36 protein-coding genes (1 of these 36 running past the window's edge) are annotated in these 57,671 nt (G+C 68.9%); 15 read left to right on the plus strand and 21 right to left on the minus strand.

The features are described from left to right. Positions 1-1,138: peroxiredoxin (locus tag ENSA5_RS30835; protein WP_181198324.1), on the plus strand; the 1,138-nt coding region annotated here is incomplete at its 5' end. Positions 1,139-1,250: 112 nt separating this feature from the next. Beyond that, positions 1,251-2,216, plus strand: coding sequence for a hypothetical protein (locus tag ENSA5_RS30840; RefSeq protein WP_181198325.1), 966 nt, complete (start codon positions 1,251-1,253; stop codon positions 2,214-2,216). 27 nt (positions 2,217-2,243) lie between these two features. Here the strand turns inward: ENSA5_RS30840 and ENSA5_RS30845 are convergent, their stop codons facing one another. Together ENSA5_RS30845 and ENSA5_RS30850 are read right to left on the minus strand one after the other, a co-directional pair. Continuing rightward, positions 2,244-3,512 (minus strand): outer membrane protein assembly factor BamB family protein, encoded by a 1,269-nt coding sequence (locus ENSA5_RS30845; RefSeq protein ID WP_106395300.1) that lies wholly within the window; start codon positions 3,510-3,512, stop codon positions 2,244-2,246. After that, positions 3,509-4,444 carry a tetratricopeptide repeat protein gene (locus ENSA5_RS30850; RefSeq protein WP_106395301.1) on the minus strand — a complete coding sequence of 312 codons (936 nt, stop codon included), beginning with the start codon at positions 4,442-4,444 and terminating at the stop codon, positions 3,509-3,511. The genes ENSA5_RS30845 and ENSA5_RS30850 overlap by 4 nt, the downstream gene beginning before the upstream one ends. Before the next feature lie 70 nt (positions 4,445-4,514). Here ENSA5_RS30850 and ENSA5_RS30855 point away from each other — a divergent pair, with 70 nt between their 5' ends. Further along, positions 4,515-5,348, plus strand: a complete 834-nt coding sequence (locus ENSA5_RS30855; RefSeq protein WP_181198326.1) for a hypothetical protein — start codon at positions 4,515-4,517, stop codon at positions 5,346-5,348. A gap of 73 nt (positions 5,349-5,421) precedes the next feature. On the opposite strand, the gene ENSA5_RS30860 is transcribed toward ENSA5_RS30855, so the two are convergent. Together ENSA5_RS30860 and ENSA5_RS30865 are read right to left on the minus strand one after the other, a co-directional pair. Beyond that, entirely contained in the window at positions 5,422-7,122 is a 1,701-nt protein-coding gene (locus ENSA5_RS30860; protein WP_106395303.1) for a hypothetical protein, read from the minus strand. Between the two features lie 277 nt (positions 7,123-7,399). Further along, positions 7,400-9,067, minus strand: a complete 1,668-nt coding sequence (locus ENSA5_RS30865) for a vWA domain-containing protein (protein WP_258183073.1) — start codon at positions 9,065-9,067, stop codon at positions 7,400-7,402. A 1,004-nt stretch (positions 9,068-10,071) separates the two neighbouring features. Here ENSA5_RS30865 and ENSA5_RS30870 point away from each other — a divergent pair. The 3 genes from ENSA5_RS30870 to ENSA5_RS30880 are packed head-to-tail and all read left to right on the plus strand — an operon-like array spanning position 10,072 to position 26,563. After that, entirely contained in the window at positions 10,072-18,765 is an 8,694-nt protein-coding gene (locus tag ENSA5_RS30870) for a Tc toxin subunit A-related protein (protein WP_106395305.1), read from the plus strand. Beyond that, positions 18,762-26,177 carry a SpvB/TcaC N-terminal domain-containing protein gene (locus ENSA5_RS30875; protein WP_181198327.1) on the plus strand — a complete coding sequence of 2,472 codons (7,416 nt, stop codon included), beginning with the start codon at positions 18,762-18,764 and terminating at the stop codon, positions 26,175-26,177. The genes ENSA5_RS30870 and ENSA5_RS30875 overlap by 4 nt, the downstream gene beginning before the upstream one ends. Next, positions 26,174-26,563 carry a hypothetical protein gene (locus tag ENSA5_RS30880; RefSeq protein ID WP_106395307.1) on the plus strand — a complete coding sequence of 130 codons (390 nt, stop codon included), beginning with the start codon at positions 26,174-26,176 and terminating at the stop codon, positions 26,561-26,563. Before ENSA5_RS30875 ends, ENSA5_RS30880 begins: the two co-directional genes overlap by 4 nt. Before the next feature lie 340 nt (positions 26,564-26,903). On the opposite strand, the gene ENSA5_RS30885 is transcribed toward ENSA5_RS30880, so the two are convergent. Next, entirely contained in the window at positions 26,904-27,746 is an 843-nt protein-coding gene (locus ENSA5_RS30885) for a hypothetical protein (protein WP_146156287.1), read from the minus strand. Between the two features lie 647 nt (positions 27,747-28,393). Here ENSA5_RS30885 and ENSA5_RS30890 point away from each other — a divergent pair. Together ENSA5_RS30890 and ENSA5_RS30900 are read left to right on the plus strand one after the other, a co-directional pair. Beyond that, positions 28,394-29,644, plus strand: coding sequence for a hypothetical protein (locus ENSA5_RS30890; RefSeq protein WP_181198328.1), 1,251 nt, complete (start codon positions 28,394-28,396; stop codon positions 29,642-29,644). Between the two features lie 320 nt (positions 29,645-29,964). Next, positions 29,965-30,306 carry a transposase gene (locus ENSA5_RS30900; protein WP_181198329.1) on the plus strand — a complete coding sequence of 114 codons (342 nt, stop codon included), beginning with the start codon at positions 29,965-29,967 and terminating at the stop codon, positions 30,304-30,306. A 272-nt stretch (positions 30,307-30,578) separates the two neighbouring features. On the opposite strand, the gene der is transcribed toward ENSA5_RS30900, so the two are convergent. Next, positions 30,579-32,024, minus strand: coding sequence for a ribosome biogenesis GTPase Der (gene der / locus ENSA5_RS30905; RefSeq protein WP_106395312.1), 1,446 nt, complete (start codon positions 32,022-32,024; stop codon positions 30,579-30,581). Then, positions 32,017-33,015, minus strand: coding sequence for a GTPase Era (gene era, locus ENSA5_RS30910; protein WP_106395313.1), 999 nt, complete (start codon positions 33,013-33,015; stop codon positions 32,017-32,019). Before era ends, der begins: the two co-directional genes overlap by 8 nt. 93 nt (positions 33,016-33,108) lie before the next feature. Between era and ENSA5_RS30915 the strand changes: the two genes are divergently transcribed. The 3 genes from ENSA5_RS30915 to ENSA5_RS30925 all read left to right on the plus strand — a co-directional run bounded on the left by ENSA5_RS30915 (position 33,109) and on the right by ENSA5_RS30925 (position 35,989). Then, positions 33,109-33,414, plus strand: a complete 306-nt coding sequence (locus tag ENSA5_RS30915) for a hypothetical protein (protein ID WP_106395314.1) — start codon at positions 33,109-33,111, stop codon at positions 33,412-33,414. An 80-nt stretch (positions 33,415-33,494) separates the two neighbouring features. Beyond that, complete coding sequence (locus ENSA5_RS30920) at positions 33,495-33,833, plus strand: PilZ domain-containing protein (protein ID WP_106395315.1); 339 nt, start codon at positions 33,495-33,497, stop codon at positions 33,831-33,833. Between the two features lie 341 nt (positions 33,834-34,174). Beyond that, complete coding sequence (locus ENSA5_RS30925) at positions 34,175-35,989, plus strand: hypothetical protein (RefSeq protein WP_146156290.1); 1,815 nt, start codon at positions 34,175-34,177, stop codon at positions 35,987-35,989. A gap of 10 nt (positions 35,990-35,999) precedes the next feature. Here ENSA5_RS30925 and ENSA5_RS36545 read toward each other — a convergent pair whose 3' ends face one another. Next, positions 36,000-36,899: a hypothetical protein gene (locus tag ENSA5_RS36545; RefSeq protein WP_146156291.1), complete on the minus strand. Its 900-nt coding sequence runs from the start codon at positions 36,897-36,899 to the stop codon at positions 36,000-36,002. A 162-nt stretch (positions 36,900-37,061) separates the two neighbouring features. On the opposite strand from ENSA5_RS36545, the gene tmk reads away from it, so the two are divergent. Beyond that, entirely contained in the window at positions 37,062-37,667 is a 606-nt protein-coding gene (gene tmk / locus ENSA5_RS30935; protein ID WP_181198330.1) for a dTMP kinase, read from the plus strand. An 89-nt stretch (positions 37,668-37,756) separates the two neighbouring features. Next, complete coding sequence (locus tag ENSA5_RS30940) at positions 37,757-38,260, plus strand: hypothetical protein (RefSeq protein ID WP_106395319.1); 504 nt, start codon at positions 37,757-37,759, stop codon at positions 38,258-38,260. 15 nt (positions 38,261-38,275) lie between these two features. On the opposite strand, the gene ENSA5_RS30945 is transcribed toward ENSA5_RS30940, so the two are convergent. The 8 genes from ENSA5_RS30945 to ENSA5_RS30975 form a co-directional block, all read right to left on the minus strand. Continuing rightward, entirely contained in the window at positions 38,276-38,854 is a 579-nt protein-coding gene (locus ENSA5_RS30945) for a hypothetical protein (RefSeq protein ID WP_146156292.1), read from the minus strand. 22 nt (positions 38,855-38,876) lie between these two features. Further along, a complete protein-coding gene (locus ENSA5_RS39610; RefSeq protein ID WP_106395321.1) occupies positions 38,877-41,006 on the minus strand; it encodes a protein kinase family protein in 2,130 nt (709 codons plus the stop codon). A 241-nt stretch (positions 41,007-41,247) separates the two neighbouring features. Beyond that, positions 41,248-41,409: a hypothetical protein gene (locus ENSA5_RS38560; RefSeq protein WP_181198331.1), complete on the minus strand. Its 162-nt coding sequence runs from the start codon at positions 41,407-41,409 to the stop codon at positions 41,248-41,250. 123 nt (positions 41,410-41,532) lie between these two features. Then, positions 41,533-43,962, minus strand: a complete 2,430-nt coding sequence (locus tag ENSA5_RS30955; protein ID WP_106395322.1) for a RelA/SpoT family protein — start codon at positions 43,960-43,962, stop codon at positions 41,533-41,535. Then, positions 43,959-44,597 (minus strand): guanylate kinase, encoded by a 639-nt coding sequence (gmk, locus tag ENSA5_RS30960; RefSeq protein ID WP_106395323.1) that lies wholly within the window; start codon positions 44,595-44,597, stop codon positions 43,959-43,961. Before gmk ends, ENSA5_RS30955 begins: the two co-directional genes overlap by 4 nt. Further along, a complete protein-coding gene (locus ENSA5_RS30965; protein ID WP_106395324.1) occupies positions 44,587-45,516 on the minus strand; it encodes an endoribonuclease YicC domain-containing protein in 930 nt (309 codons plus the stop codon). Before ENSA5_RS30965 ends, gmk begins: the two co-directional genes overlap by 11 nt. 152 nt (positions 45,517-45,668) lie before the next feature. Further along, positions 45,669-45,842 carry a hypothetical protein gene (locus ENSA5_RS30970; RefSeq protein ID WP_181198332.1) on the minus strand — a complete coding sequence of 58 codons (174 nt, stop codon included), beginning with the start codon at positions 45,840-45,842 and terminating at the stop codon, positions 45,669-45,671. A 213-nt stretch (positions 45,843-46,055) separates the two neighbouring features. Continuing rightward, entirely contained in the window at positions 46,056-47,891 is a 1,836-nt protein-coding gene (locus ENSA5_RS30975) for an ABC transporter substrate-binding protein (protein ID WP_146156293.1), read from the minus strand. Positions 47,892-48,059: 168 nt separating this feature from the next. On the opposite strand from ENSA5_RS30975, the gene ENSA5_RS30980 reads away from it, so the two are divergent. Next, positions 48,060-48,827 carry a hypothetical protein gene (locus ENSA5_RS30980; protein ID WP_146156294.1) on the plus strand — a complete coding sequence of 256 codons (768 nt, stop codon included), beginning with the start codon at positions 48,060-48,062 and terminating at the stop codon, positions 48,825-48,827. A 106-nt stretch (positions 48,828-48,933) separates the two neighbouring features. Here the strand turns inward: ENSA5_RS30980 and ENSA5_RS30985 are convergent, their stop codons facing one another. Genes ENSA5_RS30985 through ENSA5_RS31000 form a run of 4 tightly spaced genes read right to left on the minus strand, consistent with a single transcriptional unit; the run spans position 48,934 to position 55,654 of the window. Beyond that, positions 48,934-51,246 (minus strand): hypothetical protein, encoded by a 2,313-nt coding sequence (locus tag ENSA5_RS30985; RefSeq protein ID WP_146156295.1) that lies wholly within the window; start codon positions 51,244-51,246, stop codon positions 48,934-48,936. Next, entirely contained in the window at positions 51,243-53,480 is a 2,238-nt protein-coding gene (locus ENSA5_RS30990) for a Gldg family protein (RefSeq protein WP_106395329.1), read from the minus strand. Before ENSA5_RS30990 ends, ENSA5_RS30985 begins: the two co-directional genes overlap by 4 nt. Further along, on the minus strand, positions 53,477-54,523 hold the full coding sequence (locus tag ENSA5_RS30995) for an ABC transporter ATP-binding protein (protein ID WP_106395330.1): 1,047 nt from the start codon (positions 54,521-54,523) through the stop codon (positions 53,477-53,479). The genes ENSA5_RS30990 and ENSA5_RS30995 overlap by 4 nt, the downstream gene beginning before the upstream one ends. Before the next feature lie 60 nt (positions 54,524-54,583). Beyond that, positions 54,584-55,654: a tetratricopeptide repeat protein gene (locus ENSA5_RS31000; RefSeq protein WP_146156296.1), complete on the minus strand. Its 1,071-nt coding sequence runs from the start codon at positions 55,652-55,654 to the stop codon at positions 54,584-54,586. 76 nt (positions 55,655-55,730) lie between these two features. Between ENSA5_RS31000 and ENSA5_RS31005 the strand changes: the two genes are divergently transcribed. After that, complete coding sequence (locus tag ENSA5_RS31005) at positions 55,731-57,431, plus strand: hypothetical protein (RefSeq protein WP_106395332.1); 1,701 nt, start codon at positions 55,731-55,733, stop codon at positions 57,429-57,431. A 218-nt stretch (positions 57,432-57,649) separates the two neighbouring features. On the opposite strand, the gene ENSA5_RS31010 is transcribed toward ENSA5_RS31005, so the two are convergent. Next, positions 57,650-57,671 carry part of the coding region annotated (locus ENSA5_RS31010; RefSeq protein ID WP_146156298.1) for an NAD(P)H-hydrate dehydratase on the minus strand (this coding region is incomplete at its 5' end). Its footprint extends 861 nt past the window's final position, so 22 of the 883 annotated nt are shown.

Consider the following 57,671-nt stretch of genomic DNA (forward strand, 5'->3'; position numbering starts at 1 on the left):
GAAGAAGCCCGCCGCCAAGAAGAAGACCGCCGCCAAGAAGAAGACTGCGGCCAAGAAGAAGGCCGCCAAGAAGAAGACTGCCGCCAAAAAGAAGACCGCCGCCAAGAAGAAGACCGCCGCCAAGAAGAAGACCGCCGCCAAGAAGAAGACCGCCGCCAAGAAGAAGACCGCCGCCAAGAAGAAGGCTGCCAAGCAGCAGACTTCCAAGAAGAAGGCGTCCAAGAAGAAGACTGCGGCCAAGAAGAAGACCGCCGCCAAGAAGAAGACCGTGGCCAAGAAGAAGACCGCCGCCAAGAAAAAGCCGGCCGCCAAGAAAAAGGCCGCGCCAGCGAAACCGGCCAAGCCTGCGGCGAGCGATGTGACGCTCGCCGTCGGAGACAAGGCGCCCGCGTTTGATCTGCCGGCTGACGACGGCCAGCGCTACTCCACGTCGTCCCTCGCGGGTCAGCGCTTCGTGCTCTACTTCTACCCGCGCGACAACACCTCAGGGTGCACGACCGAGGCCCAGGAGTTCACTCAGCTCGCCAGCGAGTTCGAGGCGCTCGGTGCGACCATCCTCGGCGTCAGCACCGACAGCCTCGAGTCACACGCGAAGTTCCGTGAGAAGCACGCGCTGGGCGTGGTTTTGCTGTCCGATGCCGACTACGAGGCGTCGCTGGCCTACGGGGCGTGGGGCGAGAAGTCGCTCTACGGCAAGCCGGTCGTCGGGATGATCCGCTCGACCTTCGTGGTCGGGCCCGACGGCACGATCGAGAGCAAGTACGTGGTCCGGAGGGCCGCTGGCCACGCCGCCGCCGTGCTCGCTGACCTCCGGGCATCCGAGCCCGAGCCCGACGAGCCCGAGCCCGACGAGTCCGAGGCCATCGAGGCGTCGGCATCCGAATCAGCGCCAGTCGAGGCCGACACCGCTGCACCGGACGCGACCGACGTCGAGGCGCCGGCCGAGTCCGACCCGGACGAGTCGGACAGCGAAGACGCGGCCAGCCCCGCAGCGGTCGAGGACGAGCCGGCAGACGAGGACGAGCCGGCGGACGAGGACGAGCCGGCGGACGAGGACGAGCCGGCGGACGAGGACGAGCCGGCAAACGCGGACGAGCCGGCGGACGCGGACGAGCCGACCACGGCCGAGTCCGTCTGATCGCCGCCCCCAGTCGGCCAAACACACAGGCCGATTGCGAGACACGAGCAGCAGCGGGTAGCTTTCACACATGCGCCCCGCTGCTGCTTTCGCTTGCGCGATCATGTTCGCGGTGCCGATCACGGTCGCCAGCGCGGGACCGCCCCCTGCCCCACCCTCGTCAACCCAAGCCGAGGGCGAGGATGCCCTCCCGCCTGCGATCGTCGACGCGCCGAGCGGGTTTTGGCTCAGCGTCGAGCTCATCGGACCGCGCGGCGCCCAGATCGATGCCGCCCGCGCGCTCGCGCAGCCTCCGGTCGTCGACGCGCTTCCACGCGGGGGCGCGCCGCCGCCTGGCGAGCTCGTCGGTCGCGTCGATACCCTCGACCAGGCCCTCACGTGGGTCAACGCCAACAGCTTCGCCGCAGTCAGCGACAACGGCGACGCCACGGCGGTGCCCGGCGGCCGGCTGTACGCGGACCACGGCCTGTTCTTGACGGCCCTCGTCGTCACGGCCGAGGTTATCGGTGGCGCGCAGCCCTACGCCTGGCCCCCCGCGGGCGCGCTGCCGCTGCCCCCCGACGTCGACTGGCAACCCGCGAGCCTCGCGGTCGCCCGCGCGCCAGTCTTCGCCGCCCCCTCGCCAAGCTTGCCGCCCGCTTCCGAGCGCTACCAGGTCGTCGACCTCGACGACTCGCTGTGGCTGCTCGAGAGCCAAGATCGATGCGAAGACCCAGGCTTGTCCTCGGTCCCGCCCACCTGCCTGCGCTGGGCCCGGATCCTGGTTCGTCGAGGCGAGCGCTTCTTCGGCGGCTGGGTGCCCGCGGCCCATGTGATCCCCGACAGCGCGTGGGTCGGCGGTCCCGGCGAGCGTCGCTTCGCGCTCTTGCCCGGCCACCGGGGTCACGACGAGGTCGGCTTCGTCCTGCTCGAGCAACGGGGTGAGCGGCGTGAGGGGCCGGTGGGCCTGGTTCAGGCTCACGCCGGGGACACCTGGCCTGCCGCGAGCGTCGAGGTCCTCGGCGAGGAGCTCGTCGTGCTGATCGCCGGGCAGCCCGCGCTGACCCGCCACATCAGCGCCGATCCCTTGGCCCCCTGAGAGAGCCCCTGCTGAAGGCTGGCTCGGTCAAGAACCGAGGAGCTCGTCTGCGATCCGCAGGGCGTAGAGCTGCCCCCGGTCGGAGCTGGCGTACACGCGCCCGAGCACCGGATCGAAGCTCGGCTGACCCGAGCTGCCGCTGCCGTTGAAGAAGCGCCCGAGCAGCTGGCCGTCGGCGGTCGCGTAGGCGAGCAGCCCGACGTCGGAGTGCGAGACGAACACGGTGTTGCCGACGACCAGCGGCGTCGCCAGCGAGCCCGGATCGAGCTGCTCGTGCCAGCGCACGCGACCGTCCTGCTCGAGGGCGTAGAGCCCCTCGAGCGAGCTCGCGGCCAGGACGATGCCCCCAGCCGCGGGCACGAGGCTGCCGACAGCCCGGAGCTTGGCGTTCCAGCGCCGCGCGCCGTCGTCCGTGGACAGCGCAAACACCCCCGAGGCCTGGTTGGCGACCAGCAGCTCGCCGCGCTCGGCGACCAACACGGGCGTCGTGTCGACGTCGACGAACAGGCCCTGGCCCTCGAGCGGCGCGAGCGACTCGGTCCACTTGGGCGCGCCGCTGACGGCGTCGATCGCCATGACCTTGCCGTCGGCGAAGCCCGTGTAGATCACGCCCGTGTCGCCGGCCGCAGGGTCGACCGGCGCCTGATAGGCCAGGCCCGCGCGCCCGTAGACCGTGAAATCCTTCTGGAACTCGCCGTCGAATTCCCAGACCCACTCGCCGCCGCGCAGATCCACCGTCAAGATCTGGTCGCGCGAATTGGCGAAGTGCACGACCCCCTCGCCGATCACCGCCGGGGTCCGGATCAGTCCGTTGGTGCGGTAGCGCCACACGACCTCGCGGGTGTCGAGATCGACGGCCACCAGCGCGCCGTCGTCGGTCCCGGTGATCAACCAGTCCGGGCGCTCGTTCGGCCGCGCGAGGTGTCCGAGACCCTGCTCGAGATCGACGACGACGAGCACCGGGACGCTGCTGAGCCCGCCGCCGATCGCCAGCTCCCACACGACCTCCCCGTCGCCGTCGTCGAGGACCAGCAGCGTGCCGTCGCGGCTGCCGACGTAGACGACCTCGCGGCTGGGATCTGCGACCGGCGAGCCGTACTCCTCGGTCCGGTAGCGGAAATTCTCCGGGACCGTGAACTCGCGGATGAAGTCGACCGACCAGATCGCCCGGGCGCCCTCCCCCTCGGGCTCGTGGACCATCACGGTGCGCTCGACCGGACCGCAGCCGAGCAAGCCGACGACGATCCCGGCCCAAACCGGGACCCGGACGCCACTGCGCTCGCGCCTGCTCGTCACGGGGTTGGGAACGGCGAAGGGGGCGGCGCCGCGAGCCGAGCTGCGAAGTCGGGATCGAGGGCCTCGACGCGATCGCGGACCATCGGGGTGGCCATCTCTTCGCGCGGGAATTCCTCGAAGTACTGCTGGTAGATCGCCAGCGCCTCGTCGCTGCGCTCGAGCGCCTCGAGCACGCGGCCTTGATGATAGAGCGCCATCGCCCGGTAGTAGTCGGAGGTGTGCGGCGCGATCTCCTGGAAGCTCGCGAGGGCCGCGTCGAGCTCGCCCTTGGCCTCGAGCGCGTTGCCCTTGCCCTCGAGCGCGGCGAAGCGCATCGGGTGGTCCTCGGGCACGTCGGCGAGGAAGGTCTCGTACTCGGCCAGCGCGGCGTCGAAGTCACCGGCCTGCATGGCCTGGGCGGCGGCGACCAGCAGCGCGTCTTGCTCGACCTTCTTGCGGCCCGCGCTCTTGGCCGCGGCCACCTGCTCGGTGATCTTGGTGTCGCGCTCGTCCTCGGTCGTGAAGACCGGGATGCGATAGAGCTTGATCGAGTCGCCGAGGCGCTCTTGCTCTTCGGGCGGAACCACCTGCCCGCGAACGATCGCGGCGGTCGCGTCTTGCAGGGTTCGCGCGGCTTCGGCGTCGGACGCGTGGCTGCGGTTGGTCAGCGCCACGCCGCCCGCGATCATGGCCACGGTGATGACGATCGCGCCGATGACGAGCTTGGGGGTGTCGATGACCTGGCGGCTGGCCTTTCGGACCCCGCGCTGGAACGCGTCGTCTTCTTTCTCGGCCTTGACGTTGGCCTTGCGCTTGCGTCGGCTGCGGTTCCACGTCGGCAGCTCGGCGCGCTCGCCGGGCGCGCGGTCGCCCTCACCCTTGCCAGCGCCCGTGCTGGCCGGCTCGTCCTTGCCCTCCGGCGCGGCCGGCATGAAGTCGAGGTCGTCGCTCACGGCTGGCCTGTCTACCGGACAGGCCGGCCCCTGTCCACCCAGCGCCGGCTGAACCGCTATGCTGGGCCCCGTGAGCGACCACCAGCGCGGAACTCGGCGTGGTCTCGTCGGGCTCACCCTGCTCCTGTTCGTCGGCGGCTGGGGTCCGCCCACGGGCGCACGCGTCGAGGCGCCAGCTCCGCCCGACGATCCCTTCGAAGCTCCGACCCCGCGCGATCCCGACGACGCGCCCTTCATGCCGGCGCCCCACAACCAGCTCGGCCAGTGGAGCGCCGGCCGCGAGCGACCTCTGACCCGCGGCTTCGACGACGACCACTGGGTTCAGCTGACGGCGGCTCCGACCTACGCGGCCTTGCACGTCCCCTTCATCGGCCGCGGCTCAACCCCGCTGCGAGGGGGCGGCGCGACCCTCGAGCTCGATCTGCGAGTGCTGCGCTGGCTCTTCGTCCGGGTCTACGGCGGCCACACGCTCCACCCGGTGTTCGAGGAGACCACCTACGACGAGGACGAGGGCGAGGTCGTGCTCCTGGCCAACGAGGGGGTGGTCCACGCGACCAACACCGGGGCCGCGCTGGTCTACGCCCTCGACATCGGTCGCTTCGTCCCACGGGTCGACGTCGGCGCGGGGCTCTTGTTCGTGCGCAGCCCGCCGGCGGCGCAGCCCGGGCAATGGGGCGCCGAGTGCCGTCAGGGGGGCGTGTGCGATCTCGGCCTGAGCTGCAACGCCGAGGAGATCTGTCGGCCCACCCCCTTCCCCGAGGTCCACGCCGGGATCGGCCTCGACATCCTGCTTGGCCAGCGCTGGGCCGTGGGCCTGTCGGTTCGCTACTACGCGCTGCTGCAGGCGCTCTCGCAGCTGCCCGTCTACCTCCACGGCAGCGCGCGACTGTCCGTGCGCTTTTGAGTCTCGATCTGCGGGCATGAAAAAGGACGGCCGAAGCCGTCCTCGTTCGTGCTCGCTCGTCGTGCGAGCAAACTCAGCCGCCGATACCGGGGCAGCTCACCTCGGGGAAGTCGGCGAGGGAGCAGGTCGCCGAGATCGACGTGCCACCTGCGGCCGGGTAGCCCGGGCGACGCGCGATCTTGAACTCGAGGTTGTAGTTCTGAGCCGCGCAGAAATCCGACATGTCGTCGTCGGTCGAGTCGGTGGCCATGCTGCTGTCGGTCAGCAGCGCGTAGCAGACGTTGACCTCGTCGGAGGGCATCGCGTAGTCGCCGGTGTTGGGGTCGATGACGTAGCCGGAGGCGTCGGTCTGGCACTCCTCGATGCGGACCGAGTTGTCGGTCCCGGGCGGGTCCTCCTCGACCGTGCACTCGGGATCGACGACCAAGGTCGAGGCGTCGGTGTCCTTGACGCACTTGGTGTAGCAAGCCGGCTGGATCTGATCCTCGATGCGCTGGGCGATCGCCTGGAGCGCAGTCGAGTAGTCGTCGTTGCAGATCGAGAACATGTTGCCGGGGGTGAACTCCTCGACGAGGTCACGCAGGCGGACCGGCGGGACCGCCTCGACCGGCTCGTCGGGGTTGTTGGGGTTGACCGCCTCGCAGCCCGGCCCGATGCCGAAGTCGTTCTCGAACTCGGGGTCCGTGGCCGCGGCGCTGCTGTAGAAGGCCTTGCCGTCGTTGGACACGCCGCCGATGAGCGCGACGATGACCTCTTGCTCGGCGTTGAGGGTCTGCTTCTCCTCCTCGAGACCCTGGATGAGGCCGAGGTAACGGCTCATCGGGTGCAGAACCGCGGACGAGTCGTCGACGGCCTCGTTGCCGTCGACGTCCTTGTTGACGGCGTCGCACGAGTCGTAGTTGCTCGGGTCGCCCGTGCAGCTCACGCCCGCGTTCCAGCACACCGCCGAGGTCGGGTACAAGGCCGTGGGGTCGGACCAGAACACCTTGTTGCCGTCCTGCTTGAAGATCTCCGAGAAGCTCTTGTTGTAGGAGCAGTCGGCCTCGTCGGTCACGAACACGACCGCGAGGATCGCGTTCGCGCGGAGGAAGCCGTAGCTGGCTTCGTCCGAGTTCTGGGCCCGGATCAGCGCGAGGTACATCGACTCGAGCTGCGACTCGAACCCGCAGCCGTTGATGCCCTGGGGACCGAAGCACTTGAAGGCCTCGACCGTGTCGGTCGTGTCGGGGATGTTCTTCTTGCCCTCGATGTTCTCGAGCCAGGGGCGCGGCGACGGGGTGCTGTCGAGGTCGGTCGTCGTCGGCAGGACCTCGAGCGCGGCCGCGTCGAGGTTGCAGATGTCGTTGCAGGCGATGTCGCTGGCGTCGGTCTCGCCGTTGTTGAACACGAAATCGTTAATGCGGCTCGTACACGAGCTCATGACCAGGTTTCCGGCCTCGGGCGTGGTCGACTTGCACCACTCGTTGCCGTTGTCCGAGGTCGTGACGCCGATGCGGTAGTTGGCCTCGACCTCCTCGGCCTCGAGCACCTCGATGAAGGCGCCGAAGTTGTTGGCCAGGATCGCCTGCTCCTCGCCCATCGACCCGGAGTTGTCGATCACGAAGAGGATGTCGACGTCCTTGTTGACGGTGAGCTGGAGCTGATCCTCGACCTCGGAGCCCTTCTCGAGCTCGACGGGCTTGAGCGGGTGGTTGAGGCAGCCGCTGAACATGGTCGTGGCCATGACACAGCCGGCGAGAAGGGTGAACTTGGTTCCAAGCTTGAGGCGCGACATTTTGGCTGGTCTCCTGCTCCGACGGTGGGGGCGGGTCATGATCGCCGGCGGAAGCGCCGGGACTCCAGGACCGTCAAAGCAAAGTTGAGGCCAACACATTCTCACAGTGATTCGGCCCAGGTAAAGACCCGTCGTCGTCAATTGACCGTCAACCCTGTTGGCGATCGCCACGTGATTTGCCAACAGGCTTTCCTCCAGGCCCGGAACAGGGCGCCTGCGTCTCGCGCCAAACACGCACAAGCGATCTCGGTCCCGATCCCGGTCCGGGCCTCGGGGATCAGCCCCCGATCCCCGGGCAGCTGAGCTCGGCGAAGTCGGCGAGCGAGCAGGTCGCGGAGATCGCGGTCCCGCTGATCGCCGGGAAGCCGGGGCGCCGAGCGATCTTGAATTCGAGGTTGTAGTTCGAACCGGCGCAGAAGTTGGACATGTCGTCGCCCGGGTCCGCGGTGGCCATCCCGGTCGGGTCGTCGGTCAGCAGCGCATAACAGGCGTTGGCGTCGGTGCTGGGCATGACGTAGTCGCCGCTCTGCTCGTCGAGGACGTAGCCGGCGGCGTCGCGCAGGCACTCTTGCATCGTGACGGCGTCGCTCGCCCCACCGCCGGGTGGATCTTCTTGGACGGTGCACTCGGGATCGAGGGCGTCCGTCGACAGGTCGGTGTCTTTGACGCACTTGGTGTAGCAGGCGGGCACGATCTGCTTCTCGATGGCACGGGCGATCGCGTCGAGTGCGTCCTTGTACTGCGGCTCGCAGATCGAGTGCATGTTGTTGGGCGTGAACTCCTCGACGAGATCGCGCAGGCGCACGGGTGGGACCGCCTCGACCGGCTCGTCGGGGTTGTTGGGGTTGACCGCCTGGCAGCCCGGCCCGATCCCGTAGTTGTCTTGGAACGCGGGGTCCGTCGCGCCGACGTCCCCATAGAAGGGCGTACGGTCGCTGGAGACGCCGCCGATGAGCCCGAGGATGACCTCCTGATCGGGGTTGAGCTCTTGCTTTTGCTGCTCGAGCCCCTCGATCAGGCCGATGTAGCGGCTCATCGGGTGGAGGACGGCGGCCGCGTCATCGACGTCCTCGTTGCCGTCGACGTCCTTGTTGACGGCGTCGCACGAGTCGTAGTTGCTCGGGTCGCCCGAGCAGCTCACGCCCGCGTTCCAGCACACCGCCGAGGTCGGGTACAAGGCCGTGGGATCGGACCAGAACACCTTGTTGCCGTCCTGCTCGAAGATCTCCGAGAAGCTCTTGTTGTAGGAGCAGTCGGCCTCGTCGGTCACGAACACGACCGCGAGGATCGCGTTGGCGCGGAGGAAGCCGTAGCTGGCTTCCTCCGCGCTCTGGGCCCGGATCAGCGCGAGGTACATCGACTCGAGCTGCGACTCGAACCCGCAGCCGTTGATGCCCTGGGGCCCGAGGCACTTGAAGGCTTCGACCGTGTCCGTCGTGGCGGGGATGTTCTTCTTGCCCTCGATGTTCTCGAGCCACGGGCGCGGCGCCGCGATGCTGTCGACGTCGGTCGTCGTCGGCAGGACCTCGAGCGCGGCCGCGTCGAGGGTGCAGATGTCGTTGCAGGCGATGTCGCTGGCGTCGGTCTCGCCGTTGTTGAACACGAAGTCGCCGATGCGGTCCTTGCAGGAGCTCATGACCAGGTTTCCAGCCTCGGGCGTGGTCACGCCCGTCTCGCACCACCTGTTGCCGTTGTCCGAGGTCGTGACCCCGATGCGGTAGTTGGCCTCGACCGTCTCCTGTTCGAGGACCTCGATGAACGAGCCGAAGTTGTTGGCCAGGATCGCCTGCTCCTCGCCCATCGACCCGGAGTTGTCGATCACGAAGAGGATGTCGACGTCCTTGTTGACGATCAGATCGATCTGCTCCTCGTCGGTCGAGCTCTTCTCGAGCTCGACGGGCTTGAGCGGGTGGTTGAGGCAACCGGCGAACATGGTGGTGGCCATGACACAGCCGGTGAGGAGGGTGAGCTTGGTGGCAAATTTGACGCGCGACATGACTCTCCTGTGCCGACGCGGGCTCCACATCGGAAGCCACGTCGGAAGATGGGGGCGCCGCTCGGTGTGTGCGGTCGCCTGCCCGCGACTAAAGCAAGCCCGAGGCCAAGACCAAAGGTGGCCGAGTTACGCTGAATTGCGCCGTTTGGGCCCGATCGAAGCTCGACTAGCCATCAACTACATTGGCGACGGGCGGCCGCGTTGCCAACTCTTTTCAATAAACTTCGCTGGCGGCAAAGAAGGTCGCCTCAAACTCATCGAAGCTCTCCTTGCCCCTGGCGTCGACGGCGGTGGAGAAGAAGTCGCAGTAGGCGGTGAGCGCGAGGTCATCGCCCGCAAGCCCTCCCCCGCTCTCGCCCTTCCCCGGCGGGCCGGAGGGCCGGCGAGGCCTCCTGAACTCTGCTTGGGCGCGGGTTCAACGCGAGGCTCAAATTCCCTGGGTAGTGCTCACCGCCCGGCAACGCGGGCACGCGTACCCACGGACTGGGCTCACTACCGACCGCTGGTTCGGGACAACCCAAGGCGGGGCGCCCCTTCGTGGCGCGTGCGTGTATCTCGGCCCTGATCCCGTCACGGTATTTTTGTTGCGACATCTCATATCGAGTCAGCTCGCGAAGTTGTCGCACTGTCGACATTTCTCCTTGAGCTGACCATAGAACCTGTTAGCGTAATCGCACTCCGAATTGGCCCAATTTCATCCAACCGGCCCCATGGTCGGTTGACGAGCGGGGTCGCAGGAATCGCCTCCACCAATGCCCAACTATACAGTTTCCGGCCGCGTGGTCGGTAACGATGGCGTGCCCGTAATCGGCGCCACCGTCACCGTTCACGAAATCCTCACCCTCACCGGTCAGCCGCCCCAAAAGGGTGCTTCAGCTGCAACGGATCCGAGCGGAAGATTCACCATTAGCTGGGCCGAGTCCGCCGCACCGACCAGCCCGTGGGACCTCTTCGTGCGTGCGACCGATGGCGCCGAGACGGTCGAGTCGCCGCTAATCAGCGACCTCGAGTCGTTCGTGACCGTGGACTTGGTGCTCGGCGTCGGTCCCTACGAGGGCCTGACAGAGTGGCATCGGGTCAAAGCCAAGGCCGGGCCGCTGCTTGGCGGCAGCGAAGCCAAGGACGTGCCCGCCGACCGGCTCGAGTGGCTCTCGCGGCGCGCAGACGTGTTCCCGACGCACCTCGCCGCGTTCATCCAGGCCCACCGGATCGCCGACGGTCGCACCGTCAAGGCGCAGAGCTGCTACGCGTTCTTGCGCGCGGGGCTGCCGGCCGATCTCCTCGGGCTCGTGCGCGCTGGCGAGTCAGCGTGGGAGAGCGCGCTTCGGGATGGCTGGGCGCGAATCCTGATCCCGCAACCCGGTGACGGGTCACCCGAGGCTCGCGATCAAGAGGTCGCGGACGAGCTCGCGGCGATGCGCGAGATCGTCGTCGACGCCGCAGTCGCCCGGCCCGTCGCTGGCGTCAACCAGCGCGTGCTGCTCGACAGTGCGGCCCTGACCGATGCCCAGCAGCGCATCTTCACGCAGCTGTGGCTCGCGCACAGCGGGCCGATCGAGGACTTTTGGGCGGCGGTATCGGGCTCGAGCCTCGGCGCCGAGATCCCGGTCCTGAAGTTCACGATCGAGGCCGCGACCTTGGTCGACGCGCACCTCGAAACGCTCGAGGCGCTGCAGGCCGAACGAAGCGACGGCAAGATCACCACAGTCGCCGACACCGCGAGGTGGAGCGTGGCCGAATGGGACGCGATGTTGACGGCCCGCAGCGTCACGGCTCCAGACGAGATCCCTGGCACGGACGCGACCGAGCGCCGCCAGAACTACGCGCGCGCGCTGTTCAATGTGCTCGAGGGCGCGTACCCGTCGGCGTCGCTCGGCGCCGCGATCACACGCGACGAGCAGGCCGCCTCGGCCCCGCCGCACACGACCGCCCTCGCAACCTTTTTAACCAACAACCCTGCGTTCGACATCGTCGAGAGCACGATCGGCCACTACCTCGACGGCGCGGTCGCACCGTGGGCGGGCGTCGATCCGGCCGAGCACGCGCAGGCCCGGACCAACTTGGAGATCGTCCAGCGGGTCTACCGGCTGACCCCGCCGATCGGCCGCTACGCGACCGCGAAGGCCCTGCTCGAGCAGGGCATCACTTCGGCCACGCAGATCATCGCCAGCACGCGCAGCGAGTTTGTGACAAAGATCGGCCTTTCGCTCCCGAGCGACGACCACGACGCTGAAGCCCTCGCGGGCGCGGTCTGGGATAACGCCGCCAAGGTCCACTCGTTGGTCGTTGGGCTGTCCTCGCAGCTCGCGTTGGCCAAAACCAACGCCGACTTCGTACCCGTCGCGTTCCCGGGCGCCGAGCAGTTCGACGAGGCGCCAAACGGCCTCGCCGAGCTGTCGACGATCCTCGGCAACCTCGACTACTGCGCCTGCGAGCACTGCCGGTCCGTGTTCAGCCCGGCCGCCTACCTGACGGATCTGCTGGCGTTCTTGAAGGCACGCCCGGCCGCGCAGGCCGAACATGCCCTCGAGGTCCTGCTCGCGCGCCGGCCCGATCTCGCCCACATTCTCCTCGACTGCGCCAACACGAACACGCCGCTGCCCTACATCGACCTCGTCAACGAGCTGCTCGAGGACTTCGTCGACGGCGGCCTCGGGCCGAGCTCGAAACAGACCACGTGGACCGCGGCCGAGCTGCGCCTGCACCCCGAGCACCTCGACGCCAACGTCTACGAGGGCGCCACGCTCACGCAGGCCGTCCACCCGTGGACGCTGCCCTTTTCACTCCCGACCGTCGAGGCCCAGACCTACCTGCGCCATCTCGGCGTGCCGCGTCACGAGCTCATGCGCCGCGTAGCGATGCTCGCGCCGAGCGACGCCTCGCTCGACGCGATCGCCGGTGACGTGCTCGGCCTCGACGCGACCTCCTTCGAGATCGTCGCAGGCGGCACCGGCTCGCCCGACGGCCGCGAGTTTTGGGGGTTCGCCGCCACCCCGCAAAATGACGGCTGGGTCGGGATCCTCAATGGCACGGGTGAGGCCGGCGACGTCGGCGAGCTCTTGCGTCGCGCGCGGCTCGAGCTCGACGCCCTGCGCGAGCTGGTCGGCCTCGACTTCATCAACCCCGACGGCAACATCGCGCTGCAGTGGGCCGAGACCTGCGAGCTCGACGACGCCACGATCGCGTTCTTGGATGCACCTGCGCTCGATCGGATCCACCGCTTCGTCCGGCTGCAGCGGGCCTCGCAGATCCCGGCGCGGTTGCTCAACGTGCTCCTGTGTGACGCCCTTGGCGGAACGCTCGAGCGCACGGCCCTGCGGAGCCTCGCCGAGGTCGTCCGGCTCCGGGATCGCCTGCGGCTTTCGTGGGACGAGCTAGCGACCTTCTGGGCGACCGTGATCGACGCCCGCGACCGCGAGCCGCGATCGCTCTACACCCGACGCTTCCTCGGCAAGGATCTCGGCCCCGTCGACCCCGACTTCTTCCCCGCAGGGGACGGCTCGAAATTGTTCGGCGAGAGCACCCCCGCGACGGCGATCACCACCGCGCAGCTACCTCGCGTGCTCGCAGGTCTGGGCATCGGCGAGCGCGACTACCAGCTCTTGGCCGCGTCCGAGCTGGCGAGTGATGCGTTCTCCTTCGCCAACTTCACCGCGCTGGTTCGCTGCGTGGTGTTCGCCCGGGCGCTGCGGCTCTCGATCGCCCAATTCGTCTGTCTGGTCAATCTGACCGGACTCGACCCCTTCGCCGATCCTTCGGCCTCCCTCGCGTTCGTCGATCAGCTCGACGCAATCCGCCAAAGCGGCTTCTCGGTCGACGAGCTCGACTGGTTGCTGCGCCACGAGTTCTCTGGACTCGACCCCCTCGACGAGGCCACGATCGGCCGCTCGCTCGCCGAGCTGGCCAAGGGCCTCGCCACGATCGAGGACGAGGCCGCGCGCCTCGAGGACCCCGACGGCCAGGCCCTCGCCGCCAACCTCGCCGCGCTGCTCGAGCCGGCCGACGTCAGCGCGACGCTCGAGCTCGTCGATCGGAGCACCGCGCTCACGCCCGCCGAGCGCGACGCGTTCATCGACGCCAGCTTCGCCGGAATTCTCGACGTCGAAGCCGCCAAGGGCGTGCTCTGCGACTACGCGAACGAGGACTCGCTCGAGGTCTCGCGGCGTCGGGCGTGGCTGCTCGGCAAGGTCGTCGGGCACCTGCGCCGCCGAGCGCTGGTGCTCGACACGATCGCTGCGCACTTCGGTGTCCCGGCGATGGTGGCCGAGGCCCTCGCCATGACGGTGCTGACCGATCCCGCCGGGTCGGCGCCGCTGTTCGAGGTCTACCGGCTCCCCTTTGCCACACCCGAGCAGCTCGCCGCTGGGGTGACGCCCACCAGCCACGCGAACGAGTTCGCCGCGTGGACACGCCTGGCCAAGGCCGCGCTGGTCTGCGAGCGCTTCGAGCTGCGCCCGGATCAAGTGGCGTGGTACTCCGGCCGCAGCGCTTGGCTCGACCTCGACGCGCTCCCCCTCGACGGCGCCGCCACGGACGCGACCTTCGAGTCCTGGGACCGCCTCCGCCAGGCGCTCGACCTGCGCGATCTGTCGCGGCCCGAAGAGCTCGCGCCCGCCGAGATCGCCGAGGCTGGCACCCTCGCGGAGGCGATCGGGATCCTGGCCGCCCACGCCGGTTGGGACGCCGCAGCCGTACTGAGCCTCGCCACCGCCCTCGGCTACGACGACACCCACGCGGCCGCCGTCGCCGAAGAGCTCATCCCCGCGCGCCTCCGACTCCTCATCGAGACGGCTGAGCGCCTCGGCGTCGGTCTCGACGTGCTGCTCGACTGGGCCACACCCACGCCGACGATGACGCAGGCCACCGCGATCAAGGCGGCGACCCGCGCCAAGTACGGCGAAGACCGCTGGCCCGAGGTCGCCAAGCCGCTGCGCGACGTGGTCCGCGAGCGTCAGCGCGACGCCCTCGTCGACGCTGCGATCGCCATCACCCCGGCGTTTCGCACGACCAACGAGGTGTTCGAGCACCTGCTGATCGACGTCGAGATGAGCGCCTGCATGATGACCTCGCGCATCAAGCAGGCGATCGCCTCGGTCCAGATCTTCATCCACCGCGTGCTCCTGCACCTCGACGTCGACGAGGTCACCTTCGACCCCGAGGCGATCGAGCGCTGGGGCTGGATGAAGAACTACCGGGTCTGGGAGGCCAACCGCAAGGTGTTCCTCTACCCGGAGAACTGGGTCGAGCCCGAGCTGCGCGCCGACAAGTCGCCCGAGTTCGAAGAGCTCGAGGCCAACCTCATGCAGGGCGTGCTCGATCCGCCTCGGGTGGAGAAGGCCCTCGGCGCCTACCTCGAGAGCCTCGTCCGCGTCGCCAACCTCGAGATGATCGGGGTCTACACGAACCCGAACACCGACGAGCTGTGGCTGCTCGGGCGAACGCAAGCGAGCCCGCACGAGTGGTTCGTGCGTCGGCGGCTCGCGGCGGGCACCTGGGAGGCATGGCAGGCGGTTCCGTGCGGGATCGACAGCGACGCCGTCGTCATCTGCGTCCACCAGGGCCGCCTGCATCTATTTTGGGCGACCGAACACGAGGTCGCGCTGCCCGAGGAAAAGCTCGCCTACTGCTTTCGCCTCCACCACCTCGAGCGCGGACCGGACGGGTGGAGCAAGCCCACCGTGTCGAAGCCGAACTACCGGGTGTTCCTGCCCAAGCACGACTATCGGCTCCACTTCAAGATCGGGGTTTACGAGATCACCCTGACCGTGCTGTGGCAGAATCCGGACCAGCTCGACGGCCTGCCCGGCGTCGCCGCCACGTTTCGCTACGACCCGGTCGAGCAGCTCGCTCACCCTCGCTATCGCTGGATGGGCACGTACCTCCACGACGATCAGGTCGACCCGGTCGGGACCAAGGCCAGCGCCGACGTGGCGGTCCTCAACGGCAAGCAACTCGTCGCGCTCGGGCAATTCGACGACTTCGACGGCCAGCGAAACGTCAAGGCGCCGACCTACATCGTGGACGCCCCCGACGTCGAGCCGAGCTCTGCCCGCTTCACGCAAGGCGACGCCAGCGTGCTCGTGTTCGACCGGCCTTCGAAGCGCCGCAAGACGACCTTCGTCCACCAGGCCAATATCTGGACCCCCGATGGCCTCTCGACCTTGTTGCCGGCCATCTACGACGATCGGCTGCGCAAGTACCTGCTCGAGCCCGGCTACTCGTTCGCGGTCAAGGACGCCAACCCGGCGCGGATCGGTCACGTCAAGCCGCCGCGCTACGTCGCGTGTCCTCCGCCCGCGCCCGAGCTGCCCCAGAGCACCCGCTCGCCCAAGCGGCGGACCCAAAAGCTCCGTGACGGGATCGTCGAGCTCAAGCCGTGGACCTCGGGCGCACCGGGGCGGACGCCCGCGCTCGGGACCCTGGAGGTCCTCGACAACCCCGACGCGCCCGCCTACACGCACGGGCTGCTGCTCGCCAACAGCCAGGCCATGCTGAGCGCGAATCTCGACCTCGGCGTCGAGCTCGAGGCCTATCCCGCAGATCCACAGGGCTTCGTGCTCGACATGGTCGAGCTCTACCACCCCTTCGCGCGGGATCTCCAAGTCGCGCTGGCGACCAAGGGCCTGCCAGGCCTCTACGCGCCGCCCACCAACAGCTCGCTCTTTCGTCAGCAAAAGACCAACGACCCGTTCGGCGAGGACGAGATGGGCCTCAACTACCCCGTCGTCCGCGGCGAGATCCCGATCGAAGAGTTCGACTTCGAGTTCGACAGCCCCTACGCCAACTACAACTGGGAGATCTTCTATCACGTGCCGATGCTGCTCGCGGGCAAGCTCGGCACCGAGCAGCGCTGGGAAGAAGCCCAGAGTTGGTTTCACCTGATCTTCAACCCGATCGACCTGGTGAAGCTCCCCGGTGAGACCGAGACCTCGAAGTTCTGGCGCATCAAGCCCTTCTTCGAGCAGGCCTCGATCCTGGCCAAGGATCAGTTCGAGGTCATGCTCGGGATCGGGGTCACGCCCGCCGAGCAACAAGCCGCGGTCGAGGCCTTCGCCCGGCAGGTGGCCACGTGGGAGGCCAACCCCTTCGATCCGCACGCCGTCGCCCGCGTGCGCCCGGGCGTGTACCAGCGGGCGCTGCTGCGCGAGTACTTCGACAACCTCATCGCGTGGGCCGATCACCTGTTTCGGCGCGACACGATCGAGTCGATCACCGAGGCGACGGTCCTCTACATCGTGGTCGCCCAGCTCCTCGGCCGCCGGCCGCAGGAGGTGCCCGGGCCCGAGGGCAGCGCCAAGACCTTCGCCGAGCTCGACGCGAACGGCCTCGACCCCTTCGCTAACGCGATGATCCAGCTCGAGAGCTGGATCCACCTCCCGGCCCAGGCCGTCAAAAAGCAAGGCTGTGGCGATCCCGAGGCGCCCGAGTCGTGGGTGCGCGTGCCCGTGGTCTCGCACTTTTGGTACTTCTGCTATCCGCCCAACCCCGAGCTGCTGAAGTACTGGGACATCCTCGCGGATCGGCTGTTCAAGATCCGCCACTGCCAGAACATCGACGGCGTCGAGCGGCAGCTACCGCTGTTCGAGCCGCCGATCGACCCGGCGCTGCTGGTCCGGGCCACGGCCGCGGGGGTCGACATCCAGTCGGTGCTCGCCGAGCTCGACTCGGGCCTGCCGCCTTACCGCTTCCGCTCGGTCCACGCCCGAGCCATGGCCTTCGCCAACTCGCTGCGGTCGCTCGGCGCGAGCTTGCTGTCGGCGATCGAGAAGCGCGACGCCGAGGAGCTCAGCCGGATCCGCGCGGGCCAGGAGCTCGAGATGCTCGCGCGTGTCCGCGAGGTCCGGGTCAAGCAGCGCGATGAAGCTCGCGCGGCGATCGAGTCACTCGAGGCCGCGCGCACGGTGATCGACGAACGACAGCTGCACTACTTCACGTTGATCCAGCGCGAACTGACGCCCGAGGAAACGCAGCAATTCGACGCCGGAAAGAAGGCCCAGAACAAGCGCAACACCGCGCAGGGCCTGCAGCTGGGCGCGTCGATCGCCAGCGCGTTCCCGCAGACCTCCGTGTTCCCGCCCAACGCGTCCTTCGGCGGCCTGCAGCTCGCCAACGTCATGAACATGATCGCGGCCGGGTACACCTACGCAGCCGGCGAGCAGGAGTACAAGGCCAACCGAGCCGGACTCACCGCGAGCTTCCACCGCCGCGCACAGGACTGGGGCCTCCAATACGAGCTCGCCAAGCTCGAGTACGCGCGCGCCGACAAGGACATCGTCGCGGCCAACATCCGCCTCGCGATCGCCGAGCGCGAGATCGAAAATCACAAGACCCAGCTCGACCACGCCCAGGCCGTCGACGAGTACATGCGGGCGAAGTTCAGCAATGTCGAGCTCTACGATTGGATGAGCCGTCAGCTGGCAAACTTGTACTTCCAGACCTACCAGCTCGCTTTCGACCTGGCCAAGCGCGCCGAGCGGGCGTATCGGCACGAGCTGGCGATCCCACCGAGCGAACCGCCGATCATCGAGTTCGGGTACTGGGACAGCCTGCGCAAGGGGCTGCTCGCCGGGGAGCGGCTCAGTCACGATCTCGAGCGCCTCGACCTCGCGTACATGGATCGGGACGTGCGGGAGTTCGAGCTGCGCAAGAGCATCTCGCTGGCCGAGCTCGCCCCGGCGCAGCTGCAGGCGTTGCGCGAGACCGGGGCTTGCACCTTTGATCTGCCGGAGGTGTTGTTCGACCTCGATCACCCCGGGCACTACCTGCGGCGGATCCGGGCGGTGCGGCTGACGATCCCCGCGGTCGTCGGGCCGCACACGAGCCTGGGCGCGAGCTTGCAGCTGCTCACCCACAAGACGCGGCGCGAGAAGCTGCTCGGTGACTACGCCGAGGAGCCCGTCGGCGGCGATGCTCGCTTCGCGTATGGGACCGGGGCGGGTCAGACGATCGCCACCAGCACCGCGCTCAGTGACGGCGGCCTGTTCAACCTCGACTTTCGCGACGAGCGCTACCTCCCCTTCGAGTACGCCGGGGCGGTGAGCAGCTGGAAGCTCGAGCTGCCCGGGAAGATCCGGCAGTTCGACTATCGGACGATCGAGGACGTGGTCGTCCACATCGACTACACCGCCCGCAACGGCGGCGCCGGGCTGCGGACGGCGGCGGAGAACAGTTTGGTTGAGCGCTTCAACTCGATCCACGCGGGCGAGCCGATGGCGCTGCTGCTCTCCGTCCACGAGGCGTTTCCGAACGAGTGGGAGCGCTTCTTCGAGGTCGACGAGGGGGATCATGTGCTGTCGCTGCCGATCTTGGCCGAGCACTTCCCGTACTTGGCGCGCAGGACCGGGTTTGCGGTGACGAAGCTGAGCTTCGCGGCGATGCTCGAGCCAAGCCTGGGGTCGGTGCCGATCCCCGACGTCGCGGCGCAGCTCGACCTCGTGCAGGCGGCCCAGGACTTCGTGCAGGCGCCGGATGACGCGTTCATGACGGCGAGCTTCACCCTCGGCTCGCCGACGCAGCCGGGGACGTGGGCGCTGACTGTGGCCGACGGCGCGATCCCGGCGCAGCTGCAGACCGACGGCGTGCTGGACCCCGACAGGCTCGCGGGGATGGTGCTGGTTCTTCACTACACGCTCGAGGACGCGCCGTGAGCGGTGACGAGCGCAGCAAAGGGCCTGGGCTGACCTCGGGGCCCTCACTTCCGATCGAGGGTCCGCAGTCGCGGCAGCCCTTCAACGCGGGGGCGTTCCCGGGCCGGGACGCGCCGGGTGCGGGGCAGAAGGATGATCCGAACCCCTACGCGCAGGCGTATCGCTCGCCCTTTGGTGGCGCGGGCGATCAGGCTGCGGATCCGCTGTCGACCTTCGCGCCGACGATCTCGCTGCCCACCGGTGGCGGCGCGTTGCGGAGCATCGGCGAGAAGTTTTCGCCGAACCCCTTTACGGGGACCGGCTCGACCTCGGTGCCCGTCGCCACGTCTCCGGGCCGCGGCGGGCTTGGGCCCAGCCTCGCGCTCAGCTACGGCTCGGCGCAGGGCAACGGGCCCTGGGGGCTCGGGTGGATGCTGGGCGTGCCCGCGATCTCGCGCAAGACGGAGAAGGGCCTGCCCGAGTACCGAGACTCGCACCCCGATCCACACAAGAGCGACACCTTCATCTTGGCGGGGGCCGAGGATCTCGTGCCGGTTGGCTTCGAGCTGCGCGATGGGTACGCCGTCCATTGCTTTGCGCCCCGGGTCGAGGGCGGTTTTTCCAGGATCGAGCGCTGGCGCTCGAAGGCGTCCGGCGAGGTGTTCTGGAAGACGATCTCACCCGACAACGTGACCAGCTACTTTGGTCGGACCGCCGCGGCGAGGATCGCCGACCCTGCGGCGTCCGGGCGGGTGTTTTCGTGGTTGCTCGAGGAGTCGCACGACGACCGCGGGAACATCGTCGTCTACGAGTACAAGCAAGAGGACCTCGAGGGCGTCGACCCGCACGCACCCGAGGAGCGGCCGCGGCTGGCGGATACCCCGGTCCAGGCCCAGCGCTACCTCAAGCGGATCAAGTACGGCAACGCGACGCCCTTCGTCGCGGGCGGCTGGCTGTTCGAGGTCGTGCTCGACTACGGCGAGCATGGGAGCTGGCACGGCGAGCAGCTCGAGGTCAGCCCGGCCGAGGAGCGGCCCTGGCCCGCGCGGCTCGACACCTTCTCCAGCTACCGAGCCGGGTTCGAGATCCGCACGCGGCGACTGTGTCGGCGGGTGTTGATGTTTCACCATTTTGCTGCGGAGCTCGGCGAGGCGCCCTACCTCGTCGCGTCGACGGATCTGGTCCACGACGAAGACCCCGCGATGACGCGGGTGATTGGTGTCACCCAGCGAAGTTACCGACTCGACACGGACACCGGGCACTACGAGACCGCGGCCCTGCCGACGCTGGAGTTCGAGTACAGCGACGCCGCCATCGATCCGGTGCTCCACGAGGTCACCGACGAGACCACGCTGAAGAACCTGCCCGCGGGGATCGACGGTCGGATGACGCGGCTGGTCGACCTCGACGGCGAGGGCGTCCCCGGCCTGGTCACCGAGGCGGCGGGGACCTGGTACTTCAAGCGGGGCCTCGGCGATGGGCGCTTCGGGCCGATGGCTGCCTTGCCCTCGCGGCCGACCACGCTCGGTGCGCCCGGTGTGCAGCTGATGGACCTCGACGGCGACGGTCGCAAGGAGCTGGTCAGCTTCGTCGCGCCGACGCCGGGGTTCTTCGCGCGGACGGCCAACGAGGGCTGGGGCAACTTCCGCAAGTTCTCGACGATCCCCAACATCGACTGGCAAGATCCGCGGGTCCAGCTGATCGACGTGTCCGGCGACGGCTTCCCGGACCTGCTGATCGACCGCGGCGACCACTTTGCCTGGTACCGCAGCAAGGGAGCCGAGGGCTTCGAGGCGCCCAAGCGCGTCCCCAACACCCACGACGCGGCCTCGAAGCCGATGCTGGTGTTCAACGACGCGCGGACCTCGATCCAGTTCGCGGACATGACCGGCGACGGGCTGCCGGATCTCGTCCGCGTTCGCAACGGCGAGGTCGCGTACTGGCCCTGCCTCGGGTTTGGTCGGTTCGGGCGGATGCTCCGCATGCGGGGGCTGTCGTACTTTGCCGCGGGCAACGAGTTTGATCCTCAGCGCGTCCGGCTCGCTGATGTCGACGGCAGCGGGACGACGGATCTGATCTACCTCGAGGATCGCGGGGCGACGATCTACCGCAACCTCTCGGGTAACGGCTTCGCACAGGGCGAGCACCTGTCGCAGTTTCCGAGCCTGCGCAGCACGGACTGGGTCGAGGTCGTCGACCTGAAGGGCAACGGGACTGGATGCCTGGTGTGGTCGAGCTCGCACTCGGCCGGGCGCGGCGGGGTGCTGCGCTACATCGATCTGACGAGCGGTCAAAAGCCGCATCTGCTCGTCGGGACCAAAAACAACATGGGCGCCGAGACGCGGGTCCGCTACGCGCCCTCGACGAAGTTTTATTTGCACGACAAGGCCGCGGGAAAACCGTGGGCGACGAAGCTGCCGTTCCCGGTCCAGGTGGTCGAGCGAGTCGAACACCTCGACCACGTCACGCGCCAGCGCTACGTGCAGCACTTCGCCTACCACCACGGGTTCTTCGATGGGCAGGAGCGCGAGTTTCGGGGCTTTGGCTTGGTCGAGAGCTGGGACACCGAGTCCTTCGAGGATCTTGCAGGGGATGGGCTGTTCGCGTTCGAGCAGTTCGACGTGGTCGAGGAGAAGCTCCACCAGCCGCCGGTCTACACGAAGAGCTGGTTTCACACCGGGGCCTATATCGGGCGCGGCAAGCTCTCGAAGCTGTTCGCCGAGGAGTATTGGAGCGGGGACGCGGCCGCGTGGGCGGTGCCCGACAGCAGCTTGCCGAAGGGGTTGCGGGGCGGCGACGCGCGCGAGGCCGTGCGGGCGCTCGCGGGCAGGACCTTGCGGACGGAGGTCTACGCGCTCGACGGGTCCGAGCTCGAGGGCGAGCCGTACACCGTCAGCGAGGCGAGCTTCGAGATCCGCCAGCTGCAGGCCCGGGGGAAGAATAAGCATGGCGTGTATCTGGCGCACGACCGCGAGGCGCTGAGCTACCACTACGAGCGCGACGCTGACGATCCGCGAGTCGCCCACAGCTTCGTGCTCGAGGTCGACGACTACGGCACGGTGCTGCGCTCGGCCGATGTCGGCTACCCGCGGCGAGGGACGCCCGAGCACGCGGAGCAGTCTGCGCTTCACGTCACGCTGTCCGAGACCGCGGTCGTGCACCTCGACGGCGACGCTGATAGCTTGCGCCTCGGGGTGCCGGTCGAGTCGCGCAGCTACGAGCTGCACGGCCTGGCCGCGCCAGCGAACGCCGCCTTCACCTGGCAGGACCTGCGCGACGCCGCGGACGCGGCAAACGCCGTCGCCTACGACGATGAGCTGTCCGGCGGCGTCGACAAGCGCTTGCTCAGCCGCAGCCGCACGCGCTACCTCGCCGATGACCTGTCCGCGCCGCTGGTCCATGGCGTGGTCCAGAGCAAGGCGCTGGCCTACGACGCTGACGCGATGGCGATGACCGAGACCCAGCGGCAGGCGGTTTTCGGCTCGTTGACTGGCGCGCCGAGCAACGCCGAACTCGAGGACGATGGCAAGTACGTGCTCGCTGACGGCGCCTGGTGGGTGCGGACCGGGCACCCGAGCTACGACCCCGAACAATTCTACGCCGTCACGGCCGTGGAAGACCCCTACGGCAACGTCCACTCGACCACCTACGACGCGCACGCGCTGCTCGTGGTCGGCAGCACGGACCCGCTCGGCAACACCGTGACTGCCGAGCATGACTACCGCCTGCTCGCGCCCTGGCAGCTCACCGACAAAAACGGCAACCGCACGCAGGTCGCCTTCGACGTGCTCGGCCTGGTCGAGCGCAGCGCGGTCATGGGCAAGGTCGGCGACGACGACGGCGACACGCTCGAGGACCCGACCAGCACCTTCGAGTACGACCTGTTCGCCTGGCAATCCTCGGGAAAACCCAACTGGGCCAAGTCGCTGGTGCGGGAGACCCACCAAGACCCCAACACCCGCTGGCTCGAGCAACGCACCTACTTTTCTGGGGCTGGCGGCGTGGTGATGGTCAAGGCTCAGGCCCGGCCCGGCCTCGCGCCGCAGCGCGACCCGGACGGCCAGCTCGTGCTCGACCAGGACGGTCAGCCCGTGCTCGCCGACACCAGCCCCAACCTGCGCTGGGTCGGCAACGGCCGCGTCGTCAACGACAACAAGGGCAACGTCGTCAAGGCGTACGAGCCCTACTTTTCCAGCACGCCCGAGTACGAAGACGAGGCCGAGCTGGTCGAGCAAGGCGTCACCGCCCTCAACCACTACGACCCGCTCGGCCGCCTCATCCGCACCGACCTGCCCAACGGCACGTTTTCTAGGGTCGACTTCACCCCCTGGGAGCAGACCAGCTGGGACGTCAACGACACCGTGCTGGACAGCGCCTGGTACGCCGAGCGCATCGACTACCAGGGGCCGGATGTCGCGCTGCAAAAGGAGCGGCGCGCCGCCGTTCTCGCGGCCAAGCACGCCAACACCCCGACCGTCGCGCACCTCGACACCCTCGGCCGACCGTTCCTGACCGTCGCCCACAACAAGGACGGCCAGGGCGGCGACGAAATTCTTGCGACCAAGTCCATCCTCGACATCCAGGGCAACCTGCTCGAGGTCATCGACGCGCGCGGTAACTCGGCCGAGACCCGCGCCTTCGGCATGCTCGGCCAGTCGCTCTTCGTCGGCAGCGTCGACGCGGGGGACCGACAGCACCTGCTCACCGCCCTCGGTCAGCCCATGCGCAGCTGGGACAGCCGAGACCAGCGCTTTTCGTACACCTACGACCCCCTGCGCCGCCCCGTGGACCGGACCGTCAGCGTCGGCGGCGACCCCGAAAAACTGCTCGGCCGCGTGGTCTATGGCGACCTGCTCGCCTCCCCCGCCGCCACCAACCATGTCGGTCGCGTCTACCGTGTCTACGACGGCGCGGGCGCTGCGACCACCGTCGCGTTCGACTTCGACGGCCACCCGACCTCCGAGCAGCGCCAACTCGTCGCGAGCAAGACCACCGGACCCGACTGGAGTGCGCTGCTCGGACAAAGTACAGTCGCCGCGATGGCCACCGCCGCCGCGCCGCTGCTCGACCCCGAGACCTTCTCGGCGAGCACCGAACGTGACGCCCTCGGCCGCGTGCTCCGGGCGATCTCGCCCGACAACAGCGAGGTCGCGTACACCTACGACGAAGGCGGCGGCCTCCAGCGCGTCGAGCTCCACCACCGCGGCAGCCCTACCGCCGAGACCGTCGTCGGCGAGATCACCTACAACGCCCGCGGCCAGCGCGAGAGCGTGGTCTACGGTCCCGCCGACACGCCGACCACGACGACGACCTACACCTACGACCCGCAGACCTACCGCCTCACCCGCCTGTCGACGATCCGCGCTTCCGACCAAAAAGCCCTGCAGGGCCTGCACTACCACTACGACCCGACCGGCAACATCACCGACATCCGCGACACCGCGCAGCAGACCGTCTACTTCAACAACACCGTCGTCGAGGCCGCCAACTCCTACGAGTACGACGCGCTCTACCGCCTCCTCGAGGCCACCGGTCGCGAGCACGCCACGCAGGGCACCGCCCAACGCACCCACGACCAGCTCCCCGTCGGCCCCCAGCCGATGACCAGCGACCCGTCCGCGATGCGGAGGTACACGCAGCGCTACACCTACGACGGTGTCGGCAACATCGCGAAGATGCAGCATATCCCCGGCATGGGGACGGGCTGGACCCACCACTACGAGTACGACACCGACGGCAACCGGCTCGAGAAGACCTCGGCCCCGGGCGACCCCGCGAACGGTCCGTACACGCACAGCTACACCTACGACGCGCACAGCAACATGACCACGATGCCGCACCTGCAGAGCATGGTGTGGAACCACGAGGACGAGCTGCAAGAGGTCACCGTCGGCACCGAGACGGTCTACTTCCAGTACGCCGGCGGGATGCGCAGCCGCAAGTACGTCGAAACGTCGGGCACGACGACCGAAGAGCGCATCTACCTGGGGTCGTTCGAGATCTACCGCAAGCGCATCAACGGCACGCTCGACCTCGAGCGCGAGTCGTTGCACATCAGCGATGGGAGCGGGCGGATCTGCCTCATCGAGACGAAGACCGTCGACGGTGGCTCGGCGGTCGGGAGCCCGACGGGGGGGTGGCGCTATCAGCTGAGCAACCACCTCGGGTCGGCGGCGACGGATCTCGACGGGAGCGGGGCGGTGATCTCGTATGAGGAGTACCACCCCTACGGCACGAGCGCGTACCGGGCGGTGGACGCGAGCATCGACGTCTCGACGAAGCGGTACCGCTACACGGGGATGGAGCGGGACGAGGAGACGGGGCTCGCGTATCACTCGGCTCGGTACTATGCGCCGTGGTTGGGGCGGTGGACAGCGGCGGATCCGATTGGGCTGGGGGATGGGGCTAATCGGTATGGGTACTCGGGGGCCAATCCGATCTCACGACAAGATCGAAGCGGCCGAAAATGGGGCTTGTTCGAGGCAGTTGGGGAGGCTGCTGGTAAGGCGGCCGACGAGGCAGCGAGGATCGCAGATCGTGCGGCTCGAAAGGCTGGCAATTTGGCTGGTGAAGCGGGCGAGTTCTTAATCGAAAAAGGAGAACAAGGTGCTGAAATAGCCGGAACTCTATACGGTTCGGCTGCGACGGCCCTTCGTTCCACCGCCGACACGGTACGGAGTACCGCGTCTGATGTCGGCGGAGCACCTCTCCGGGCGTGGGCGGAGGCTGCCACGGCGCCCCTCGTCGGCATGGCGAACCTCGGCGAGATGGGCGGCGAGACCATCGCGCGGACGCTGAACGCCCCGAGCCGTCTCGATGAAGGGCTGACGACGACCGTTGAGGGGTTCGATGAGTCAAACCCGGAAAAAGCACTCCAGGGCGCTCTTGACACGACTCTGGCCGCCGTGGACATCGCGGCCGTTGCAGCTGGCGCAGCAAGCTTGGCCGTCCGAAGCAGTGGCAAGATCGCCGCGCTACTTGGGAACAAATCCATCAAGCACCTCAAGCCTCCAAAGATAGACGGCGGGGGCGGAGCCGCAGCCGAAAGTACCGCAGGCGAAACTGCCGCAGCCGAGAGTGCTGCTGAGGCGGATGCGGTTGAGACCACCATGGTTGCAGACGGCCCTGTCGCCGCTCGGTCCGCCGCAAAGGGGGGAGGGAAGTACGCCGACGACGTGTTTGCGGTCACCCCGGACGGTGTCGTCTTGCCGAAGGGGCCGAAGCACAAGATTCCCGAACATTTCGTGGAGAACCCTCATCGACGCGGAAACTACGGCAAGATCGTTGACGGAAAATTCAAGGAACGGCTAAGAATCGATCCTCCAACAGCTCCGGGCCGAAAAGGTCCAAACTACAGCCACTACCACAAGAACGGTAAGGGCAAACACTATAGCCCGCGCCCTGGTGACAGCGACCCAGGATTCTTCCCATGATCCAGAACGACAAGACGGCTTTTGACGAGCTTCCATGGCATGACTCGACGCTGTTGAGTGTGGAAATCGATCGAGCAAGGCCGGGTGAGCGGGATGAAGTTGTCATTCGCGTTGAGTGGCCTGACGAATCCCGCCAGCTCGTCCGGTTCCGCGAGTGCTACGCGGCGACAATGGAGTTGAACTTCGGTGTGGCGGCGCCGGAATCGATACTCGAAGCGAATTCCAGCACGGAAGGGGCGGAGCTTCTCGCGGTGCGAGAAAAGTGGGCCCCGCTGGGCGTAGACCTCTCCGGCTTGATGTGCTTCGAGGTGATCACGAATTCGACTGCGAGTCGGATGCGAGTCTACGCCCTCGGGTTCGAGGTCGAGGCAGATCGGGCATCTTGATCTGGACGGGACGGTTTCGCATCGCGGGTTCGCCTCGCTCTGATCGTAGCCTCAGAACCGCGCGATAAACCTCGCCGTGGGACTCCGCGTCCTGCGCCGGGCCGCATCGACCTCTGGGTCCGGGACGGATCCGGACGGGGAGTCGTTCTCGTCGGCCGGCCCGGCCGAGCCCGAGTTGGCCCTCCGTGCACGTTTGAGTCACAACCTCGCGCCAATTTTCGACCACCGAAGCCCAAAAATCCAAGCGACCCACCGCTCGACTCGTAGCTCAACCCCGCCGAACCAAAACACGACGGCGGAATGACTCGCGCGACCCCGCCATCACTCAATTGTCCGCCCGCTACGGAGCCTGCCCGGCCACGCTGACCCCCGCGAAGCGCCGCAGCCAGTACGTGCCCGCAGGAAACACTGCCGGTTTCCCGGCGAGCAGCAACGCCCTCGCCTCCGCATACTGTCGCTCCCACTCACGGTCTCGCGCGATCTCCACCCGCACCCGCCCTTTGCTCGAGGCCGCATGCTTGGGCGCGACCGTGAACCGCTCCTCGACGCTCTTGGCCACACAGCTCCAGCGCTGCCGGGCAAGCTTGCGCAGTCCCATGAACCGCCGCCCTCGCCGACGCATGCTTCGGTGGATCTCGAGCTCGCGCTCGCGGACCGCTTCCATCAACTTGGCATAGAGCGCGTCGTCGTCGAGCTCTGGAAAGATCGGCGGCCGGACCAAGGTCAGCGACACTTCCTCGGGCATGTCGCCGGCTTCGTCAAAGAACCAATCAGGCCGCCTGAAGGTCCGGGTCTCGCCGAAGCGCCAGCCGATCGTGGTGAACCCCGGCCACTGCCGCGACCACTTGACGAGCCCCGCCTTGACGGGGTTGGTGAGCGTGTAGACGAGGTCCATCAGCGCCTCGTCGTCACTCGATCGACCGGTATCGCAGGGATCGTCGCCGCTCCACACGCTGTCGAATCGGCCCAATCGGGCGTTGCGGGCACGGGCCACCACACTGTGGAGTTGTTGCTTGAACGGGACCAGGTTGGCATCGGGGTCGGTCACGTCCGTGTGGTGGTGGTCGGACATCCACAGGCTCGCGTGGACTTGAATGCCATAGCGTTCAGCGTTGTGAGCGAGGCAATAGCCGATGAAGTTGGCGAGCTCCGCTGGATGAGCGCCCGGCGCGAACAGCATCATTCGGCCGATGCAGCGGCGGTTGATCTTGTAGCGACGGCCGGCGTAGATCGGCCGCGCGCGGACACGTTCGTAGCCACGCGCGGCGCCTCGGGCGCGGTTGGTCTCCCGACGGTCGGCGCTGGCTTGCTTGTGCGCGGACGTGGCCACGCAGAGGTCATCGGCCCGCGGACGGCCTTGTTGCGGAGTTTCTGATCATTTCTGCGCGGGGTGGCCCGTCTTGGAGGAGCCTCTGATCCAACGACCGAATCGGTGACTCGGAGTCCGGCTCTCTCTCTCGGAGTCCGGCTCTCTCTCTTTCCCAGGAGAGTCGAGAAGCGATGACCGCTTGCGATCATCGGCGCTCGCGTGGGCATACTGCGCAAGGTCGTAAATCCCTCCCAAGCTCGCCTATGGCCTAAAGGAGCACAAGAAGATCCCGGCGAATTCGACCCTGTTCTTCTACTCCCGGTCATGGGAGCCGCGAGCCCGAGCCCGAGCCCGAGCCCAAGTGAGCGGCCAGGAAAACGCGCTTGATCTCCGAGCTACCCGGCGCCTATGACAACGGTGTGCTATCCTTGAAGGCTTCATTTCCCCGCGCCGCCAGTGCTCTGAGCCTGACTCTCGCAGCTGCTCTTTGTTTGGCTGCATGTCGGATGGAGGCGCCGCCCATGTCCCCCGCAGCTGAACAAGAGCGGGACGGGGCCATCGAGTCCGCGAAGCAGGTGCGGCGAGACGCCGAAGCTCTCGATGAGGAGGAGGAGCGCCTCGAGACAGCGCGCCGTGGCATCGCTGCGGAGCTCGATGCGGTTCAGCTTCTACACGTCGAGGCTGTGCAGCAACACGAGCAAGACTCCGCACGATTCGCTCGCTACAAGGACGCGCTCGCCCAGGCGAAGACGATCAGCACCGAGGAGTGTGAGTCTCTGGACGAGACTCCGCTCTCGACCCTCACCACCCTCTACGAGGAGCTCGCCCAATTCGAGCGCGAATCCGCTCGTGACGAGGCCATCGAGCAGCTCGAGTCCTGCCGCAAGAAGACAGCCCAGCGGATGAAGAAGTTGGCGCGCTCCGGCCCTTCGGACTCGGAGATCAAGCAGGCGATCATCCAGGACTCGATCTCGCGGACCCCAGGGAACTGCCCTTGCCCCTACCACGCGGCCAGCAACGGCAGCCGCTGCGGTCGGCGGAGCGCGTACAGCAAGTACGGGGGCGAGTACGTGACCTGCTACGCGCAGCAGGTCTCGAATGAAGAGGTCCAGGAATACCGCTCGCGCTTGGTCGCAGACCCCCTGCTCATGCGACAGGACGATTTTGCAGATCCGTGGACGACCGCCGCGGGAGACAGGCCCGTTCCGGTCGAGCCGAGCCCCGTCCCACCGATGGCTCCGGAGATGGGTGCTCGTGTTGCAGAGCTCGAGGCAGAGATCCAGAAGGTCGATGTCGAGCTCGCTGCGCTGTCCGCGAAGAAGACCGATTTACTGGGGAAGGTGGGAAGCGCCGAGGGAGAGCTCGCGCGCCTGGACCAGCGAGAGCTGAAGCGCCAGCGTCAGTGGCACGCGCGCGCAAAGCAGCACGCCCAAAACACGCAGGTCGCTGGCGTCGTCCTCCTGATCACGGGGGTCCTGGGGGCCGTCGCCGGGGCCTACGGCTACTATGAGCAACCGACCACCCGGACCGCCCTCGCGCAGGAGCGTGACGCCCAGGCGCTGAACGAAGAGCTCGGCCTGCCGACGGACACGAGCAAGGTCCAAGATCTCGAGGATCAGCTCGCTCGCCAAGAGACCCTCGGGCCCGTCGGCCTCGCCGTTGGCATCCCGCTGATCACGCTCGGGGTGCTGTTCATCTTCGCGGCTGACAAGCGCAAGAAGACCCTCGAGCGCATGAGCCTCTCCGCCGGCCGGCTGCAATGGCGCTTCTGAGCGCGGAGATCACACACTCGACCGGTATCGCAGGGATCGTCGCCGCTCCACACGCTGTCGAATCGGCCCAATCGGGCGTTGCGGGCACGGGCCACCACACTGTGGAGTTGTTGCTTGAACGGGACCAGGTTGGCATCGGGGTCGGTCACGTCCGTGTGGTGGTGGTCGGACATCCACAGGCTCGCGTGGACTTGAATGCCATAGCGTTCAGCGTTGTGAGCGAGGCAATAGCCGATGAAGTTGGCGAGCTCCGCTGGATGAGCGCCCGGCGCGAACAGCATCATTCGGCCGATGCAGCGGCGGTTTAGATCTGCCCCAGTTTGAAGGACACCTCCGGAAGAGGGAAACTGGAGGACAATCACGTGCCACGCAAAAAGCGCAGGACATTTACAAAGCATCAGAAGCAGGAGGCAGTCGAGATCTGCCTCCGGTCAACCAAGCCGATCGCCCAGGTCGCACGAGATCTCGACCTCCCCGAGAACTCCCTGCGGGTCTGGGTGAAGCAGGCCAAGATCGACGAGGCTGGCCCTCGCGAAGACGGCCCACTGACCACCGAAGAGCAGGAAGAGCTCAGGCGCCTTCGGAGGGAAAATCGCGAGCTGAAGATGGAGCGCGATTTCCTAAAAAAAGCCGCGGCCTTCTTCGCCAAGGACAGCTCGTAGCGGCTGAGGCCTACGAGCTGATCCAGGCAGAGAAGGCCAACTTCCCAGTCAGCACCATATGCAAGGTCCTCGGGGTCTCGAGGTCAGGCTTCTACGCCTGGCAGAAGCGAGAGCCGTCGAAGCGGGCCAAGGACAACGAGGAGCTGAGCGCCAAGATCGTCGAGATCTTCGACGCGAGCCTCGGAGCCGGCGACCAGCCCCAGACGCACCTCACGACGCGACTCCAACCGGATCGCCGCGCTAGCAGCCCGGGCTGCTAGCACCCCGGGCTGCTAGCGCTTCTTGGCCTTGGCGTCTTTGTTGCCGCGTCCACGACCGCGGACGACCAGGCGCACGGGGATGCCCCGAAGATGCCAGCGCGTGCGGATCCGTCGGATCAGGTAGCGCTCGTAGTCGGGCCCGAGGCAGCGCCCGTGGTTGGCCGAGATCACGATCAGCGGGGGCTCGCTGTCGGCCTGGGTCGCGAAGTAGAGCCGCACGGGCTTGGCCCGCCACATCGGCGGGCTGTGGTCGGCGACCGCAGCCTGCAGCTCCTGGTTGAGCGCAGCGGTCGGGATCCGCTTTTGCAGCGCCGCGGCGGTCCGGACCGACGCGTCGAGCAGCTCGTCGAGGTTGAAGGAGCGGCCCTCGCCGCGGTCGCGGCCCTCGCCGACGACCGAGGTCTTGACGATCCACGGCCGCTCGAGAAACGCGAGCGACTCCTGGGTGTGGCGCAGACGGTCGCGCGCGAGCTTGGCGTCCTTGGTCACGCGGTCCCACTTGTGCAGCGCCACGACCACGCCCTTGCCGCGAATGAAGGCCATCCGCGCCAGGCGCTGATCCTGATCGGTCACGCCCTCGGTCGCGTCGATGACCAGGACCACGACCTGGGTCCGCTCCATCGTGCGGATCGACTTGATCGCCGCGAGCTTCTCCATCGCCCGCGCGACCTGCTTGCGCCTGCGCAAGCCGGCGGTGTCGGTCAACACGAGGTCGCGGTCCTTGTACTTGAAGGGCAGGTAGATCGGATCCCGCGTGGTCCCCGGCTGCTCGGACACGATCACTCGCTGCTCACGCATCAGGGTGTTGATCAGCGTGGACTTGCCGGCGTTGGGGCGGCCGATGAAGGCCAGGCGGGTGCCCGGGGGGATCGGCACGGGCGCGACCTCGGTCGCGGCCGGCAGGCGCTCGAGCAGCGCGTCACAAAAGTCGCCGACGTTGCGCCCGTGGGCGGCCGAGATCGGGTGAACCTCGCCGAGCCCGAGCTCGTGGAGCGCGGCGGCGGCGAGCTCGCGGCGGTCACTGTCGGCCTTGTTGGCCGCGACCAGCACCGGCTTGCCGCTGCGCCGCAGGTGCGCCGCGATCTCGAAGTCGACCGTCGTCGCGCCCTCGAGCGCGTCGAGCACGAACAAGATCAGATCGGCCTCCTCGATCGCAACCTCGGCCTGGCTGCGGATGTCGCCGGGCAGCCCGGTGTCGAGGCTGGGGTCGACGCCACCAGTGTCGACGAGCAAGAAGTGCCGGCCCTCCCACGAGCCGACGCCGTAGAGGCGATCGCGCGTGACCCCGGGCTTGTCCTCGACGATCGCCTCGCGGCGCCCGACGAGGCGGTTGAAGAGCGTCGACTTGCCGACGTTGGGCCGGCCAATGATCGCGACCAGCGGCGCGCTCCCGAACGAAGGGCCACCTTCGTTCGGAGCCTCGGGCATCTCGACCTCGGACATCTCGGACTCAGTCATCAGACCCCTCCCCGCTCACGGCGCCGCCAGCCCGGTAACCGAGGTCGTCGAGCTTCTTGGGATCCTTGGTCCAGCGCGGCGTGACCCGGACCTCGACGAAGAGCTCGCACGGGCGCCCCGTCAGGGCCGAGATGCGCTCGCGGGCGCCCATCGAGATCGCCTTGATCGTCCGGCCCTTGGCCCCGATTACGATGCCCTTTTGGCTCCCGCGCTCGACGTGGATCAGCGCCTCCACGCGGTCGCGCTCGCGCAGCTCCTTGAACTCCGAGATCGTCACGGCCGAGCTGTAGGGCAGCTCCTGCCCGAGGCGCTCGAACAGCACGGCGCGGATCAGCTCGGCTGCGTGCCAGCGCATGCTGCGATCGCTCAGCTGGTCCGGAGCGTAGTAGGCCGGGCCCGCGGGCAGCGCCTGCTCGACCTCCGCCCGCAGCGCCTCGAGCCCGCGCTGGCGCAGCGCGCTGACCGGGACCACCCCGTCGAAGGCGTGGACAGCCTGCCACTTGGAGATGATCGGCAACAGGAGATCGCGCTCGGTCAACAGATCGCACTTGGTCAGGACCAGGACCATGCGCCGCCCGGACTCGGCGAGCTGCGCGACCGCGTCGCGGGCCCCGGGTCCAGGCTCCCAATCGGCCGCCGCGGCCTCGCCCGCAGGGCCCGGGGCAAAGCGCGGGACCTCTGCCAACATCAGGACGAGATCGACCCCTCGCGCGCCACGCAGGGCCTCGTCGACCATGAACTTGTTGAGCGCCGACTTGGGCCGGTGGATGCCGGGCGTGTCGACGAGCACGGCCTGGAAGCGCTCCGTCGTCCAGATCCCGAGCATCCGCTCGCGGGTCGTCTGCGGCAGCTGGGTCGCGACCGCCAGCTCCTCGCCGAGCAGCGCGTTGAGCAGAGTCGACTTCCCGACGTTGGGCCGACCGCACAACGCGACGAAGCCCGAGCGAAAGCCCGCCTCGCTCGACTCGTCACTGGGTCGATCGTCATCCATCGGCGACGGGGTTATTGGCGAAAAGACCAGCCAAGACAAGTCGGCCCCGCCGATCGTGGACTTTGGCGCCCCGTGTTCCTAGACTCGCGGACCGTGGGCGACGAGGGCGACGTGGGCGGCGAGGGCGACGAGGGCGGCGGGCAAGCTCGTGACTGGAGCGCGCTGAGCTTGGCCGCCGGGCTGTTCAGTGTCGCGTGGGCCGTGGCCATCGTGCTTCCCAGCGCCCCCAACCTTCCGGCGTGGCCGGCGGCGAGCGTCGGGATCCTCGCGCTGGTGTTCTCGCGCGCGCCGGGTCGCCCCCTGCTCCGAGCGATCGGCGCATTCCTCGGACTTGGCGGAGTGCTGGTCGGGCTCGGCAAGATCCTGGCCCTCTGGGGCCTGCTCGAGCTGCTGAGTTAGCGCAATTAAAACTGCTCAACCGTTCATGTACTACATGTAGGATATTTGATTTCATTGACGCACACGCCGATAGTCCCCGCATGCAGGAACGGCGCAGTGCGACTCGCATCGACAAGGTCTTCCGAGTTCTGATCGCCACCGAGGAGTTCGGCGACCAGTGGTTTGTGGCGCGCAACATCTCGGCGACGGGCATGTTCGTCGAGATGGCCGAGCCGCTGCCCCTCAAGACCAAGGTCATCGTCCGGTTCTCGTTGCCCGATGACGACGCCGCGATCTGCGCGATGGCCCGGGTTCAGAACCACTATTACGTGCACTACAACGACGGCGACGACCTGCGCGGCCTGACCGGCGTCGGCGTCCGCTTCTTGCGTTTCGTGCCCGAGGCAGGCGCCCCGGTGCCGCGCGACCGGCTCCACTAGCCCTGAATCAAGCGCTGCGCGCTCGACTCAGGCCTTCTAATCTTCAAGGGGCCTTTCAAAAAGGCCCCTCGCTGCGGCGGCAAAGCCCCCTCCGCTCACCCCAAACGCTCGCCTTGCGGCTCGTACTCGCCCTAAATCATTCAGCTTTCTAAATTCAGCGCTTGATTTAGATTCCCCCAGCGACGATCCAAGCTGTTGAAATCACCAGACTAATTTGCCCGACACGACTCGGGAAGCTGCGCTCGGTCGCGGTCCTTGGCCTCCCCTCGGCCTCGGCCGCGACCGCGTCATTTTGTGCGAAAATTTTGGCTTCGAGGGCGAGTCCGCTAGCGGACATGGTCGTGGCTCGCCGCTCCCTCACCCCCGAGCTGTCCGCTCTGCTGGTCGCGAGCACCCTCGGCTGCACCGGGCCGCCGGCCGAGGTCGTGATCGACACCCGGATCGGAGATCGGCAGGCCCAGACCGAGGCCGAGGCCGCGCGCGAGACCCTCGCGGCGCTCGCAGAGGCCGGCGCGCAATGGTGGGCCCTGCGCGACGCTCGCCAGGCCGACGCGACCGAGGTCCAAGCCGGCGATCCGATCGCCTATGAGCCCGCGCCGCCGCGCGAGACGTCGAGCCTCGACGCGCAGCTCCACGCCCTGCGCGAGGGACCAATCGACGAAGTTTCGATGATCACCCGCAACCTCGCCGAGGCCGGGCCCGAGCTGTGGCCGCAGATCTCGACGCTGCTCCTCGCCGAGCGCGAGCGACCCAAACGCGAGTACAAGCAGGTGCTCGGGGTCATCGGCGGCGACGTCCCCAATCGCTATGGCCACTTCTCGCTCCACTGGAAGAAGGCCCACGGCCACGACGTGCGCGTGTCCGAAGACTGGTTCGAGGACCTGCTCGGGCTCGCGCCCGCGCGCATCTCCAAGCCCCTGCGACCGGTCTATCGCGACACCCTGCTGACGGTCGCGCTGCTGCGCGCGGCCGCCGGGATCGCCCAGCGTGAGCCGGCCCTGGTCGGCGAGGTGGTCTCGACCTTGCTCGACGCCGCCTACGTCCACGGGGGGACCTTCCGCGACGAGGTCGGACGCAGCGTCGACGCGATCGGCGACCCGGCGATCTCGCATCTGATGCGCGAGTCCGTCACGCCCGACGACGCCGAGGAAGGTTCGACGGCCGAGCGCCGGGCGGCCTACGCGATCTACTGCCTCGACCGCATGGATCGCCTCCACCCGAGCCGCGCGATCGAGGCCGTCGCCGGGGACCGTCGCCTGCTCGCCGACGTGCTCGGAGCCTACGGCCTCGTCCGCGACGGTGAGGCCGCGCCGCTGCTGCTCGACTGGGTCGACGCCGACGCGCCCGGGGTCCGCCGCGCCGCGCGGGCCTCGTTCGAGGCCTACGTGACCGGGCCGCTCCCGAAGGTCCGGCGCAAGTCGATCCGCCTCCTCGGCGGCCAGACGACCACGCAGCGGGCCGAGCTCAGCTACCGTGAGCACGCGCGGCTGGCGATCCGCGAGCGCCTGAGCGCCTTCGATCCCGAGCTGCTCGAGCCCGAGTGCGAGCTGTGGCAGCCGGGCGGGATCGTCGACCCCAAGTGCGAGGGGCAGCCCGAGCGCCTGTTTCACGCCTACATCGAGCGGATCGACGCGCGCCGATCGTCGCGCCGCGACGCGCTCGTCGCCCGGGCCCTGTCGAGCAGCGATCTGATCGCGGGCGCGGCGATGCTCGACACGCTGTTGACCGACGGCAGCGATCCCGTCGAGCCCGATCTGATCGCCCCCTTCTACGTCGAGGTCGCGGATCGGATCGAGGCCGAGGGTGACCCGACCCGGGCCGCGCAGCTGCTGCGCAAGAGCGCGATCTTGCTGGCCGACGCCGATCCTGTCCGCGCGCGCGAGCTGACCGTCGACGCGCTCGTGCTCGAGGCCCAGGTCGAGGGCATCGATGAAGGCGGGCGCCAGATGCTGCTCGGGACCGCGCGCGACCTCGATCCGGACGGGCCCGCGGTCTCAGCCGCGCTCGGACGGCTCGAGGCCCAACTCGACGAGTCCGGCGGCAGCGCCCGCGAGCGCCTGCGCAACCTCATGCTGATGCTGCTCGCGGCCCTCGGGCTGCTCGCGTGGATCGGCGCCCGTATCCACCGCCCCCGCGAGGCCGAGGGCACCCAGTAGAGGCGCGGGCTCAGTCCGGAGCCGGGAGCCCGTCGAGCCCGGAGCTGCGCGGCGGGCTGCTCGGCGAGATCGACGGCACCTTCTTCGTCGTGCTCTTCTTCTTGGTCGAGGTGCTCTTTTTCTTTGTCTCCGCGGGCTTCGGCTCCTCCGCCGGCTTCGCTTCTTCAGCCGGAGTGGGCTCCGGTGCGGGCTTCGCCTCTTCGGCCGGCGGGGTCTCGCCCGCGGCTTCGGCTGGCACCGCGCCCTCGGCCGGGGCCGCGCCTTCGGCTGGCGCCGCCTCTGCGAGCGCCCCCGCGTCCGCGAGCGGCTCTTCGGGCTCGGCTGCGGCGGGCTCGGCTGGAGCAGCTGCAGCGTCGTCGGCCTGCTCGGCGACGACGTCCTCGTCTTCGGCCGCGCCCCCGTTCCCCAGGAGAAAGAACGCGAGCAGTCCACCGACGACCGCGACCACGATGACCCCGATCATCACGGTCGTGCCGCCGCCACCTTTGAGGTTGCTCTGCTGACGATCCTCGATCCCCGACACCGTCGCGAGCTCGGCGCCGTCTGCAAAGAAGGTCTTGTGCTTGCCTCCGGCGCGGGCCTCTTCGGAGTGCGCGCCCGCGAACTCGTAGACGGTGTTGCCGGCCCCCGCGATGAGCTGATCGTTACTCGACGCGGCCTTCGCAGGCGCTGGCGCTGGCGCTGCTGCAGGCGCGGCCCCAGCCGCGGGTTGGTTGCCATGCATGGCGTGCTGGGCGTGCCCCGGGGCGGTCGGATAGTTTGGGTGCTGGGCCCCGGGCAGCTGAACAGCCACGCCCGGAGGCGACGCGGCCACGTACTGCGGCTGACCGGACGGCGGCCCCCCCTGGACCATGGTCTGTCCTTGGCCCGGCTGCTGGCCACCATGTTGGTTGTTACCTGGCTGGTTCACGGTGCTCCTCGGGCTAGGCGTTCGCCCGGACAGAGTGTGCCACGTCCACGGGCACAAGGTCATGGGTTGGTGCTCGAGTCCGGCTGATGCAAGATTCCCCGGCCGAGCCAAACTCGGCGTCAACGGCGTATGAGCGACCCCCGCCCCCCAGCATCCCGATTCTTGGTCTTCGAGGGCATCGACGGCAGCGGAACGACCACGCAGCGCACGCAGGTTGCCGAGCGACTGCGCGCGCGCGGTCACCGAGTCCACGAGACCCGCGAGCCGTCCGACGGAAGGATCGGCGCGCTGACCCGTGGGCTGCTCGCGGGTGTCCCCGGCCATCCCCGGACGATCGACGCCGCCGGGCTCGCGCTGCTCTTCGCTGCCGACCGACTCGAGCATCTCGCGCGGGAGATCGAGCCCGCCCTCGACCGGGGGGAGATCGTCATCTGCGATCGCTACGTCGTCTCGTCCTGGGTCTACCAGTCGCTGGAGTGTGACCCCGACTGGGTCCGCACGATCAACGAGCACGCGCGCTGGCCCGACCTCACCTTCGTGTTTGACGTGAGCGCCGAGATCGCGCTGGCGCGGGTTGCTGCTCGCCGCGACGCGACCGGAGAGGTGATCGAGCGGTTCGACGTGCCCGAGACGCAGCGGCGCCTCGCGCACGGCTACACCGCGATGCTCGACGAAGATCTCCCGGGCCTCGTGCGCATCGACGCGACCGAGCCGATCGACACGGTGACCGAGTCGATCCTCAGCCGCTGCCTCGCCGCTGGGCTCTAGCAGCCCGGGCTGCTAGGCCAGATCCCCTTGAAGGCCGAGAGCAGCACCACAAATTTGCGGGTCGTGCCCTGGCGGTCGAAGGTGGGCGCATGCGCGCTCGCTCGGTCCCGCTGCTCATGCTCCTCGTGTTGGGCTGTCGGCCCTCCACGGACGCCAACTCCACGCCCGAGGAGTCGCGGATCGACGAGCCTCGGGACGGGCGCGAGGCCTCGAAGCCGACGCCCGAGCGCACGCCACGACCCGCGGGGGCGATCTTTCGCAGCGAGCTGATTCGAGCGACACAAGGAGGCTCTCCGCCCTACCTGATGGCGCAGATCGGGCCCGAGCCCTACCGCCCCCAAGGTCGCTTCGAGGGCTGGGTGATCACGCGGGTCTGGCCCGGAGATCCCGAGCTGTGCGCGCCAGGTTGCGACCTGCGCACCGGTGACATCATCTTGAGCGTCAACGGTCTGAAGCTCGAGACCCCCGAGGAGCTCAGCAACCTGCTCGAGCGGATCGACGAGATCGAGTCGATCGACCTGACTGGGATCCGCGATGGGGAGTTCTTCGAGCGCAGCCATCCGGTGCTCCCGGATCCCGTGCTGCCGGAGTGACGCGTAGCGGCGGAGTCAGACGGACTCGTCTTCGTATTCCTCGGCCGGCGGAACCTGCTCCCCCTCGGCCGGCTGAGCGTACTGCTGCTCTGCCTCGGCGTACTGCTGGCCCTCAGCGTACTGCTGGCCTTCCGCGTACTGCTGGCCCTCAGCGTACTGCTGGCCCTCAGCGTACTCTTGGCCCTCCGCGTACTGCTGGCCCTCAGCGTACTCTTGGCCCTCGACGTACTGCTGACCTGCCTCGGCGGGCTCTTGGCCTTCAGCGTACTGCTGACCCTCGGCGTACTCCTGCCCCTCAGCGTACTCTTGGCCTTCAGCGTACTGCTGACCCTCGGCGTACTCCTGACCCTCGGCGTACTCCTGCCCTTCAGCGTACTCCTGAACCTCGGCGTACTCCTGACCCTCGGCGTGCTCGCTCTGGGCGTACTCACCCTCGCCGTACTGGCCCTCGTCGAGACCGACGACACCGGACTCGAACTCCTCGACGACCTCGGGCGCGCCGGCGTCGGGCGTTGGGGGCAGGCTCGGCGCGCTCGGGCGCGCGCCCGCCTTCCAGTCGGCAATGGTCTGGACGAGGATCTCGTAGGCGATCATCGCAGCCATCCTATCAGAGCGCTCAGGTCAGAGCGACGACGGCGACGACGACGACGATCACCACCACGACGGCGATCCCAACGAACACGCCAACCTTGCTCTTTTCTTGCACCACCGTGGCCGGGCTGGCTTGAACCGGGACCTGAGGCTGCTGGGGGCCAGCGCCGCCGGTCTCGACCGCAGGCGTCGCCGGGACCGACGCGGGCACGGTGTGTCCTTGCTGGTGCTCCGGCTGGTGGTCCGGCGCCGGAATGTGGGGCGCCTCATCCATGACCATCGTCCGCTTGTTGGCCAGATCGGGCGTCTGGGCGGCGTGCTCGGCAGTGTCAGCCATCGCGGGCGCGGGCTCGGGCGCGGGTTCGTCGGCGGTCGACTGGGCCTGATGCTCGGGCGCGTCGGCGGTCGGCTGGGCCTGCTGCTCGGTCGTGACCGCGAGATCGTCGGGCTCGGGCTGCCCGGGCACCGCCGGCTGCTTCTCCATGAAGACGGTCCACCCCTTGGCGTCGGACGCTCCGCTCGCGGGCGCCGCGGGGGCCGCGACCTCCTGGGGCTGAGGCTGCGCGGACTCGGGGCTCTCGGCGGGCGCGGGGGCGTCGGGCGCCTCCCCTTCACCGGGCACCTGCGCCTCCATGAACATCGTCCAACCTCGGGTCGACGGCGCCTTGCTGGTCCCTGCCGGCTGTGGCGGCTGGGCGGGCTCGACCGGGGCCGGTGAGGGCGCGGGGGCAGGCTCGGGAGCGGCCGCCTGGCCACCGGAGTCTGCTCCGCCCTCGGCCTCCATGAACATCGTCCAACCCCGCGTCGAGGGCTTCGAAGGCTGTGGTGCTGCTGGCGACGGCGCCGGCACACTCGGTGACGGGGCGGGCGCGGCCGTCGAGGGCGCGGCGGGTGCGGGCACAGCGGGGCTGGCCGCAGCGGGGCCGGCGGGCGCGCCCTCTTCCGCTTCCATGAACATCGTCCATCCCCGCGTCGACGGCTTCGCCCCGGCGGGCTCCGGCGCGCTGGGTGCCGCAGCAGGCTGAGTCGGCGCGGCTGGCTGGGCTGCCACGGCCGGCTGAGCTGGGGCTGGGGCGGCGGGCTCCGGGGTCCCAGGTGCCGCCGGAGCAGCTTCCTCGGCCTCCATGAACATCGTCCAACCCCGCGTCGAGGGCTTCGCCGCCGCGGGGGCGGGCGCGGCTGGCTGCGAGGGCGCGGGCGCGGGCGCGGCCGCTGCGGGGCTGGCGGGGCTCGCCACGGCCGCCCCAGGTGCAGCCTCCTCGGCCTCCATGAACATCGTCCAACCCCGCGTCGAGGGCTTCGCCGCGGGCGCGGGGGCGGCCGGTGCAGGGCTGCTCGGCGCGGGTGCGGGGGCCGCCGCCGGACTGGGCTCCGCCTCCTGTGCGGCCATGAAGGTGGTCCAGCCCCGGGTCGAGGGCGCCGCTCCTCCGGCCGCCGCGGCCCCGGGTCCAGCCCCCTCCTCGGCCAGCTTGGCCAAGCTGGCGAGGAACTGCTTGAGCATCATTGGCCGCATGCGCGCGTCCTTGCTCAGCGCGCGCTTGAGGACGGTGTCGACGCCGGCCGCCTCGCGGTTGGCGTGGAGATCGAGCTGCTCCTCCGGGCTACCGCTGAACAGCGGCTGGCCCGTCAGCAACGCGTGGGCCATGGCCGCGAGGTTGTAGATGAGCGTGCGCTGATCGACGACCTTCCCGGTGACCTGCTCGGGCGCGATCGCGTCGAGCGAACCGTAAGCCGCCCCGCCCTGGGGCTCACCGACGGCGAAGCTCGTGATCTTGAGACCGGCGGGGGTGCCAAACACGACGCCGGCGCCGAGGTTCCGGTGGATGACGCCGACCTTCTGCGCGGCCAACAAGCCCTTGCCGATCGCATCCATGGCCGCGCCGACCTCGGCACGCGAGAGCTGACCGACCGCGCTGAGCGGACCGCCGTCGACGACCTCGGTGACTTCATAGATGCCACCGTCGTCGAGCTTGCCGGAGCCGAGGACCTTCGCTACCTGCGGCGCGGCGACGCCCTGCAGCTGCCTCAGCTCCCGCAAGGATCGCTCGCGAATCAGCGCCGAGGAGAAGCAGGCGGGCGCGTAGACCGTGAGGTGGACATCGGCGCCGTTCGCATCTTTGGCGGCGTAGGTGGCCGCGCCCGAGCGCGCGCGCACCTTCGCGCCGATGGGGTGGCCGTCGATGACGGTTCCTGGGGAGAGCTCAGGCGAAGGTGTCGGCATTGCTTGCTCCGCCGCCGATGGTCACCGACGGTTTGCGCGAGCAGACTACGCGCTGCCCGTGCGCCGGATCAAGCCATCGACGAGTCCCCGTGCGCGCGCGCGCAAACGCGAAGACCCGCACGTAGGCGGGTCTTCTATCGGCGAGATCGCGCCGGACGTCGACGTCGGCGCTCGCCTACTCGGACTTGGGCGCGGGCTCGCCCGGATCGCCGCAGCCCGCGAACAGCTCGTCGTAGGACGTCGTGCTGCGGCGGCTCTGCTCGACCTTCCGTTGGTGGCCGGCGTTCTTGTGGCGACGCTTGCGCTTGCGCCGGACGATGTTGGTATCGGAGGCCATGCTGTGCTCGCTTTCTCGCTCCGCCGACGAGCATTGACGACGCTCGCCGACGAGGGACGCTCAGATAGCCGCGCCCCGAGCCCTTGTCAATCTACCCAAGCCCGGTCCAGACCCATGGGGCCGTCAGGCCTGGGTATCGGGGCCCGAGAACACTCGCTCGACGCTGATGACCCCCGCGATCTCGCGCAGGTGATCGAGCAGCTGCTCGAGCCGCGCGAGCGAGCCGACGGTCGCGTGGAAGGTGTTGAGCGCGAATTTCCCGTCCTCGTAGGCGCGGCAGTTGGCTTGCTTGATGTTCAGTCCCGTCGCCGAGAACGCGCGGCTCATCTCGGCGAGGATCCCGACCGTATTGGCCGTGCGCACGCGCACAGTCACTGGGCGTTCGATCTCCGAGTCGTCCGTCCAGGCCAGGAACACGCGCTCGTGGATCTCGTCGACGGCCACCGGGCAGCCCTGAACGTGAGCCACGATCCCGCGACCCGGGACGCGAAAGCCGATCGAGGGGTCACCGGGTAGCGGCGAGCAGCACGGGGCCAGCTGGATCAGCCCGCTCTCGACGCGCCCCTCGTCGATCCCGATCGGCGCGCCGTCGGCCTCGCCTGCGCGGGGCTCCCGAGACCCGTCCTGGCGCCGACGAAACGGCCGAAACAGCCGCCCGAGCATGCTCTCGGTCGGCGCGGGCTCGGGGTCGAGGGCGCGCACGACCTGGCCGAGGCGGACGTCGCCGTCACCGATCAGCTCATAGAGGCGATCGACGCCGCGCTCTTCACCGATCCCGAGCCCCTCGAGCTGGTCGACGAGCGCGCCCGCCGACTCGAGCGTGTCGAGATCGAGGCTCCGGGTCTCGAGCCGCTGGCGCAGCAGCGAGCGGCCGGTCTCGATCGCCAGGGCGCGCGCGCGGTGGCGCAGGAACTGCTTGACCCGGGCCTTGGCCCGGGAGGTCTGGACCATGTCGAGCCACTCGTCGCGCGGCTCGACCTTGGGGTCGGTGAGGATCTCGACGGTGTCGCCCTGGCGCAGACGGTAGCGCAGCGACACGACCTGACCGTTGACCCGGGCCCCGGCCGCGCGGAGCCCGACGTCGGTGTGAACGGCGAACGCGAAGTCGATCGGCGTCGAGCCCCGGGGAAAGGTCTTGAGGTCCCCCTCGGGCGTGAACACGAACACCTGATCGGCGAACAGCTCGCGCTTGACGGCCTCGATGAACTCGTTGGGATCCTCGACCTGGGCCTGCCAGCCCATGAGCTCGCGGAGCCAGCCGAGCTCGCTGGCCTGGAGCCCGTGCTGAAGGTCGACGACGACGCCGCGCTCGGCGACGGCGTCCATCTCGCGCGAGCGAATCTCGACGTAGAGGCGCACGCCGTCGCGATCGAGCACCTGGGTGTGCAGACCCTGATAACGGTTGGCCTGGGGGAGCGCGATGTAGTCGCGGATCGACCCCGGGATCGGCTTGAAGTGGGCGTGGATGTGGCCGAGCGCGAGGTAGCAAGCGTCGCCGTCGGCGGTGATCACCTGATAGGTGACCATGTCGCGCAGCTTCTCGACCGAGCGGCCGCGGCTGCGCAGCTCGTGGACTTCTTGGGGGGTCAGGACGTTGGCGCGAAACTCGACGGACCCAAACATCTCGTCCCGCCAGCGCCTCGGCCGGCGGGAGCTGGTCCCGAGGACCGCGAGCCCGGCGCCCGTGGGCCCCTCCTGCCCTTCGGCCCACGGCGCCTCGGCCGGCCCGGGCTCGAGCCCGGCGAACACGTCGCGCAGGAGCTCGAGGCCCCGGTCGATGTGAGTGGGGTCTTCGGTCAGGAGCGCGACCATCTGGGCCCGGACCTCGCGCGCAGCGACCGGCTCGAGGTAGCGAAACGAGAGGTCCGCCAGCTCGCGCCGGATCCAGTCGATGCCCAGCAGCCGGGCGAGCGGGGCGTAGATGTCGGCGGTCTCCCGGGCGATGCGGCGCTGCTTGACGGCGGGCATCGCCTCGAGCGTGCGCATGTTGTCGACCCGATCGCACAGCTTGACGAGCAACACGCGGATGTCGCGGCTCATGGCCACGAGCAGCTTGCGGAAGCTGACCGCCTGATTCTCACGCCGCGAGAGGTACGGGACCTTGCCGAGCTTGGTCACCCCGTCGACGAGCAGCGCGACCTCGCGACCGAAGCGCTCGGTCAGCTCGAACACCGTGAGCTCCGAGTCCTCGACGGTGTCGTGGAGGATCCCGGCGATCACGCTGGGCCCGTCGAGGCCGAGCCCGGCGAGCATTCGAGCGACGCGCAGCGGGTGGACCAGGTAGGGATCGCCGCTCTTGCGCATCTGCCCGGCGTGGCAGCTCTCGGCCAGCGCGAAGGCCTCGCGGACCTGGTCGAGGACCTGGTCGTCGAGGCGTCGGCGGACCTCGTCGGCGAGGTTTTGGAACTCGCGGCTGAGCAAGACCTCGGCCGCGCCCGGGACCACGTGGGGATCGGGGCTGACGTAGCCGCTCGCGCCGGCCTCACCGGCCTCGTCGACGCTCGCGAGCTCGGGCGCCGCGGGCTGAGGACTCGGCGCGGGCTGGCCGTTCACCAGGGCAGCTCCTCCTGGCCCTCGATCAAGGTCTGAGCGACCGCCGCCTGGCGCTGCTGCCGGTGCAGGGCCGCGACGTAGACCGCGCGTAGGGCGTCGTAGGCCGTATCGAGTGCGTCGTTCACGATCAGGTAGTCATATTCAGGGTAGTGCGCTAACTCCGAGCGAGCCACCTTCAGCCGCTGTGCGATCACGTCATCGGCGTCGGTCGCCCGGCGGCGGAGCCGACGCTCGAGCTCGCGCAGCGAAGGCGGCAAGATGAAGACCAGCACGACCTCGTTGGGGAAGCGGTTCCGGAGCTGGCGGCCGCCCTGAAAGTCGATGTCGAACAGGAGGTCGCGGCCCTCGGCCAAGGCGTCCGAGACCTGGCGTGCCGCGGTCCCGTACATGTTGCCGTGGACCATGGCGTACTCGGCGAACTCGTCGGCCGCGGCCATCTCCTGGAAGCGCTCGCGCGACACGAAGTGGTACTCGACGCCGTCGGTCTCACCGGGTCGCGGCTTGCGGGTCGTGTAGCTGACCGAGAAGCCGATCTTGGGGAATTCCGCCCGGAGGCGATTGCACAGCGTGGTCTTGCCCGCGCCCGAGGGCGAGCTGACGACCAACAACAGACCGCGGGGCCTTTCACTCGACATTCTGAACCTGCTCGCGAATGCGCTCGACGGTGCGCTTGGCCTCGATCAGGACCGCGCTGCCGACGTGGCTGGTGATCTTACTCCCGATCGTCGTCACTTCGCGGAGCAATTCCTGACTGAGGAAGTCGAGGGTCTTGCCCTGCCCGACCTCGGGATCGGCGACGAGGACGGCGCGGGCCTGATCGAGGTGGCTGGCGATCCGCGCGAGCTCCTCGCTCACGTCCCCGCGCACGACCAGCAAGGCGATCTCCCGCGTGAGGCGATCGCGCTCGATCGCGCCGCCGTCGACCTGGGCGAGCACCGCCTCACAGCGCGGGATCAGCAGCTCCATCAGCCGCTCCGACTCGCCGCCGAGGCTGTGCTCGACGCGCGCAACCTCGGCCTCGAGCTCGTCGTAGAGTTCGGCGAGGGTGGCCGCGAGCGAGTCGCCCTCGGCGCGGCGCATCCCGATGAGCCTGGTCAGCGCCTCCCCGACGAGCTCGTCGAGGAACTCGGGCGGGTCGAGGCCGCGGTCCGAAGCCGCGCCCGCCCCGGCGCCGCTCCCCATCAAAAAGCGCAATAATTCCAGTGTGTTTGGCTGCTGAAGCTCGAATTTTGCGTGAGCGGCCTCCGCGGTCAGCGAGCTCAAGGCCTGCAGCGCAGACGCGACCTTGCTCGGGTCGACACCGAGCGCGGCGAGTGGATCCTCGGCGACCTCCCCGTGGCCCTCGACGCGAATCGCTAGATCGACGCGGCCGCGCCCGAGCTGCGCGCCCAAGCTGCGCCGCAGCCCGTGCTCGACGGCGACACCAAAAGGCTGACGCAGCTTGAGCTCGAGGTAGCGCGCGTTGACCGAGCGCAGCTCGACGTGGACACGTACACCGCGCTCTGGCCACGCCCGCTCGGCGACGCCAAATCCGGTCATGCTGTGGATCGGCATGGACGCACAGATTGCTCTTTTATGCCCCTCACAGCAAGATTCGCGTCGACGAGGGATCCCCGCTCGCGACAACGCCGACGGAGTCGATCCATCGGCGTCGTCGACCGGTCAAGCCAGTCGCAAGTCAATAAAAATTAAAATTCTAGCCCGAGTCAAAACACGTTGGTGGCCAGCTCGACGGCGAGCTCGAGCTCGTACTCGGCGTCGTACTTGGCCAGCATCCGATCGATCACGTCGCACTTCGGCTCGGTCGTCTCGGGCACCAGCAGCTCGCTGGCATAGGTCTCGAGGTGGTTCGGGGTCAGGAGGGAAAACAGAAGGATCACGCTGGTCATCGTTGGTACCTCTCGCTCACGCCAGGGCGCGGTCGGACATCGACCGGCGCTGGCGGTGGTCGGTTCGCGACGCTCGAAGGCGTGTCCTGGGTGGGTCGTCCCGAGCCGTCGAGTGTCGCGGACTCTCGCTGCGAATTGCTTGTACGAGCGCCCGGGCACGGACGAAAGAAATCGACAACTTTTGCCCACTACTGGACGAATTCGTCAGTTGTTCAGGGGTTGGGCGTTCAGTGGCTCAACCGCCCGGGTCCCCCAGTCGATGTCGCCAGCGACGAGGCCGAGGCGACTCAGGCGCGGGACATCATCGACGAACTCGACGCCGGTCAGCCGCCGCGAGGCCAGCATCACGTGGGTCGGAGCGTAGAGCATCGAGACGATCCGCAGCTGCCCGAGCCGGGCGGCGATGCGCTGCTTCGCGGCGTCGCGGGCGGCTCGATCCGGGGCCCCGCGGTAGTCCGACAGCGCGCGGTCGAGCTCCTCGTCTTCGACCCCCGAGAAGTTGACCTCCCCGCGGCTGTGGAACAGCTGGTAGAGGTCCTCGTCGCTGTGGCCAGCGAGGTGGACCATCGCGGCCTTGAACTCGCGCTTGCGCAGCAAGATGAGCACGTAGTTCCAGCCCGCCGTCGCCTGGGGCACGACGACCCCGATCGCCTCCCAGGCCGCGATGATCCGCTCGGCGATCGCCGCCGGGCGCCCGCTCCGGCCGTCCCAGGTCAAGGTCATGCGCAGCGAGCCCCCAGGCCGGCGCCGGATCCCGCGCTCGAGCGGCCAGTCGAGCGCGTCGAGGGCCGCGGCGGCGGCCGACAGCGCGCGAAGATCATCGTCGAGCGAAGGCAGCGGCAAGAGCCCCCCGCGCACGGGCTCACCGAGCTTGATGTCCTCGAGCGCCTCGAGGTCGATCGGGGTCGGATCGTGAAGATCGACCGGCGCGGCGACCGACAAGCCCGGGGCGCCATGAACCTCCCGAGCGATCGCCGACAGCGGCAGCGCGTCGTGGACCGCGCCCCGCAGGGCCTCGCTCGCCTGGACACCGTCGGCCACGTTCCACAGCAACAGGTCGTAGCTCGGCGGGCTGACCAGCCAGGCCACGAAGCGCCCCGACATGCCCGGCTTGCCGAGCTCGACGGGCACGTGGACCGGGGACAGCTCCGGCAGCAGGTGGACCTCGCCGCGGCGCAGGGCCGTGAGCGCCTCGGCCCCGTCGTCGAGGGCTCGAAACACGATCTTTCCCGCGACCGCGTGGCGCTCGGGGTCGTGGTAGCCGGCGAAGCGCTCGATCACGATGCGATCCTGCGCGAGCGTCGTGATCTGCATGGGGCCGGTCCCGATCGGCTGCTGGGCGAAGCGTGACTCTCGCCCGCGGTGGGCGTCACGCGGGACGATCTTGATCGCGGCGAGGGACTCGAGCGCCAGGGGCTCGCGCTTGTCGAGCCCGATCCGGACCCAGCGCCCCGGGTCGCGCTCGTCCGAGCCCCGCGGTCCATCGACGATCTCGACGCGGTTGAAGTTAGTCAGACCATGGCGCTGACGTATCCACACCCGCCGACGGTCGAGCCAGTAGGTCAGCGAGTAGACGACGTCGTCGATCGTGACCTCGCTGCCGTCGTGAAAGCGAACCCCCCGCGGCAGGTGGCAGGTGATCGACGCGACCGCGTACTCGCGGTCGACCTCACACTGATCCGCGATCGCGGGCTCGACCCAGGGGTAGCGGTCGCCGGCCCGCCGAACCAGACCTTCGAACACCAGATCCTCGGAGATGCGCATGGCCCAGGGTTCGAGATCATCGAGAGGATCGAACTTGCGCGGCAGCTGTGGCAGCGCGATCGAGATCGCCTCGGTCAGCGCGGGATCCGCTGGCGCCTCGCTGCCATCGGCCGGCTCGATCTCTTCAGGCGTAGACGTGGCTTCGCCCACATCGGCGGCCCCCTGCCCGTCTTCGCCTCCCCCGCCCCGCGCGCCGCAGCCACCGGCCGGGGCGATCAGCAGCGCGGCCGACAACAGACCCGCCGCGAGGCTCGAGAGGGATGCGTCTGGGGACATCACCCGCAGGCTGCGAAGTTCGGACCCGGGACGTCAAGCTCGCGCGCGGCCCGGATTCGGAACGCATGGACTTTTGACTCCAGGCCGTGATACACGGGCCCACGCGGTATGACCGCCAGCGAATCCCGGTACCCGACCTTCGGCGGTCGGGACGGAGGCAAGCCCTCGATGAAGCTCCGCAACAGTTCCGTTCCCGTCACTCTCGTCGCAACCCTCGTCGCGGCTGTCGTCGCTCCGGGCGCCCTCGGCTGCGCCGAGAAGGTCGAGGAGACGGGCCCACAGGAAGAGGAGCTCCCCAACATCACGGTCGAGCTCCCGACCGCTCCCGACTTCAACGAGGCGCGCGCGCCGGTCAAGTGGGAGGGCGACCCCGACGGCGCCTACTCGATCTTCGGTCTGCGCAAGGACATCGACGACCGCCTCAAAGAGGGCGAGTCCGGCGAGAAGATCGTCGTCAAGGGCTGGGTCCAAGAAATCTACGTCCCGCCCGAGTGCCCCGAGGACCAGCTGTGCCCTCCGGGCAAGCAGCCGCACTTTTGGATCACCGACAGCCCCGAAGAGAAGGGCAAGAAGCGCGCGATGATGGTGGTCAACTACCACTTCCCGATCCCGGAGTGGGACGAGGACACCCAGGCGATGTGGGAAGATCAGCCGCTGGTCGTCGTCGAGGTCGGCAAGCAGTACACGATCAAGGGTGAGTTCAAGCGCTTCTCGGACTCCGGCTTCGCCCACGACAACGGCCTGCTCGAGTTCCACTCGTACAAGGCGCCCAACCCCGATCCCGACTCGTCCGGCGAGCTCATCTGGATCTACCCGCCCAACTCCGACTGGCACCCGCAGACGGTCGCCATGACGGAGGCCCAAAACGCCGAAATGCAGGCCCGCATGCAAAAAGAGGCCGAGGCCCTGCAAAAGAAAAAGGGCGGCGGCGAGTAGTCGCGGCCGCGCCTTTGCTCTGGTTTTTGGCGCTGGCGCTGGCGCTGCCCCTAGCGCTGGCGCGGCCTCTAACTCTGGCGCGCCCTCTAACTCTGGCGCGCCCTCACTAGAGCTCGGGCTGAGGGTCGAGATCGATCGCGCCCGGGTCGAAGTCGTCACTGGGCTCCAGCCCAGCTTTGACCGGGTCGTCGCCCGGCTCGCGCTCGACGTAGTACCAGTTGGCGCCGCGAAGCCGGACCCAGCCGGGGCCGATCTCGACCTGGGCCGCGGGCCCGAAGTCGCGGCGAACGTCCAGGGTCCACTCGAAGTCCCCCGGGGCCTCGCCCGCGCGGACCCCCCCGCTCCGCCAGTCGATCCAGCCCTGAAGTCGCGCGGCGAGGGCATCATCGTCGAGCGGGAGGTTGTCATCGGTCACGAATTGCTGGTCGCGGCGGCGCAAGAACACCGAAGTGTCGCCGCCCGCGTCGGCGATCTCGACGCCGCGTGAGCGCTCGAGCCAAAAGCGGAGCGGATCGTCGAAGAGCAGATCCTCGGCGAGCGCGGCGCACTGGGCCTCGGCCACGGCGGCCGGCCGCTGACCCTCGACCTCGACGATGCAGTCGGGGAACACGGTCACCTCGAGCGTGTAGCGTGCCCCCCGCTCAGGCACGACCTCCGCGACGAGGCGACGCAAGGGCGCCGTGCTCGGCGGATCGACCCAGGCCTCGGCCCGGAGGCTGCGCAGGGCCCACAGCAGGTTCTCGAGTCGGACCTCGTCGATCGCGCCGTTGTCGTCGACGTGGGCCGGAGCGTCGAGCTGCCACGCGCCCATGTCGGCGTGGACGCTCTGGCGGACGGTGCTGGAGTCGACGTCCACGGGCGGGAGAATCTCCAGCTCGCGGACCTCGCCGGGCCCGACCTGGGTCAGGCGTCGCTCGGCGAAGGTCTCGGCCTCGAACGCCAGGTTGCGCGGCGGCTCGCCGAGGACTCGCAAGACCGCGCCCTCATCCCGAACGCACAGGACCGGATCGGCGCCGAGCTGACAGGTCACGCGCAATTGCTCACCGGTGTCGGCGTGAACCACCAGGGTCCAGTCGGGCTCGAAGCTGAGACCGTCCAGCGCGAGCTCGGTGGCTCCCTCGCCCTCGCCCTGCCCCTCCGGCTGACCGCCGCCCTCCGGCGTGGCGGAGTCGACGGTCAGCAACGCGACCTCGAGCCGACCGAGGGCCTGGTACCAGCGCCGCACTTCGGCCTCGGCGACGGGCTCGACCTCGGCCTCGCCCTCCCCCGTGTAGAACCACTGGCCGCCGCGCCGGATCAGGCGGCGCGCGCTCGGTTGCTCGAGATCGATCCCGACGATACGGCCGTAGTCGTGGGGCACGAGCCGCGACTCGAGCATCCCGGCGTCGGGCTCGAGCAGCGGCCAGCGCTCGAGCAGCTCGGTCGGGACGCAGCCGAGCAAGCCGGGCCCACGATCGACGAGCTGCTTGCGCGGATGGCCCGGGCACTCGCCGCCGACAAGCAGCGCCCTCGAGCTGCCGTCGTCCGTCGTGAACACCAGCCACGGGCGCAGCGACTCGGAGGCGACAGCCTCGCGCTCGACGAAGGGATCGAGCTGGGCCCGCATCAGCCGTCCGACGCGATGCTCGACGGCCACGCTCGACAGCAGCGCTGGCGTCCCGCCCGAGCGCACGCGCCAAAAACCGTCGGCGGCCCGCGTCAAGATCAGCTCGTCGCCCCACCCGAGGCCCGTGACCCGGTCGACATCGATCGGCAGCAGACGCTTGGCCAACCAGCTACGGGGCGGCTGCTGGACCAGCATCAGCATCTCGGTTTCGACCACCCAGGTGTCGCCGTCGGCCTCGAACGCACCGTAGACCCCGCCGCCCGGGACCGCGCCGCCGAGCGAGAGGGTCAGGGTCTCGTCCGGCAAGCTGATCCGGATCACGCCGTCGTGGCCGACGCGATCGCGGCGGCCCGCCGAGCGCTGCGCGGTCGCGAGGCGCAGCGACGACCACAGGCCCTCGAAGTCTTCGTCGGTGACGGGGCCGAGCAGGACGTCGCCGTGCATCAGCTGGTGGCCGCCGCCGGGCGCCGGGACGACGCGGACGACCGGACCGTCGGTCGCCTGGAGCTCGATCGTGGCCTTGTTGGGGTCGGCGTCGACCAGGGTCGGAAATACGCGCCGGCCACCCGAGCGGTTGTTGACCAGCTCGAGGCCGTCGTCGGGCTTGGCGAAGGGGTCGGCCCACGCGAGGGTCACCGCGGCCCCAGCCACGGCCAGCGCGACGATCGTGCCGCCCCGCGGTCGCATCGACTCGAGGGTTGGCCGCGGCCTCGACGAGGACACCCGCGCGCTCGTCGGTCGCGGCCGCTCGGCCGGAGCGTCACCTTCGGCGGGCTCGGCCACGCCGTCGTTCTTGTCGCTGGATCCACTCACCGTCGACGCCTCCATAGCACCAGCAAGCCGAGACCGATCGCAAAGCCCGGCAGCCCGAGCAGGCACATCCAGGTCATGCGCCGGAGCTGCGCGGGCAGCAGGACCAGCTTGACGTGCTCGCGGTCGCGCGGGCGGATGCCCAAGAGCGCGTCGCGCTCGGTCAGCCAGCCGATCAGGTTGAGGATCAAGTCGCGGTTGTGGGAGTAGGCCACGTCCTCGCGCAACCAGGCGTTGAGCGCGAAGTGATCCGAGCCGACCACGACCATGCGCGAGTCGCCGCGCTCGGCCGCCGCGGCGATCGGGATCGGCCCCTGGCGATCGTCGCCGTCGCTGGCGTCGAACAGCCCGCGCTGCTGCAGCTGGACCAGATCGGACTCGGCCCAGCCCTGCTCCGAGGACGAGACCAGGGCGACCGCGCCGCGGTCGACCCACAGCTCGCGGACCTCGAAGAAGGCCACCGGCTGGAGCACGAGGCTGCGGACCGCCGCGTGGTCGGCCCAGCCGTCGAGCACGGTGAACCCGAGCATGTCCGTCCCGCCCGGGACCTCGTGCGGATCGACGACCAGGCGGTCGCCGAAGTGGATGCCGTACTCGGCCGCGAGCGGCTCGAGGCCGTGGTCCGCGAGCAGCGGCTTGCCGGGCACGAACTTGGCCCCCGCGAGGATCAGGATGTCCTTCCCGCGGGCGGCGAAGCGACGGATCGCGGCGACCTCGTCGGCCCCAAACACGCCCGTCGGGCCGGCGACGAGCAGCACGTCGCAGCCCTCGAGCTCGACCTCGTCGTCGAGCGTCGCGACCTTGGTCTCGAGGTTGGCGTCGCGCAGCAGGTCGCGCAGGTGGGCGTAGCCGTTGAAGGGCTCGAGATCGTCGAACGCGGGCTCGCCGTGGCCCTGCGTGTAGCAGATCGTGATCTCGCGTGGATCCGAGACCTCGAGGAACTTGCCGAGCAGCGCCTCTTCGCCGCGGAAGGACTTCACGCGGGGGCCGTTGGCCTGGACCTCGGGGCCGGTCGCGTAGGTCACCAGCTCGTTCGGCAGCAGGTGCGCGCGCCGCAGCTCGCTGCCCTGCCCCGCCCGGATCAGGACCACGCCGTCGGGCAGCTCGCGCCCGGTCAGGCCGAAGTCCTCGATCAGCCGCTCGGCCTCCTGCCGGTCGACGTCCGGGTCGACGGTGCTGACCCGCAGCACCCCCTGCTTGGCCGCGCCCCGCATCCGCGTGAGGACCTCGCGCAGCTCGCCCCGGACCGGGTTGGGCCGGCCGTTGCCGATCGTGGCCGGGACCACGACGACCACGTCGATCGGATCGACGAGATCCGCGAGCACGTCCTGGGCTCGATCCGACAGGGTGTAGACCTGGCCCGCGGTCCAGTCGTCGCGCTCGGCGTGGCGCCCGGCGAACACCGCGAGGTGTCCGGCCGCGACGCACCACAGCGCCGCCTGGACGACCGTCTGCCAGTCGCGCCGGGGGTTGACCGCGACGATCGCAGCCGCGAGCGCCGCGATCACGACCCCGAGGTGCAGCCAGATCCAGCGGCCATCGACGATGCCCTGGGCGAGCTCCTGCATCATGGCCAGGAGCGAGGTCCAGCTCAGGATCTTGGCCAGCCAGACCTCGACCTGATCGGTCAACAGCCCGGCGAGCAGGACGATCGTGCAGCTCACGAAGGTCCCGATCGCCGCCGCGAGCTGGCTGCGAGCGAAGGCCGAGAACAGCAGCCCGACGGCGATGAAGCTGGCGCCGACCAGGAAGGTCCCGAGGTAGCCCGACAGGATCGGCCCGACGTCGGGCGCCATCGTCGGCCCCGAGGCCCCGCGCAAGAGCAGGTAGAAGCTCCCCGTCGGCAGCCACAGCGCCACGTAAAAGCCCATCGCGCCGAGGTACTTGCCGACGACCACCTGCGAGGGATCGAGCGGCGCCGTGAGCAGGGCTTCGAGGGTGCCGTGGCGGCGCTCCTCTGCGATCAGGCGCATGCTGATCACCGAACAGATGAAGATGACCGGCAGCCAGAAGATGAAGATGCTGCCGCCGAAGAAGTACTGCATCACCGGCCCGCGCGCGGCGAGAGGCTGGTTGAGCACCGAGAGCAAGACCGAGAAATTCCAGCCCTGGTTGAACAGGAACAAGGTCCCGACCAGGTAGGCCAGCGGCGTCACGAACAGCGACAGGAGCTCGCGACCGGCGATCGCCGCGGTCCCGCGCAGCCAGTCGAGGGCGCGCTCGAGGATCCCGTTCACGCCGTCCCCCCCGGCTGAGAGTCGTCGCGGAAGCCCGTGACGACCGCGAAGCGCTCCTCGAGCCGGCGGCGCCCAGGCTCGAGGCGGATCAGAGGCATGCCCGCGTCGAGGCTCGCGCGACCGATCGCGGCGGCCAGGTCGTCCATCGAGACCCCGCCGCTGGTCACCGCCGCTCGCAGCACGCTGTCCTCGCTCCGGTCCACCGTCTTGCGCGCGCCCCCGGCGCGCGACAGGCTGATCTCCAGCTTGACCGGATCTTCGCGCCCGAGCGCGGACCAGGCCGCCTCCACGCACGCGCGGATCGCCTCCCCGTCGGCGCCGTCCCACTCGACGAACAGCGTGTCGGTCGCCAGCGCCTTGGCCACGGTCTCGTCGGCGACGACCTGGCCCCGCGACAAGATGATGACCCGGTCACACAGGGCCTCGACCTCGGCGAGGATGTGCGAGCTGAAGATCAGCGTCTGGTTGCCGCCGAGGTTCTTGAGCATCGATCGAATGCCCTGGACCTGGTTGGGATCGAGGCCGACGGTGGGCTCGTCGAGCACGACCAGCGGCGGCGAGCCCAGGAGCGCGTCGGCGATGCCGACCCGCTGACGGTAGCCGCGGCTGAGCTTGGCGATCGGCGTCTCGGCCATGCCCTCGAGCCCCGACAGCTCGATGACCCGCTCGATCTCGGCCGCGCGCGCGCGTCGGCGGATCCGCTTGACCGTGGCTCGGAACTCGAGATGCTCGCGCACGCGCAGCTCCTGGTAGAGCGGCACCTGCTCGGGCAGGTAGCCGACGAGCTCGCGGACCGCGAGCGAGTCACTCACGAGCGAGAGGTCGGCCACGCGCACGAGCGTGTCGCGAGCGCGAGGCACTGGCAGGTAGCCGCAACAGATTCGCATCAGGGTGCTCTTGCCCGCACCGTTGGGTCCGAGCAGTCCAACGCGCTCGCCTGGCGCGACCCGAAAGTCGACGCTGCGCAGCGCCGGGTCTTCGGACCCGGGGTAGTAGAAGGTCAGGTTGCTGACCTCGAGCGAGGCGGGGGGGCGTGCAGACATGGCTCGCGCCCGGCGAGGTGTACCGCGAAGCGCGGCGGGCCCCAATCACTGCAGCGGCGATCAGTCTCCGGACTCGCCTGGGCTGTCTTGCTCGTCGTCCCCACCGGTTTCGGTGGACTCTGCGCCTTCCGCGGCCCCCTCGCCCGCGGCAACCGCGTCGGCCTGGGCCTTGGCCTCGGCCTTGACGCGCTCGGCGATCTCTTCGGGGACCGGCCCCGGCGCGGTCTCGATCGGGTCACGCTCGATCTCCGCGAGCGCCCACTCGATCGACTGCTTGACCTCGGCGTCTTGCTCGCTCGCGAGCTTGGTCTCGAGCAGCTTCTGGTAGCCGAGCAGGCGCTGCTCACCCATGATCGCGACGACCCGCTCGCGGACCTTCGGCGAGGGGTCGGAGTCGAGGGCGTACATCAGCGCGAGCGCCGTCCCGTTGTCGACCGCCGGGGCCAGCGCCTCGGCGCAGGCGACCCGCTCGGCCTCGTCCGCGACGTACTCGCCGTCGCGCTTGAGCGTCAGCCCATCGAGCAGGCCCATGCGCCGGAGCTCGTAGGCGCCATAGACCTCGGCGGCCTCGTCGAGCTTGCCAGCCTTGACGTGGAACTCTCCGAGCAACAGCCAGCCGACCAGATCATCGGGGATCATCTCGACGACCCGCCACTGCTCGGCGATCGCCTGATCCCACTTTTTGTCTTGGGACAGCGCGAGCGCGAGCACGATGTGGGGCGCAGGATCATCGGGGATCAGCTCCTGGGCCTGGCGATAGAACGAGATCGCCGCGCGCGAGTCGGCGCGGGCCTCGTGCATGCCCCCCAACAACAAGCTCGCGTTGGCGCGTAAGTGGACGTCCTGCGCTTCGTTGGCCACGCGCATCAGATCGGCCCGGAGCTCGGCGAAGCTGTCGTCGGGCAGCGTTGTCGTGGCTTCGAAGCGAGCCTTGCTCGCGCGGTAGAGCTCCTCGAGCTGCTCTTGTGTCAAAGGCGGCGGCGCGGGCGGCTGCTCGACCTCGCCGGCCTCGGCCTTGCCGGTATCCGTCTGGCTGGCGGTCTTTCCGCAGCCCGCGATCGTGCACGCAGACAGGCACGCCAGCGCGGCCAGGGTCGAGAAGCTCGAGAGTGCGGTTTGAAGCTTTGGCATCGTGGTGGTCACGGCCGGACATCGACCGCCCGCGAAGGTTGCCACAGTCCACGGGATTTGTTGTATCGTTGTTCCGGTGGGTATCGGCGACTTGGTGGGGCTCTCACACGTGCTGACCGCGGCTGCGGTCACGCTGACGGTGAGCGCCTGCGACCTCGAGCCGTGCGAGAGCCTCGACCTCAGCGACACGCACACCCGCGGGTACGAGCAGAGCCAGCAACCGGGCGGACCCACGGTCATCGTGCTCAGCGACGGCAGCCAGATCAAGATCGTCCGCGCGTGCACAGGCTTCGGCGAGTGCGAGGCGGAGCTCGCGCTTCACACCATCAACCTCGAGGCCGCGCCCGACCAGCTGATGTTGACGGCCTCGGGTCGTTTTCTGACCTATCGCCTCGGCTCGGAGGCCCAGCGGGTCGATCTCGACGCGCCCGACTTGGGCCAGTTTGGTGTCCCGGGCGCCGTCGACGAGCTCATCGGCTCGCTCCGCGGTGGCGACTGGCTGATCTACCGAACGGGTCACGGCGGGGGTCAGACCGAGGGCAGCGAGCTGTGGGCGGTCTACGTCGGCGACACCGACGACCTGCCCGAGGACGAGCTCACCGCGCCGCAGTTCCGGATCGGCAGCGGCCTCGACCTGCGCGTCGTTGCGATGGGCCATCGTCACGTCGTCGCCCGGCGCAGCCTCGGCGACGGCCGCGAGGAGCTCTACCTCGTCCGCGTCGCGCCTGCCTACCACGTCGACACCTACGGCAGCAGCACCCGCGGCGACCCGCTCCTGCTCGCCCGCGGCCAGACCTTCCGGCGGGTGATGATCACCGACGGCCCCTCGCCGGCCCAGCGCGGCGACCCGTGGGAGTTCCAGCACGAGGTCCCGACCGACGCCCAGGTCGTAGCGACCTCGGGCGCCGGATCGAGCGCGCGCACGCTGATCTACTCCGTCGCCGACACCACGCAGATCGCCAACTTCGAGGGCGAGGTCGTGACCTCGCGCAATGATCTCGAAGATGTGCCGGGCTTGAGCCCCGTGTCGCCCGACGGCACGCACCTGGCCTACATCACGCCCCGTGGGTCCCTCGCCCTGCGCAACCTCGAAGATCAGCGCTCGTGCATGGTCCGGCCCGCGAGCGCCTCGCGTCACCTGCTCGCCGGCTTCGCCGCCGACGGCACGGTCTACTTCGAGTCCGAGGAGCGTCGCCCGCAGCCCTCGCAGCAGCCCTCGAGCTCCGTGACCGAGCTGGTCTACGCCTACGACCCCCTGGCCCGCGAGTTCACCGCGGTCACCGACGAGCCCGGCGTATGGCGTCTCCAGGCGGTCCCACCCCAACGCTACGTCGGCGATCAGGACGACGCCGAGCCGATCCCGTGGGCGGTCGTCGGCCTCGACGGCGATCACCTCGCCCGGCCCGGCCAGAGCCCGACCTCGCTGTCCTACAAAGAAGCCAGCTTCTTGCCGCGCGGGGACGAGACGCTGTGGGTGCTCGAGGCCGAGCCCGAGACCTACAACGAAGAGAGCCGCCTGACCCTGCACCGGATTCAACCCGAGCTCGTCGGTGGCGTCCTCGCGTTCGACACCGAAGACGCCGACCCGACCGTTCAGGACGCCAGCGAGACCCTGCACGCGCGCTTCTCCCACGAGTACTCGGGCACAGCCAGGGTCTGCGTGTCGGCCTCACAGTCGGCCAGCCGCACGACGCCATGGGCGACCCAGTGCTCGTCCCCCTCGGAGCCCGAGCAGTTCCTCGACAACGGGCTGCCCGAGGCTGAACAGGGGCCCTGAGCGCTGGTCCTGAATCAAGCGCTGCGCGCTCGACTCAGGACTTCTAGTCTTCAAGGGGCCTTTCAAAAAGGCCCCTCGCTGCGGCGGCGAAGCCCCCTCCGCTCACCCCAAACGCTCGCCTTGCGGCTCGTACTCCTCTTCTTCAAGGGGCCTTTCAAAAAGGCCCCTCGCTGCGGCGGCGAAGCCCCCTCCGCTCACCCCAAACGCTCGCCTTGCGGCTAGTACCGGGCCTGGGTAGGC

The sequence above is a fragment of the Enhygromyxa salina genome (assembly GCF_002994615.1).
Lineage (GTDB): Bacteria > Myxococcota_A > Polyangia > Nannocystales > Nannocystaceae > Plesiocystis > Plesiocystis salina_A.

Coding starts and splice junctions, on each gene's coding strand:
- ENSA5_RS30860 (WP_106395303.1), bottom strand. CDS start 7,122: ATGTCGCGCCTCAAGCTTGGAACCAAGTTCACCCTTCTCGCCGGCTGT.
- ENSA5_RS30865 (WP_258183073.1), bottom strand. CDS start 9,067: ATGGCCACCACCATGTTCGCCGGTTGCCTCAACCACCCGCTCAAGCCC.
- ENSA5_RS30880 (WP_106395307.1), top strand. CDS start 26,174: ATGATCCAGAACGACAAGACGGCTTTTGACGAGCTTCCATGGCATGAC.
- ENSA5_RS30885 (WP_146156287.1), bottom strand. CDS start 27,746: ATGATGCTGTTCGCGCCGGGCGCTCATCCAGCGGAGCTCGCCAACTTC.
- ENSA5_RS30890 (WP_181198328.1), top strand. CDS start 28,394: ATGTCCCCCGCAGCTGAACAAGAGCGGGACGGGGCCATCGAGTCCGCG.
- der (WP_106395312.1), bottom strand. CDS start 32,024: ATGACTGAGTCCGAGATGTCCGAGGTCGAGATGCCCGAGGCTCCGAAC.
- era (WP_106395313.1), bottom strand. CDS start 33,015: ATGGATGACGATCGACCCAGTGACGAGTCGAGCGAGGCGGGCTTTCGC.
- ENSA5_RS30920 (WP_106395315.1), top strand. CDS start 33,495: ATGCAGGAACGGCGCAGTGCGACTCGCATCGACAAGGTCTTCCGAGTT.
- ENSA5_RS30940 (WP_106395319.1), top strand. CDS start 37,757: ATGCGCGCTCGCTCGGTCCCGCTGCTCATGCTCCTCGTGTTGGGCTGT.
- ENSA5_RS30945 (WP_146156292.1), bottom strand. CDS start 38,854: ATGATCGCCTACGAGATCCTCGTCCAGACCATTGCCGACTGGAAGGCG.
- ENSA5_RS38560 (WP_181198331.1), bottom strand. CDS start 41,409: ATGGCCTCCGATACCAACATCGTCCGGCGCAAGCGCAAGCGTCGCCAC.
- gmk (WP_106395323.1), bottom strand. CDS start 44,597: ATGTCGAGTGAAAGGCCCCGCGGTCTGTTGTTGGTCGTCAGCTCGCCC.
- ENSA5_RS30965 (WP_106395324.1), bottom strand. CDS start 45,516: ATGCCGATCCACAGCATGACCGGATTTGGCGTCGCCGAGCGGGCGTGG.
- ENSA5_RS30975 (WP_146156293.1), bottom strand. CDS start 47,891: ATGTCCCCAGACGCATCCCTCTCGAGCCTCGCGGCGGGTCTGTTGTCG.
- ENSA5_RS30980 (WP_146156294.1), top strand. CDS start 48,060: ATGAAGCTCCGCAACAGTTCCGTTCCCGTCACTCTCGTCGCAACCCTC.
- ENSA5_RS30995 (WP_106395330.1), bottom strand. CDS start 54,523: ATGTCTGCACGCCCCCCCGCCTCGCTCGAGGTCAGCAACCTGACCTTC.
- ENSA5_RS31000 (WP_146156296.1), bottom strand. CDS start 55,654: ATGCCAAAGCTTCAAACCGCACTCTCGAGCTTCTCGACCCTGGCCGCG.